Genomic DNA, 52,276 nt, shown 5'->3' on the forward strand with positions numbered 1-52,276 from the left:
AACCAATCAATAAATAAAGGATTGGACTTTACCTCCAATCCTTGTTAGGCAATAACTAATAGGAATAATATTAAAATAAATACATTTAAAGAGATAACGATTGATCGTGTCTGAACTTTAACGGGAATAGATTGTTGCGGATTAATCAATTGTTGAAGCCTGTAATCGACTGTAGTATCCGCAAAATGCACAATTGCTGGAGTAAGATTTGAATTAACTGTTAGCTGCTTCTTCTTAATTAGCTTTAATAAAGCACTTCCTAATCCAAGTTCTGATCCCATCCGATTAATAGCATATTCATCTGCAACTAGTTCAATCATAATCCGATAATTCTGATAGGACCATCTCGTAAGAGGGATATACCATATAGATTCTGAAATGATTTGTAAAATAAAAACCTTAACTCCATCATAATACCTTTGATGGGAAGTCTCGTGGTAGATGACTGCTTCTAATTCCTTTGAATCTAACATTTCAGTTAATGTAGTAGAAAGGACAATTACAGGTTTAAAAAAACCAAATGTAAATGCCAAAGGCTCTTTATAATCGATAACAACTATATCATCATTATTTCTATTAAAAGTTTGATTCAATTGTTTGGATTTATCGTTATTAATTAGTAGTTGGATTTTATTTTGAAATGAACTTAATAGCAAGATTTGCTGAACGATTTTTTTACAAATGATGAAAACGGTATAAAAAATATAAGCATTCACAATTAGTAAGATTGCATAATGGGCAAATGTGCCTTTCTCAAATAGGCTAACGCAAAAATTAAAGATATTAAATAGCTCTAATGGGCCAAATAGAATATTTAATAGGTACATAGCTATTTGAACAAACAAAATGATCGCAAAGAAAAGGGCTAAACCTAAAACGGCAATTGATTTATGTTTCCAGGCCATTTTACTTTCTGCCCTTTTTTAATTGTTCAATTTTTTGTTCCAGTTTCTGAAGTAATCGATCATCAACTTCATTTAATGAATCCAGCATATGATTTACAACTAATCCCCCAAATTCGTCCAAAAGGTTATCCGTTAGTTTTTTAGATTGGTCGCTAATAAAATCCTCTTTGCTCTTTACAGGTTTAAAGAGAGATGTTCTCCCTTCCAATCTTTTGGTAAGTATGTTTTTATCTACAAGACGGTTCATAACCGTCATAACCGTATTAAAGTTTATCGGTTTTTCATTTTCTAATTTTTGTTGAACGTCCTTTATACTCTTTTCATTGCCTTCCCAAAGAATGTCCATTATTTTAGACTCAAGCGGACCGAAAAAACGATTAAGTCCTTCTTGGTCAAAACGAAAATTATTGATTGTCATATAACAGCCTCCCATCCATTACATATTGTAGTGTAATATTTTATCTTTTTCAATTATTAATGGTTAATTAAAAAACTACCCTTCCTTCCTAAAACAATACTCCGAATAGTTGCCCGAGTGAAACTATTTTTCATTGCCATTACTTAGTTTGAAGGAAGACAAAAGGTTTCTCTAGACCCACTAGATACTTTTATTCCATAATAGTTAAGGATGAAATAGTGGGGGATAGAAGCATGAATGAACAAGGATATTTGGATCTGAAAAGAGGAGAGCGAGGAGCGATAATAAGCATTATTGCTTACATATGCTTATCTTCATTAAAATTAGCAGTAGGTTTAATAGCTAACTCTGAAGCACTAAAAGCGGATGGTCTAAATAATGCAACAGATATAATTGCATCAATTGCTGTTCTGATTGGTCTTAAATTATCACAACGTCCAGCTGATGATGACCATCCATATGGGCACTGGAAATCTGAAACAGTTGCCTCAATGGTCGCTTCATTTATTATGATGGTTGTTGGAATACAAGTAACATATGAAGCGATTACTAGTATATTTAATGGAAAAAATGAATCTCCAGATTTGTTATCGGCCTGGACAGGACTCTTTTGTGCTTTGGTTATGTATTTTGTTTATCGTTATAATAAAAAATTATCAAGGGAGATCAATAGCCAATCTGTTATGGCCGCAGCAAAGGATAACCTTTCAGATGCATGGGTCAGTGTAGGTACATTTATTGGTATCGTTGGTGCCCAGTTCAATCTTCCTTGGCTCGATCCAATTACTGCTATAATTGTTGGATTACTCATCTGTAAGACAGGTTGGGAGATTTTTAGAGATGCTTCCCATTATTTGACCGATGGATTTGACGAAAAACAAATAGAAACATATAAAGAAACAATCATTGATTGTTATGGTGTAAAAGGGGTTAAAGACATCAAAGCTCGGAATTACGGGAATAACGTAGTTGTGGACATTGTGATTCTGGTCAATTCCGATTTAGATATTCGCGGGGCCCATGATATTGCAACCAAGGTAGAAAATGAATTAATAAAAGAACATAATGTCTATGATGTTCATGTCCACGTTGAACCTAATTAAATTAAATGCAGAAAAGTAATAATGAGTTTGGAGTCTTTCTCCAAACTTATTATTGAAATAAAATCAATCAGCAACAAGATGAAGTTTTTATTTCTATTTTACTCATAAAAACACCCTCCTAAAGAATTTGAATATAAGTAATTGCTTATATAAACAGTGTAAGGAAGGCCAAGAGTCAAGATACTCTTGGCTGATTTTTCTTACTCGCCAGTTTCACCAAAACGCTTAATGCGATCTCCGATTTCATCACGGACACGTTGGAAGAATGCCCATTTTTCTTCGTCAGTCCCTTGAGCTTTAGCTGGGTCATCAAATCCCCAATGAACTCGTTTTACTTTTGGTGGTGTGATTGGACACTTATCAGCAGCATCACCACATAATGTAACAACTAAATCAGCATTGTTTAAATACTCAGGATCGATAATATCAGAGGTATGATTTGAAATATCGATTCCAGTTTCTTTCATCGCTTTTACAGCATTGGGGTTCAATCCGTGTGCTTCAATCCCTGCACTGCGTACTTCCCACTCATCACCTAAATGTTTTTTAGCCCAACCTTCTGCCATTTGGCTTCGGCAAGAGTTACCTGTACATAAGAAGTAAAGTTTCTTTTTAGACATGATGTATTCTCCTTAATTTTCGTGTAGTAGTTTATAAATAATTGCCGCACAACCTGCTCCTAAAATAGTAGCGACAATATACACCCATAGATGTTGTGTTGTACCTGATACGATGGCTGGACCAATAGATCTTGCTGGATTCATTGAAGCACCACTAATTGGACCTGCGAACATAGCTTCCAATCCTACCGTTGCACCAATGGCAATTCCTGCGAAGGATTTTACCGCTTTACCATGGACCGCAGAACCGAAGATAACCATCATCAAGAAAAAAGTAAGGATAAATTCCAAAATAAACGATTGTGACCATGATCCTCTTGATAAGGTGGTACCGAGCATTGCAACGTTTCCAAATAAACAACACAACGTTGCACTTGCCGCAATCCCTGCAATGATTTGAATAATAATATAATAAAGTGCTTCTCTCTTCTTTATATCCCCATGAATTAAAAATCCAATGGTAACAGCTGGATTAAAATGCGCACCAGATAGGTGACCAAACGTGAAAATTAGTGCCATTACGACTAGCCCAAATGTAAGGGCTACACCTACATGAGTTAAACTTTTAGTAATCGAATCTATTACTACTGCACCCGTTCCAGCAAAAACAAGAAAATAAGTTCCTAAAAATTCGCTGATTAACTTTTTTTTCATTTTTGTTCTAATCCCCTTGTTGATCATTTGCTTAACATCCACAACGAAGCGTAGGATTGCTCTTTTCAATCTGTTTGATTCTCTCTGTCTGAACTGGCACATGCTCTAAAATTTCTTCTATAAGTCCATATAAATCGCTTTGTGAATTCAAGGAATAATAGATCCACTGACCTCTGCGATCCTCTTTAACTAACCCTAAATCCTTCAGTTTTCGAAGATGCTGACTAATAGACGGCTGACTCATATCAAACACTTCAAGAAATTCACATACACAGCATTCTCTTTGTTTTAAAATAGTCACAATGGTCAAGCGTGTTTTATCCCCTAATAATTTTAAAACGTTGGCCGCTCGTTCTATTTCAACTATCGATTTCAACCTATTGGACACCTCCCTGCATATAAGCAAATAATAATATACTTATTTAAAGTCCATGTAATTTATGGTGTTTTAATTTTCCGTTGAATCCAAGAAATTACTTATCGTTCATGGACTTCTAAAAAGGATTCTTATAATTTAATACAAAGTTATATATAACTATCTGCTTATATACTAGAACAAGATATAATTGAATTCAAGTACACAATTGTAAAGTTAGTGTAAATAAAAAGATTGATAACCGTAGCTATCAATCTTTTATTTAGAGATTTTAATAATTTTTTCCCATTGCCATTACATTAACAAATTCACTTTCTAGAATCCCCTGTTTTTTTTTAAAATAAGGTTTTGTTATACTTGGCTGTTGATTTCCGCTCCAATTAACAAATTTCAACCTATCAAGTATGCGAAACGATTAATTCACAATTCCCGTCTACTTTAAATTCGCCAAATCCCACAGGGATAATCAGATGAAAGCCCTTCTCCAATCCATATTGCTGACCATTATAAAGAAGTGTTCCCTCTCCCTTAATGACGCTGAGCAGCAAATATTGATCATTAAATGAGAAAGCAGCTGTTCCGCTAACGTCCCATTTGTAGACGGAGAAAAAGTCTGACTCCACAAACGTTGTAATCGTTACATTTCCCCGCTCTTCAACTTTAGGAGTAACCCCAGCATCATGATGAGGCACAGTTGTCACATCAATTGCCTTTTCTAAATGAAGCTCACGCAAATTCCCTTCCGCATCTCGACGGTCGTAATCATACACTCGGTAGGTTGTGTCAGAGCTTTGCTGCGTTTCTAAGACTAGCGTTCCTTCACATAATGCGTGGATGGTTCCGCTTGGAACATAGAAAAAGTCGCCTGGCTTGATTTTGACTCTGCGTAGCAGCTCGTTCCATTTCCCATCATTAATTTGCTCGACGAATTCTTCTTTTGTTTTCGCATTATGGCCGAAGATCATGTCGGCCCCTTCTTTACAATCAAGGATATACCAGCATTCGGTTTTACCAAGATCCCCATTTTCATGAACCTTCGCATAAGAATCCTCAGGATGGACCTGAACGGATAAATCCATGTTCGCATCCAATATTTTCGTTAAAAGTGGAAAAACCTCTTCCTTCGGGTTTCCAAAAAGCTCTGGATGTTTCCTCCATAGCAAGTCCAATGACATTCCAGCATACGGTCCATTCTCAATAATCGAAGGTCCATTCGGATGAGCGGAAATTGCCCAGCATTCCCCTGTTTGATTATTTGGAATCTCGTACCCAAATTCAGTTTGTAAGGCGGTCCCGCCCCAAATTCGCTCTTTAAAAACTGGTCTTAAAAATAATGGTTGCACTATTATTACCTCCAAAAGTATCTTTAATTTTCCTCTTGAAATGCTTGATGAGCAAGCATGAGCGATCCTGTAATACCCGCATTGTCACCTAAACCAGGACCGACAATATATTCAGTAAGATCCGGCAAAGCCACATACTCATTAATAAATTCCTTTAAATACTTATAAACGGAAGTAAACACCTGTTTTTGATTCATAACTCCCCCGCCTAGGATGATTTTTTTCGGCGAGAGAATCAATACATATTGCATCAGGGCTTGGGCAATATAGTAGCCTTCTAGGTCCCAAACTTCCATTCGATCAACAAGTTGATCTCCTTTTGCTCCCCACCGCTCTTCAATGGCAGGACCAGCCGCTAGACCTTCTAAGCAATCGTGGTGATAGGGGCACTTCCCTTGAAACTCGTCATTTGGATGTCGTCTCACAAGAATATGCCCCATTTCAGGGTGTGAAAGTCCTTGAAGAAGCTTCCCTTGCACAATCGCCCCTGCTCCAATACCGGTACCAACTGTTATGTACAAGCAGCTGTCCAATCCTTTAGCGGCGCCAAAGGTTGCCTCGCCCAATGCGGCAGCATTAACATCGGTATTGAATCCAATTGGAACAGAAAAAGCGTCTTTTAATGCTTGCACAAAAGGATAATCTTTCCAAGGTGTTTTAGGAGTTGATGTAATATATCCGTAAGTAGCACTTTCCCGATTCACATCAATTGGACCGAACGAACCCACACCAATTGCTTTTAAAGGATATTGCTTGAAAAATTCAATCACCTTTGGCATCGTTTCTGCTGGTACTGTGGTTGGAATCTGAATACGGTCTACGATATAACCCTTTTCATCGCCCACAGCACAAACAAACTTTGTTCCGCCTGCTTCTATTGCACCCAACATACATAAATTCCTCCAAATAAGAATTTCTACATTTCATTAATACTAAGCACAGATCCCTTTTTTGATTTTCTCCAAATAACATATAGGAATGGAATCATGATGACATAAATAATCGGAAAAAGACTAAACGAGACAGGTAAAAGCAGGTCAAAATCAAAGTATTTTCTCATCGCTAAAAACAAAAATACTCCGATGATTCTTCCAACACCGAGTGGAATTTCTCGGATAATGATATAGTCCAAGCGCTTTTCCTTGTACTCGGGGTCCTTCTCAATTGCTTCATAAATCATGGCACTCATCGAGGTGGTAATCATATTTTGTGCTAATGGCGAGACGATTCCAAAAATAATCAATGAAATAAGGACAGGAAGGACGGATAACAAAACAGAACTCAAAAATATACTTACCGAACCGATCGCATAAATGGCGAGACGATATTTCGGATTAGAGAACTTAGCGAGCAGATAGAATGTAACGATGGCAACAAGCTCAGCAGCCATATTATAAACTCCTAAACTTAATTCTCCACCAGCTACTTTGAAGGTAATCATCGTAATCAAAAAGGTCCCGTACACGCCTGATACAATCCCATCAGCAAACATTACCTTATACATCTTCTTCCATTCCTGTGATGGATTCTTGATGACATCCCAAAAATAACTTTTTGCTGTAATCGGGGGTCCCTTCACTTTTAGAGAAGTTAAAAAGGAAATAAAAAAGAATACACAGGTTCCAATAAAAACGACATAATAACCCAGCATCCCTTCTAATTGCGAGATGATGATCCCTGACAAAACTGGGCCGATTACACCACCAATGGTAAATAGAATTCCTTGTACATATAAAAATTGATCCCGATTATCATTGGTTGTTAAATCTAATACGGCCAAATGCATGCCGACATAATACAAGCTCATTGCCAATCCAGTTGAAAATCCTAACAACATGATATGATCACTTAATGTGTCATGAAAAATGAGCATAATTAAATAGGTAATCAGATAAAAGACAAATCCTAAACGCATCGTAATCATCGGACTCGTTTTCCTTGCGAGCCAGCCACAAAGTCCAAAACAAAAGATGATCGCGATGGACCAATACAAACTATAATAAGCTAGCAGTGAAAAGGTTTTATCCAGTTTCCATAAGAAAACACTTTGAAAAACACCTGACAAAACCCCGCCAAAGGAAAATAAGGCATTCATCAGTAAATAGAACTTTAATTCCGTAGAAAAAGACTTAAAAATTTGAAACATTCTTTGATCTCCTTATCAGGAGAGTCGGTCTCAAAGGCCGACAACTCCTGCACCTAGTGGTTAATAATCGCTTTTGAAACTTTAAGATTAGGAAAGTCAGCCATTGCTTCCGATAGTTCTTCGACAGTAAAACGATGAGAAATCAGCGACTCGACATCCACCACTTTTTTTGCAATAAGTGAAATAGCTTCTTCATGGGTAAATGGGTTCACGAACGAACCCTTTATGGTAAGTTCTTTTGAAAAAATTTCAAATGGCGAAACAGAAATAACAGTTTCTGGCGCTGCCACCCCAAAAAGTAACACTTGGCCGCCTTTGGCAGCTGATTTAACCGCCAATTCCATACTATCCGCTCTGCCCACACATTCAATCACAACATCTGCTTCTAGTTTTGAAGCATTCATTGGATGCACCACGTCATCAGCACCCAGTTTATAAAGAAGCTCTCTTTTGTTCTCCGCAGGTTCACTCACAATGATAGAATCAACATTTTGTTGTTTCACCAATTGCAAAAACAATTGTCCTATAAAACCGCCGCCAATTATGAGTACCTTACTTAAGGAAGACAACTGAACCTTCCTAAAACCATGTAAAACACAGCCTAAAGGTTCGACTAGGGCAGCCTCTTCAAAAGTCATCTGGTCTGGGAGCTTGTAACAATTAGCATCAGGAACAACACAATACTCGCCCATACCACCATCTCTTGTTACACCTACCGCCTGAAGATGATTACATAAATGAGCCCGGTTGCTGCGGCAATATTCACATGTACCGCAATAGATGTTCGGATCAATCGAAACTCGATTCCCTTTTTGGAGGGTTGATACTTCTGCACCTACTTCCACTACTTCCCCTGCCAATTCATGACCGAGAACAATTGGCGGCTGGACTTCAGCTGAACCTGGATGACCATGATAAATATGCTGATCCGTTCCGCAAATTCCACAGCTCTTCACCTTAACAATGACCTCTTTTGGTGATGGTGAACGATAGTTCCAATCCATTACCTCTATTTGCTTTGTTCCTTTCAAAACCGCCGCTTTCATACGAATTCCCCCTCTGTTTTCACACTATTAATGGCCTTCACTCTCAACGTCTCCCAAGGAACGTTTTTCCCCTCAGCCTGTTCGACTTTTATCGTTCTGCTTTCATTTGGCAGTAAATCAAAGAAATTATCCTCGATTACAAGCTGCTCCATATCCATTTCAATCGTTACCATTCGCGCGAGTAGATTGGTTGAAATGGTCAATTCATTTCTAGCTTGGTCAATGGAAACGGTTAGTTCCGACTTTCCAAATCTCAAGTCCTTTTGATCGCGGAAATAATAGAAGTTTTCCTCGGTTTTATTACTTTTTGAACGGATCACGATGACAGCCTCTTCTGGCTGCAATCCACTAAGAGCGTCCTGTTCTAAAACAACGTCCACTTGCTGCGAAACATTGGCTGGCACCGAAACTGTCCATTTTTTCGAAAAAACCTTTTCGCCATTCATTTGATATATAGCAAGTTCTATTTCATCCTGATAAGCTTCTAACCGGTCATTTACAACCCAAACCTTCAACTCTTTTCCAGGCTCTTGATCAATTGTTAATAGAACCGGACTATAGAACTTTCTTGCATAATGATAGGAAGCCTTTGGCAATAAATAATAATCGATAACTGACCAGCTTGTACCCGGCCAGCAGTCATTTAACTGCCAAAATAACGCACCGCTTGTATGTGGTTTATTGCGCCTGTAATGTTCGATTCCAAACTTTAAACCTTCTGCTTGCGTTAACATCGAATAGGCAATGTATTCATCTAAATCCTTGGGAGCTCCTGTATATCCTTCCATTAGCAAAATTCCTTTTGGATGATGGATATCTTTATTCCGGTAAGCCATTTCTTCGCTTCCCCAGTAAAATTGATCCTTAGGGATATTTCGTTCTAATGTATAGCGATTGGAAGACGCATGCATGCCAAATTCACTTGCAAAGAGTGTGGTATCATTTTTAAAATTTTTAAATGACAGCCCTCCGACACTGTAATTCACCGTTTGTGGCTCACCAAACGTCCTCGGCTCAGTATTCCCGTGCCAAACTTGCCAATTATGCGTGTCGCCCTGCTCTCTTGAATTATGATCATTCCCACCAAATGGCGAACTTGGCCAAAATAGACGTGTTAGATCGAGTTCTTCAAGTATTTCCGGCATTAATTCATGATAGATTTTTTCGCCGTAAAAAGGATGAGTGATTTCACCTGATGAATACAACGCTTCATAGAGCCAATCGTTCTCATTGTTTCCACACCAAAGTGCCAAGCAAGGATGATTACGGAGCCGTTTGACGACATGAATGATTTCCTCTTTGACGTTCGCCATAAAGTTCTTATTGTAATCAGGATACAGCGCACAGGAAAACATGAAATCCTGCCAGACTAAAATGCCAAGCCGATTACACTCGTCATAAAAAACCTCTTTTTCATAGATGCCGCCGCCCCAGACGCGAAGCATATTCATATTTGCATCTTTGGACATCTTGATTAAGTGCTTGTAACGGGAATCTGGAACTGCTCCGATAAAGCTATCGATTGGAATCCAATTGGCGCCTTTCGCAAATACCTTTTCACCATTTAAAACAAAGGTAAAGCTATGATTTCCGTTTTCGTCTTTTCGTTGGACTTCGATGGTTCTAATCCCAAAGACTTCTTGTTTTTCATCCACTTTCACACCATCCTCAAGCAGTTCAACCTTTAGTTGATAAAGATGAGGCGTGCCAATATCATGTGTCCACCAAAGCTTTGGATTTTCCACTTCCAATACAACGGTTGCTTGTTTGCGGTCTACTTTTCCTTTAGTTGAGTAACTTTCTGCCCCATCGGAAAGGGTAACATCGACCACACAATCTTTATCTTTTCTAAATGAAGCTATATCCACTTCGACCTCAATAATTGCTTTGTCAGGAGAAATTGATTTCGTTTTAGCAAATATCGAGTCTATTTTGGAAAAAGTTCTCTTCTCTAAATGAACTTCCTTCCAAATCCCAGCAGCCACTAAGCGCGGCCCCCAGTCCCAGCCATAATGGCTTTGTGCTTTCCTCGTCCAGATTCGTTTCTTGCTAAATCCTGACCAATAATACTGAACCTTGTCTTTCACGTGGACATGGACTGGATCAAATTTTACCGCCAAAACATTTTTCCCTTGCTTAAGCTCACGAGCAACCTCGAAGCTATGACTGATATACATATTCTCCGTTGAACCAAGCTCTACACCATTTAAATAAACGGTAGCAAATGTGTCCAAACCTTCAAAAATCAACTCATAGAGGTGGTCTTTACTAATTTCATCATTGAACTCAAAAGTATTACGATACCACCACACCTTTTCCTCCACCCACTGACATTTTAAATCATTGTGTCCGTAAAAAGGATCTTCAATTAACTTTCGGTCAATCAATGTTGAATGAACATCACCAGGTACTGATGCTGTCATCCAGAAGTAATCAATATATTCAGGAGCAGCGACCTCAAGATCACGTGCAGCTCTTACATCAAAATGTTTTATTTTCCAGTTATCATTTATTTTCATATTACGTCACCTGCCATTGTAAAAATGCTTACGATATATCAGTTTTACTCGAAGCTTATATAAGGTTAAAACATAGTAAAAAGGCCAAAATCAGTCTCGCGATTTTGGCACTTATTTTTTCAAATTATAGATAAGTCAATGAATCTAAGATTTCTTTTAAGCTTAATTCAGCACAAGCCATTGATGTATCAGCAACGCCGTAGAACATTTTAACTACATCACCTTCAACGACAGCTCCACATGAAAAGACTACATTTCCAAAGAAACCTTCTACCTCATAATCTGCTTCAGGTTCTAGAATCGGTTGATTTGAACGAGCAATGACCTTCGCTGGATTTTCTAAATCCAGTAATACTGCTCCCATACAATAGCGGTGATCATCAGTTGCACCATGATAAAGCTCCAGCCAGCCTTTTTCCGTTTTAAACGGAACTGCTCCTCCGCCCATACGTGCGCTATCCCACATGCCTTCCCGTAAACCGAGTAAATGCTTGTGATTACCCCAATGCAGGAGGTTCGTTGATTCAGCAATCCACATTTCTGGTTCCCCTACACTTTTCGGAACAGGTCGATGAATCGCATAATATTTTCCATTAATTTTTTCAGGGAAAATTAACACATCTTTATTTTCCGGTGCAAAAATCATTCCATGATGTTCAATTGTTACGAAGTCCTTTGTGGAAACCATCGATTCTCCCACACCTACAGGTGAAACAGCACTAAAATAGATGTAATAGGTATCTTCAATTTTAGTAATCCTCGGATCCTCGATCCCAAATGTTTCTAACTCATTAGTTGGGTAAACTAACGGATTCTCATCAATCGTGAAATGATGACCACCATCTTTGCTTCTTGCAATTCGTAAGTATGCGATAGATGTTAAATAGTCCCATGAATGTTTATCCCCGCTTTTCCGAATCACACGTGGATCAGAGAAATCATAAGTCGGATCATCTAAACGGAACTCTATAATTTCAAGTTCGTTTGTTGTTGGATTATAAATAGGTGCTTTCACAATATTAGCGTCTTCACTGATTGGGCGCTCTGCTACACGAAGAAGCATAATAATTTCATCGTTATAGGTGGCAATCCCTGCATTAAATGCACCAATAACTTCAAAATCAGCTCGATGTGGTTTCACATCTGCTGGAGTGACTAATGGGTTCTCTTCATATCTATATACATTCATATTATTTACTCCCTCTATAGTTTTATCGAATTTATTGCTCGTATTGTAAAAACGGATCGACGATGGTAATTTTTTGAGCTTCAGCATCACTAATTCCAGCATAAACATCAGCCGTACCATCTTGTTTTCGAACTAACCCGCCGCTAAACACGACATCCACTAAGTCTGGGCGCTTCGTTGGACCAGGAAGGAACTGACTTCTTGTTGCGATTAGCTCCATGTCGGAGAATACGCCCGTTTCCGGGTCAAGCGCAAACACCATTGGGTAATAATGGCGGTTTCCTTCATCATCAAAGTAGGCAACATGTCCCAATACTCCAACAAGACCATTTGATAAAAGGTGCGGCTCGTTCGCTCCCCCCCATTCTTCATCAATGAACTGCCCTTGTAGTAACGGTGCTTCGTTAACCACATCAATCGTCATTTCTTCTAATGAAGAAATTCGAGTCCAGCCAATTTTTCCTCTTCCGCCTTTTTCACCCTGAGGTCTCGTTAATACCCCTATGCTGCCATCCTTTAGCTCTACTAATCGAAGGTCCTTCATCCCGTCTGGACCTTTTGCAAATTCTTGTAAGCTTGCAATCGATTGACCTTTATAAAAAACAGTTCTCCAGCCAAGTTGTCCTTCATTGGTTGGATGAGGGAAAATTTGAACGCCCCCCAATACTAGCTCTCCAGCAATTCGAGTAAAAAAAGGATCTTGTAATTCAAGAACGGGTGCCTTTTCTCTTGGAACCCAATCACCGTTTCTCTCGACAAAGAAGTATACATTGGAATGTTCACTGTCACGTGACTCCACTCGTCCGGCAATTACAAGCTCACCTTCATCTTCAAACGGCGCACTAATATTATAGACATCATTTTCACCAATGCCTGAGAATACAATTTTTTCAGGATTGGTTGGTTGTGTTTTCGAAGTATATTCCTCTAAAAGCTGTTCACAAGTTTGAGCATTACCTTTCCTTAACAAGGCCATTTCCTATTTCCCCCTTTAAGATCATTGCTTCATTCGCTAAAATTCTTATGACGTTTTCGCCATCCAACCTCGTTCTCTTCGTCGAAAGTAACAACTTCATATCAGCTACTACTTCAAGCGTTTTTGGTTGATCTGTGAAATTCAAAACTACTAATATATTTTCAAATGAATCCGTTCTGACGAAATAGATCATTCCATCTTCATTCCGCAAAAATTTATAATCTCCGCACTGTAGAGATGAATGTTCCTTTCGCAGTTTCAACAAACTTTTATAAAAAGAAAACATCGATTCCGGATCATTTATCTGGTCTTCAACAGTAACTTTGTATGCATCCTCTGGAACCGTAATCCACGGTATACCCTCTGAAAAGCCAACATTCGCTTGTGAATTCCATTGCATCGGGGTACGTGACTTATCGCGTGATTTTTCATTCGCAACAACTAGGGCTTCCTCATTTGACTTACCTGCTTGTAATGCGAGTTTATAGCCCATGATCCCTTGAACATCCTTCATTTTCGATATATCGTCTGTAATACAATCTCTCATTCCAATTTCATCGCCGAAATAAATGAACGGAACACCTCTCGCTGTAAGCATCAAAGCAGCAATTAGTTTGGCCCGGTCCTCATCACCGCCAAATCGTGAAATATGTCGGGGCATATCATGACTTGAAAAGAACAAAGTTGGAATTTGAGTGGAATCATAAGCTTTCTCAGTTCCAACTAATTGCTGATAGAGCTTATCCACATCAAAATTTTCCATGCTTCCGATATTAAAATTAAAGACAACATCTAATTTGTTAAGACCAGAGTATTGCTTAAGAATATCCAGTTCCTCGGAACCAACCTCACCAACGAGAAATTTATCCGGATACTGATGTACAAACTCGGCAATTTCCTCAATAACTGCTAAAATACCTTCCTGATCCTTATCATATAAATGGATTTGTTCCTCATCATATGGATTGTCAATAAACGAATCATTTACCTTTAAGAAGTTGATGACATCTAGCCGAAAACCATCGATTCCCTTTTCAAGCCAAAACTTCATCACATCAAACATGGCATGTTTCACTTCAGGATTGGCCCAATTTAAATCAACCTGTTCCTTCGCAAAGGCATGGTAATAATATTGGTTCGTCCTAGCATCGTATTCCCATGCTGGACCGCCAAAGAAAGACTCCCAATTGTTCGGCTCATCTCTCCAGATATACCAATCACGTTTCGGATGCTCCTTTGATGACTTTGATTCTTGGAACCATTGATGATCAGAAGAAGTGTGATTGAGTACTAAATCTGCAATTACCTTGATACCACGTTGATGTGCTTCTTGAATAAACGTTTCAAAATCCGCCATCGTTCCATAATCCGGATCAATCCCATAATAGTCAGAAATGTCATAGCCGTTATCGACTTTAGGTGAGGGATAAAAGGGAGTGAGCCATATACCGTCAATCCCTAATTCCTTTAAATAGTCGAGTTTTGATGTGATTCCAACAAAATCGCCGATTCCATCACCGTTTCCATCTTTAAAGCTTGGCATATAGATTTCATAAAAAGTCGATTGTTTCCACCATTTCACCATAGTGTTAGAACTCCAATTCTATTACTTAAGTGTAAATTGCATACCTTCTTGGAACTTTTTCGCGAACAGCAAGAAAATAATAATGATCGGAAGTGTTAACAACACAGATGCTGCGTACATCGGGCCTGGATACCCGCCGTACGGACCGAACATTTGCGATAAAAGGACGTTTAGCGTGAGCATATTATCGCTCTTCGCCACTAACATATCCCATAACAACTCAGTCCATCTTTCCATAAACAAGAATAAGAAGATAACAGTCGTAATCGATTTCGACATTGGCAGCACGACTTTAAACATGATTTGCAATTCACTCGCACCATCTAATTTCGCCGCTTCAATAAATGTATCTGGTATCGCCTTAAAGAAGTTCGTATACATAAACACTGCCCACAAACTCATAGCTTTCGGCAAAATCATTCCCCAATAAGAGTCATACATTCCGAGTCGTTGAATCACAAGGAACGTCGGAATTAACAAAATAATCGCTGGGAAAAACATTTGAAATAAAATAACGTTATTAACTGTGTCTCTTCCTTTAAAGGGCATTTTCGCTAATGCATAAGCAACCATTACCCCAGTTACCATCATTAAAAAGGTTGAAGCACCTGATACAATAAAACTGTTAATAAACGCATTAAGCCATGGCCTCGGGATGACCGCTTCTCCTCCACCGAGCAGCCATTGATACGATTTCAAGCTGTACTCTGTTGGAATTAGCTTCTTATCTACTTGGTCCCAATCAGCAAAAGAATTTAGTACCATATAAATATACGGAAAGATCATAATCAGTAAGAGAACAACGGCAATTAGGTAACGAAACCATAATCCATTTTTCTTAGCTCCACCCATTTCGTTTCCCCCACATTTCTAAGAGTTTTCGAATGATTAAAATTGAAACAAACGTTACTACCGAAGCGATAATTGCAATCGCTGAAGCATAGCCTGCTTGAAGATTTGAGAACGCTCTTGTAAAAATCTCCATTTGCCATGTATTGGTTGCAAAATTTGGTCCACCGCCTGTTAATTGGTAAACCTCTGTGAAAATACCAAACGTAACACCGATTGATAAAATTAATACGGTGAATAAAGCAGGGTAAAGGAGCGGGAAAGTAATTTTCCAGAAACGCTGCCAAGGAGTTACCCCATCAATCATCGCCGCTTCGTATACTTCCTTACTAATGCTCTCAAAACCTGACGTTAAAATAAGGGCGTAGTACCCGGTGAATTTCCAAGCGATAATCATTGCAACTACAAAGAGTGCTGCAAACGGACTTCCAAGCCAATTAATATCTAATCCAAGGGAGTCTCGCAAGAATTCATTTACCGGACTGTTGTACGATAAAATCCCTTTAACGATAAATGATGATACAACCCCAGATGCTAAATAAGGCAGGAAAAAACCAATTAAAAATAGCCCTTTAAATTTAGGTAATCCTTGAACGATTAAGGCCACGATAATCGAAGATGCAACAACTAATGGTACAAATAAAGCCATAAATTTAAAGCTTACAAAAAATGCACTTTGGACACCCGGGCTCTTAAAGGCCTCCATGTAATTTTCCAATCCAACAAAACTAAAAGTTGGTGCAATTAAATTCCAATCGGTAAAGGATAAAAACAGTGACCACCCCAGTGGGATTAGAAAGAAAACGACCGCATATATAAGATAAGGACTGGCAAATAGCCAGCCCATCCTTCCTTGCTTAGTGCTCATTATTTAAGAGCCCCCTCAATTGCTTCTTGCATGTCCTTCCAGGCAGTTTTCGGATCTTTCTCACCTTTGACCACTGGATTAAAAGCATGTTGACCAATTAATGTTTGGATATCATTGTATTTCGCATTATCCATTGGAGGGACACCATTTGGAACGGCAGCTGCATATGGTTGTAATGCTGGGTTTTTGTCAAAGAACGCTTTAAACGCATCATTTGATGTTAAATCATCACGAGCAGGTGGTAAGCTTGTCTTTTCAAGCCATTTCGCATCATTTTTAGGGTTCGAATATACCCACTTAATGAATTCCATCGCTGCTTTTTGTTCTTCTTTTGTTGCAGAAGCGTAAACAACTAGACCTTTTGTATCAGCAAACGTTTTAACATTGGCAGTATCCATACCATCTGGTACAGGTGGTGCTGCTAAAGTATAAGTTTCGTTGAATTTCATATCCGGGAATTTTTCTGCCCAATAAGGAATAGTCCAAGGACCAACATCGACGAAGATTCCTAAACCACTTTCAAACGGATCTTTTGACTGTCTTGTTAATAATGCATCTGCTTTACGTAGACCATCCATTAAGCCAAGTACCTGTTCGCCAGCTTTTTTATCAGCAGTGAATTTCGTTCCTTCAACAAACTTGTTACCGTTTGATGCAGCATCATACAACATGAAGAAGTCGAACCATCTTTTCCAAGCTGTTGGGTCGGCAAGGTCTGCTTTTGCCCATAGATATTTCTTTGGATATTTTTCCTTTAATTTCTTCGCCACATCTAACATTTCGCTATATGTTTTTGGCGGCTCGTTATAGCCAAGTTCTTTTAAAATGTCCAATCTCCAACCAAATAACATCGCATTGGAGTAAATTGGTAATACGTATTGGTGGCCGTCAGCGAATTCCCAGCTCTTCATCGTATTTTCCATGTTACGGTTTTTCTTAACTTCGTCCCATCCATCTAACTCATCTAATGGAACAAGTGCTTTACTGTCAGATAATTGGGCGGCAAAACCACGATTAATATTTTCAGACATAGTCGGTGCACTTTTACCAGCGATTGCAGATTGAATACTTGCTTCAGATGTTGGGCTTTCCTTCATCGGACTAACATTAACTTTGATTTTAGGATTTTCCTTTGTAAACTCTGCTGCTACTTCCTTCCAATACACTTGTTGTGTTGGGTTTGGCGCAGCCCAGAATTCGATCGTCGTTACTCCATCTTTTTTTCCTGTTTCTTGCTCTTTGTTACCTGTAGAGCAGGCAGCAAGACCAGAAACAGTAAGAGAAGCTGCAAATAAGATTGATGCTACTTTTTTCATTTTCATCTTCTATTCCTCCAATGACTACTATCTAATCCAATCTCTTATAAAAGTAGTAATGCCCTAACCAATTAGTAAACTATACAAATTATTACGTTGGTTCCAATGGCGTCATTTCCTCATCTGACAGCGCTACCAATATCTTTCAAAAAAAAGTATACTATTTGTAATCCAAGTCAAAAATTATGGTATTAACCGAAACCCCTCATTTCTCAACATATAATTACAAAACAAGAAAATAATTATTCAGTAATGTTATTAATCACCTTACAAGTGCAATTATTACACCTTATTTTTATAATGTCAACTATTAATCATTAGATTATAAAGTTAAAAGCGAATAACTAACAATAGTTGTCATATGCACAACTATTGTAATTTTCCATTTGTAACGTTACAATGTAATTACAAAAATTATAATTAATTATTATGATATACATTAAGGGAGAACAAAGAAATGGAAAAAAAAGTGACCATGCAGGATATAGCGGATCGGTTAAACATCTCGAAAAACTCCGTTTCCCAAGCATTATCTGGAAAGCCGGGAGTTAGCGAAGAAACCCGAAGGCTTGTACAAAATACTGCGGATGAACTAGGTTATTCCTATTCTAATAGTAGGAATCAAAATCAAGTTGAAAAAAAGACACTAAAAAACATCGCTCTAATTGCTTCTGATTATGCTTTTTCCCTCAAAAGCTTTTTTGGTGAAATTTACTTAAGTATTGAAAAAGAACTGCGAGCACGTGGGATGAATTTATTTATTGAACCAATTGATAGCATTTCAATCGATAATTTAACGCTTCCTTCTTTATTTACAAATCATGAAATTGATGGAGTTATAATCTTATCTCATATTAGTACAGACTACACCGCGAAAATTATTAGTACTGGTATCCCTACGGTTTTAATAGATCATCACGAACCTTCCTTACAGTCCGATTCGATTCTGACAAACAATCGCTTTGGAGCATTTACGGCTGTCGAGCATCTCATTCAACTTGGACATCAGGACATAGCCTTTGTCGGTGACGTTGATATTTCTCCAAGCTATCAAGAGAGATTAGAAGGATACTTACTTGCTTTAAGAAGATATAGGATACAACCTAAGGAAGTATTCATGTTTACAAACGCACAGGAAAATTTAAATGAAATCAATTTATTCATCGATAACCTTGTTGACCAGCCTTCCGCATGGTTTTGCGTGAACGATGGCCACGGATTTCTAGTGACATCCGTTTTACATCAAAGAGGCTTCAAGGTACCTGAAGATGTCTCTGTATGCAGTTTTGACAATGGACAATTATCACAAATTGCCACTCCTGGGATTACGACAATGGATATCGATTTAAATTATTATGGTAAAAAGGCAGTCGAACGGCTTTGTTGGAGAATGGAAAACAAAGATGAACCGATCCAGGAGATCCTGTTACCTACCAAATTAATCATAAGAGAGTCCACTGCTCAGAAAAAACAGTCGGAGTGATTCACATGAAAACCATTTATATTATTTCTGGACCTTGCGGAGTGGGTAAATCCACTCTTGCAAAAGAACTAGCAAGAACAGTAAAGAAAAGTGCCCTTATTAAAGGCGATGACTTCCTCTCTATGTATGAGGAAGACTCAGCACCGCCTTGGGAAGAAAATTTAGCAATCATGTGGAAAAATATGCTTTCAGTAACGCAAACATTGATTCAACATGATTACAACGTGATTATCGATATAGTAGTGGAAGATGAATTAGAATGGTTCTGTAAGCATTTTGCTTATCTGAATCTGAAAATTAAGTATGTAGTTTTGCGAGCTGATGAGGACATTTTAATAGAACGTTTGAATAAGCGTGGTGATCAATTTTTATTTGACCGCTCCTTATTTTTGCTAAATCAACTTGAGAATTCACCAGCAAATAAGATACATCTTTACGACACCACTCATAAAAACCCGGCTGAAATATTAAAGGATATTATGAATTCTTCTGATTTTGATTTAGATATTTCAAAATAGTATAGCATTTTCAATAGGAGGTCCTTCATGACCAATTCAAATAGTGCACCAGAAATCAACCTATCTCTCGTGAAACGGTTGATTTCCGGACAATTTCCGCAATGGACAGACCTTTTCCTTGAGCCGTTCAACTCCTCCGGGACGGAAAATGCCATCTATCGACTCGGTGAGGATATGTTCGTACGATTACCCCGTGGTGATTGGGCCATCCAGCAGGTGGAGAAGGAGCAACGGTGGCTGCCGTTCCTTGCTCCGCACCTGCCGCTTACCATCCCTGAACCGCTCGCGTTTGGGTTACCCGCCGAGGGTTACCCTTGGCACTGGTCTGTATATCGATGGATCAAGGGTGAAAACGCAATTATGGGGCATATTGACAATCCATACCAAGCGGCGACTGAACTGGCTCAATTCGTTACCGCCCTGCAGCGGATCAATCCCGAAGGCGGTCCGCCCCCAGGGCATCACAACTTTGGACGCGGCCTGCCACTGGCAATGCGAGACGACGGTGTCCGCGAAGCAATGGCAAATCTGCACAACACGATTGATACCGATGCAGCAACCCTAGCGTGGGAAGCAGCTCTCCAGACACCAGTGTGGGACGGACCGCCCGTCTGGATCCATGGAGATCTTCTTGCCGGGAATCTGCTTGTCGAACAAGGGCGACTCAGTGCCGTCATTGATTTCGGGGGCCTTGGTGTGGGAGATCCCGCAAATGACTGGATGTTCGCGTGGAATTTGCTTTCCGTCGAAAGCCGGGAAATGTTGCGTGCAGCGCATTCAGTTGATGACGCAACCTGGGCACGAGGGCGCGGCTGGGCATTGTCAGTAGGACTGACTGCCCTTCCTTACTACCAAAGCAGCAACCCCGTGTTCGCCGGTGTCGCCCGCCGCTTAATTGATGAAGTTCTCGCCGATTACAAGAAAGGCTTATGATTTGAAGTTACTTTACTGAAAAGTTTTTGCTTTTTATAAAAGACAATAATGGGGATTCACGGTAATCAGACAAGATTACCGTGAATCCCCAAAAATTCCGCTTCTAGTCATATTTTTCCAAAAAATTAAACATTCAATTATGATTCAAGCTCTTCTTGTGTAGGAGACTCAAAATACTACTTTTGAGGCAAAATCAGCGTGATAATCACGAAACGTCGGATTTTCTCCACAGACCATTAATCCTTGCCCCCAGTTCACGTGTACATCTGCAGTCGGTTTATCCGACGGATCACGATATTGGAATAATACGTTTCTACGCGGCCGGTCACTTCGATTACTACCTGAACCATGTATTGTTAGATAATTAAAAAACAGAACATCGCCTGCTTCGGCAGGGCACGGAGTCCCTATGTAAATTGGATATTCCTTATGATTTAAGTAGTGACGCCCTACATGAGAGATGGGACCTTGTTTATGAGATTCTGGGATGACCCTCAGGCATCCGTTTTCCAAGTCTGCATCATCAAGATGAACACTAGCCGCTAACATGGTATGACTTTCATGTGGAAAATACGGATGATCCTGATGCATTGGAAAAGCTGCTCCCTTTTCAGGTGGTTTAACCAGCATTTTGGAGTGATGTAATTGCACATTCGGTCCGATCAGCTTTTGCAATATAGACACCATATTGGGATGGATAACGGCCCTAGAGAAAGATGCGTCATGATAATGAACGTCATGAAACCCTTTTAAAACAAGTTTTTTTAACTCGTTTGGCGGGATGTACTCCCCTTGCCATGCATGATTTCGATCATGTTTTGTATTTGCTGCACGTTGAATAATACCTTCGACCGCATTTTTCATTCGTTCTACTTCCTCTTTAGTAAAAACCCCTTTAACAAGCAAGTATCCATTTTCTTTGTAAAAATCAGCATCCTTTGAAGTAATCATGATATTTCCTCCTTTAAGATTGATAGTTTACTTGTTATAATTTTAAAAAATTAATGAATTTCAGTCTTTATCGGAATAGGCTACTTTTTTGTCTTTTGAAGACATCGGAGGGATATTTTTGGTCGTCCAATCAAGTAAAGTCAGTGAAGGAATTTTGAATCAATATGCAATGTGGACGTTTGGAGAAGAAATTTCCTTTAAGGTGCATTATTGGGGCGTTAACCCGGGGCATTTTAACAATCCGGTACATAGGCATTCATTTTTTGAGGTGTGTTATGTACTAAGCGGGGACGGACTTTATAAGGACTTGGATGAACAATATACGTTAAAGAAAGGGACAGTATTTTTATCCCGTCCGAACATTCAACACCAAATTTTAAGCGAAACAGGACTTTTTCTTGTATTTGTTGCTTTCGAGATTTTACATGAAAAATCAAAGGATGATGCCATTAGGATGTTTAATCTACTGGCGAAAACAAATAAGATTTGTATCAGTGCTGCTGATGATTCCCCAACTGCCTTAATATGGAGGGCATTGGTAGATTGTTCGTCAAACGGTGGTGCCAACGATTTAAACTTCATTACTAGTATGGCACACACGCTCATACTGTCCTTTAGCACTATGTTTTCCGAAACAAATCAGAGAAGTTCCAGTCAAGAAAAAATGTTTTCGAATAGTTCTCCCACCCATTTATATCAAGCAAAGCTGTTCATTCGTGATAATTTATCAGAACCATTGAAGCTAGAAGATGTCGCCAACTATCTTCACATTTCTAGTCGTCATTTATCAAGGCTCTTTTCCAATGAACTGAGTGAAAGTTTCTCCAATTATATTCGCAAGGAAAGGGTAAGAGAGGCGGCTCGCCTGCTTGAAATGACAAGCATTCCTATTAAAGAGATAGCCGATGTTACCGGCTTTGGCTCAGTGCATTACTTTACACGCGTATTTACTACGATGATGAATGTTTCACCTGCTAAGTATCGCAATGATTATGTGAAAAAGAAAATATAGTCTAATAAAAATAAGCCCACTAATCAAGTGGGTTTAAAAAGCAAATTCCAACTATTCTCTATTTTACTCCGTTTTATTTACCAGATTCAAACAATACCAATAAGTCAAACAATTGCCTTGCGTTAATTTTTACTTTTTCCATCCTTTAATCTATCACCCTTCTGTTAGGGGTTAACGCTTATGATACTCCTCGGAAAAATCAAATCTTTCCTGAATTACTTTCTTATAAACAGGGGAAAATATCAGGTAATTATCATGAATAAGATATACAGGAGATGCTTCTTGCATGAAAATATTGGTTCTTTTTTTCTTGGTCTTTTTCTTAAGTACGGCTATTGCAATCATGATGGATTTGATGATGGGAATGAGTCTTATTATGTCTATAACAAATTTGAAGAACCCGTTTTGGGTTATGACCCTTCCGGAATACGTTATCTTGTTCATAATGCTATCAATAATGTTTATTCCATCCATGTTTTCTTTCTTTAAACAAAGGAAACAAACACAAACGCGTGAAAATTCTTAGCTGATTATTTATGGTCCCCAGATATATTGGAACGATAAAGGCCCAATCGTTTACGAAGCAGATGGACCACTAGAAGAAGTAAGGGAATGACAGCAGAAAAAAGGGGCAAGAGAAACTTCAGAACAAGTTTCCCCTCTTCAAATTGTTCCAACAAATTACTAGCTATCATCATTGTGAGAAAAAGAACAATAATTCCAAAAGGGATTATCAGCTTTTGTTTGGTCTGTATCTTGAATAAATCCGATGCCACAATTACGGCGGCATAACAATAGATGCATACCTTGAAAAAATCACCAATAATTAAAGCGAGAATGGCAATCGCGTCTACTCGCTGCAGGAAATCTGCTATGTTCACATAAATCATCGTGGAATACAAAGGAAAAGTGGCCCGGCTATATATTTTTGCCCCTAGAACAGAGATTTCAATTGCATGCGTTATACTTAATACGATGGCGCTGAACATTAAGGCCTTCACACCTGTCTTCCTTCCCGCTTGGAGTTTATTTAGATAGGGAAAAATCGTGGTAAAACAAATCATTGATCATGATGGTGTAATCTTGGCTTTAAATAAGGTTTTTAACCTTCAAAGTCAGTTTATATCTTAGTTCTTTTTCTAGAAGGATTTTCACACTACAAATAATTTACATTTCAAAAAGCCGGTTCCGGAGAAATTGAGATAAAAGAGACAAGGAAAAGCACCCACTGTATCGTATTAGATAACTAAACGATAATGGTGGTGTTTTTTTGTTTATTAAAATATAAGAATTTCACAAATTTTTGATATCAAACACCCGATTCCAGATTAAAACCCAAAGATGATATACAAGTGCTTTTGGAATACAAAAAGCGCCTATCTAATGAAATACTAAATAGGTGTCTTAACAGGTTGAAGGAGGATTGGATCTGCTGGTGCAGGTTTGCCATTTAAAGCGTCAACATCAAGTTCAACTGCTTTAGCTCCCATCGCAATCGGATCTTGTTGGATTGTACCATCAATGTTACCTTGGCGAATTTGTTCAAGAGCTTCGGGAGTACCATCAACGCCAACGATAAATACTCTGAAGGGTTTTGTTTCTATATTTCTTAAACAATTTTCCAAAATAATTAACATTGCAACATCCTATTTTTTCAGCTATTAAAGTGAGAGCCATATCCGTATTTAAAAGTAATTTTTCAGCTTCTTCTATTCGATACATATTCACTACATCGATAAACGTTCTTCCGGTGATTTTCTTAAATGTTTTACAGAAATGATGGGAACTGGTAAAAGAGGCTCTAGAAACTGAGCCCCTTTATTTCACTTCTGGTTGTTATTTAGTAATGGCCTGAAATGGATTCAGGTGTTTTCTTGATAGTAACCCCTCTGTACCTCCGCCTACCACAACAAGCCGTTTTTTCCAAGTTTTTTAACTTTTAAGCTTCTTCTCTGCGAACCCAGATATCTAAGATAACCGCCAAGCCAATGATGGCACCTTTAATCATTAATTGATAGGCATAGGTCATACCTAATAGAGTTAATCCATTACTTAGTACGCCGATGATAAGCGCACCGCCAATCGTACCAAGAACAGTACCTTGACCGCCGCTAAACTTTGTTCCTCCCAGAACAACTGCGGCAATCGCATCCAGTTCCCAGCCTGTACCGGAATCAGGAAGACCTGCTGATAGACGCCCGGATAACACAACCCCGCTAAACGCTGAAAGAAAGCCGCAAATAACGAAAACCATAATTTTCACTCTGCCTACATTCACTCCGGCTAAGGATGCTGCAATCGGACCGCCGCCCGTAGCGTAGATATGTCTTCCAAAAACAGTTCTGTTCAGAGTAAAGTGGGCCATAATTAAAATCGCAGCGAGATAAATCAGGACAATGGGAATCGGTCCAATATTCATGGTTGTTAAATCTACATAAGTAGATGAGTCAATCGTGATTGGTGCTGAACCAGGACTTGAAGCGAGTGACAGCCCCCTTAATACGGACATGGTCACTAATGTAGCTAAAAAGGCTGTAACCCGAACCTTTACGACCATCATTCCATTAAATAACCCTATTAAGGCACCTAATACGAGAGATAAACATATTACTAGAATCGGATTCATGCCTTTTTGAATCGTGATGGCAGCGAACATTCCCGTAATTCCGATAATGGATCCTACTGATAAATCAATTTCACCGGCAATGATGACATACGTCATTCCAAAAGCCACAATTGCAATCATCGCCATTTGGCGAATAATATTCATAAAATTGCTAAAGGTTAAAAAATAGGGTGAAAGATAGCTAAACACAACCGCTAGTATGACAAGCCCTATAAAAATGATGGCCTGTGATGAGGTTAAGATTTTCCCTATCTGTAAATTCTTTTTATGATTCGGTTTTGAATTGATTACTTGTCTTTCCACTCCTAAACTCATTTAAACACCCCCAGTGGCAAAATATAAAATGCTTTTATCCGTAATCTCTGAACCTGCCAATTCCTTCTTAACCTTTCCGTCATAGAGAACGATTGTACGATCTGCCAGCGACACTAATTCAGGTAATTCGGAAGAAACCACGATAATGGACATCCCTTGTTCTGTCAATTGGCGAAATAACATTTGCAGTTCTGTTTTAGCGACTATATCAATTCCTTGAGTCGGTTCATCAAGCAATAGAATTTTTGGATTCAGGTTTAAACATCTGGAAATGACAACTTTTTGTGCATTTCCACCGCTTAGCTTCCCAACTTTCTTCTTTGGATCACCTGGACGGATGTTTAAATGGTCAATATTTTCTTTGGCAATCCTGTCCTCTTCCCTAGATTTAATAAGGCCTTTGGGGAATAACTGAGGCAGATTCGTTAAAGTAACATTTTCTTTTATTGACATACCAGGGATGATTCCTTCATTCCTACGATCTTCAGGGACCATAATAATCCCTAATCGAATGGCATCATGAATAGATTTTATCTTTACAACTTCACCATTTAATTGGATTGTTCCTGAGATTATTGGATCAATTCCTGAGATAGCCCTTAGAATCTCCGTCCTGCCACTTCCAAGTAACCCTGAAATCCCTAAGATTTCACCTTCAAAAAGTTCAAAACTGAGATTGCTGAATTTTTGTCCTGTCAGATTCTTTACCTGTAAAAGAGGACTAGCTTTTTTACCCGTCTTTTTCCTTTTTACGGATGAATCGTACAACAACTCATTATCGCCAATCATCATATTAATAATTTGTTTCGTGTTTGCCTCTTGTGTTTGAAGTGTTTCAATTTTTTTGCCATCTCTTAGTACGGTGATCCGATTGGAGATTTCAAAGATTTCATCCATACGATGCGATACATAAATAATGGCTGTACCTCTAGAGGTTAACGTCCGAATAATTTCAAAAAGCTTTTCCTGTTCATCCTGCGTTAACGCTGTGGTTGGTTCATCCATGACAATGATTTTGGCATCACTGGAGATGGCTCTGGCAATCTCGATTAACTGCCTCTCCCCCATACTTAAATCTTTTACAATCTGGGATGGGGATAAATTCATTCCCAGACTTTCAAGAAGCGTTTGTGCCTCTTTTTCCATTTGTTTATCATCTAACCGGATACCCTTTTTCTTTTCTCTGGACAGAAATATATTTCCGGCAACAGTCAGATTCGGCAATACACTTAACTCTTGAAAAATCATGGCAATTCCCTGTTCCTGCGATGAACTTCTTGAGTTAATTTGTACTTGTTTCCCATCTATCAGAATACTGCCATTTTCAGGTCGATACACTCCGGCAAGAATCTTCATTAAGGTTGTTTTTCCAGCCCCATTCCCACCCAGCAAAGCGTGAACTTCTCCTTTTCTCAAGTCAAAGTCTACGTTATCGACAGCCTTAAAACCCGAAAAAACTTTCGTTATTTGTTTCATTTCAAGGACATTACTAACCAAGATTACCCCCCCTAGAAATGTTTCTGGGTTAAATAGAATCTAACCCAGAAACAAAAGTTTTAACCAATTAATTGGCTAAAGTCTTTTGAAATACAGTCTTATATTGTTCTTTAACGTTATCTGGTGAAGTAGCTAATGTCGGCACTGTTACATATTTAGGAACTTCGCCGCCTGCAAGTTTTTTCAACACGGCTAAAGTCTTATATTTTCCTTCTGCATACAAGTCTTGAGAAGAAGTGAAAACAACGATTTTATTTCCTTTTGCCATACCTTGCGCTAAATGGTCACTTAAGTCATGCGTTACAACAAATACATCATCACGTCCAGATGTTCTTACCGCTGCTTCCATTCCTAATGCCGGTGTTTCATAAACGCCAAATCCTCCGACTACATCCGGGTGTGCAGTTAAGATATTTTCAAATTCTTGCTGAGCCTGGTCTGCTGTATCCGCCTGACCCCTGGCAACAATTTTATATCCTTCTTCACGAACGGCATCTTCGAACCCTCTTACTCGTTGTTCACACGTTAGAATATATGCTCTTAAGCCCATCGTAGCTAAAGATTTACTTTTAATTCCTTCTTCCTTCAGCTTTTTCACTAAAGCTTTTCCTGATGCAAATCCGCCGCCATATCCATCTGGATCTACTAAACTAGTAAAATCACCTTGGTTTGGAGGCCCGCCGCCAAGGACAACCGGAATGTTTGCCTCATTTAACTTCTTGACCGCAGGTCCAAATGCGGCTGTATCTACCCCAATCGCTACAACGCCATTTACCTTTTGAAGAATTAAGGACTCTACGTCACTCAATTGTTTATTTAGGTTTCTTTGTGCATCGGTTTGAACATACTTTCCGCCAAAAGATTCAACTGTCTCTTTAATCGCCTGGCCAATAACCTTCTCTGACGCGATGTCACCAAAGTGTACAGAATAGCCAATAAATGGTTTCATCGCTTTAATTTTTTCAATTTCCTGTGGTGTTAATTCCAAAGTTTCTACACTGGCTGGTTTTCCTAACGCACTTTCTTCCTTTAAAGGCGGCAGCGCCGCTAACCCATTAGCAGCTTCCTTTTGAGATGCCTGAGTTTCTTTCGCTGTTTCTTGTGTTGCTCCGCAACCTGCCAACAAACCTAACGTCAGCAGTGAACTACCTAAAATGGACGCAAATTTTTTTGTTTTCATCGTTTTCTCTTACCCCCCTGATATTAAATGATCGTTTGTACACTTTTTATAGTACACGTATAATAAATGATTAAAAATTAATAAAATTGCGAATAGTAATACATATTATTGTTAACGCTTACAAAAAATAAAAAATAGCCTCTCCTTTACGTGGAAAGACTTAAAAGTTATTGAATAGCGATTCTCCTGATTCTTTCTTCAGATGCTTCGGTATGATGAATTTCGTCTACTATTTGCCCATCACGCAAAACTAAGATTCTATTGCACAAGCCGATTAGTTCGCTAATGTCAGAGGAAATAACCATGATCCCCTTCCCTTTCTGCGCAAGATCATGAATGGCTAAATATAATTCACATCTTGATCCGATATCAATCCCTCTAGTCGGTTCATTTATTAATAGTAATTCACTGTCCGCGACCAGCCATTTCCCTAGTATAACTTTTTGCTGATTTCCCCCGCTCAAATACTTAATTTGATCATGGATATGTTTTAATTTGATATCCAGTTCCATTACTTTTTCTAACGCCGTGTCCTGCTCTTCATTCAGCTGAATAACCTGCCATTTATTGAATTTATCCAAACTGGATATCGTAAGATTTTGCGATATATCCATATTCGTCAAAAGGCCCTCTTCTAGACGATTTTCGCTAACGTATCCAATATGCTTATTTACAGCCTCGTAGGGATGCTCTAGTTTAATTTCTTTACCTCGCCAATAAATATGGCCTGAATCTTTTGTCACTTGCCCTATGATGATTTTAGATAACTCAGTTCGGCCTGATCTTGATAAGCCTGCTATTCCAAGTATTTCGCCTTCATATAAAGAGAAGTTCATATTTTTTAATAAAGGTGCTCGCGACAAATTTTCAACTCGCAGCATCTCTTCCCCTCGATGATCTGAAATAGGCGGGAAATAATGACGAATATCCTTTCCAATCATTTGTTTTACCATTTCACGTTTATTTACAGTGTTGATATCATTCGTACTGATATGTCGGCCATCTCTTAAAATAGTCACCCGATCACTGATTTTGATAACTTCATCCAGATAATGGGAAATAAAGATAATTCCTATTCCTTGCTTTTTAAATTCCCTGATTAGTGTATACAAACGATTCCGTTCTACCTCATTTAAGTTTGCCGTTGGTTCGTCCATTATTAAAACTTTTGACTTTTTACTAAGAGCTCTAGCAATGGAAACGATATATCGTTCACCAGGATCTATTGAAGAAACAAGCGTATTGGGATTCATTGGACACCCAAGGAGTTCTAATACGCGCCTTGCTTCATTCTTCATCTTTAAAAAATTCGGAATGAACCCTAAGAGCTTAGGATAATTACCTAAAAAGATATTTTCGGCAATGCTCATACTTCGAACTAACATTGGTTCCTGGTAAATAGTTGAAATTCCTAGTTTTTGAGCTTCTTGAGTGGATGAAATTTTAACTTTTTCATGATTTATATAAATTTCTCCCTCATCGGAGGTATAAATGCCGGCAATCATTTTAATTAAGGTGCTTTTTCCTGCTCCATTTTCCCCGATAATGGCATGGACTTCACCTGATTTTAATTCAAAGTCTATTTCCTCTAAAACTTTCGTACAAAAAAAAGATTTATGAATATTTTTTAATTCTAGAAGCATAAATTCACCTACCAACGAAGATACATATTAATTACCAAAAGTTTACACGATGCAATAACAAAATATAATTAAAAATATTGCGGAAAAAACTACAGATTTTTGCCTTGAGCATCACTATATTCAAATCACAACTATTTATCTATACTTTAATCTTTCTATATTTTCCCGGCGGGCTCCCTGTGATTTTTTTAAAAAGCAGATTGAAATAATTAGCATTTTCATAGCCTATTAATGATGCTATTTCTCTCACAGAAAGGTTGGAATGCTCTAGTAACCTTTTTGCTTCTTCTATACGGCACTGAATCATGTACTGAATTGGCGGCAACCCTACCTCTTCTTTAAAAACATGAGCTAAATGGTAAGGACTTACATAAACGAGGTTAGCTAATTCGTTTAAAGTCAGCTCTTGCCGAAAATTTTCTTCTATATATTTTTTTACTTTCAGACAAAAGGAAGAGTGGGAAGGATGATTGACATTTTTCAAAAGACGACTAACTTTTATAATCACTGTTCGTAATATTGAGGATATGATATCTTGATATCCGGCACGTTTCGTATCATATTCACTTAATATAACATTTAAATAATGTTGAATCTCCCTTTTTTCTTCCATCAGAGGAATAATCGGAGGATCCGTGGAATCTATCAAAAAACCTTTCTGGTTTCCATTGATATGGAGACTGGAAAAACAGATAGAAATCCCTTTAAGGGGCTTGTCTATACTAGATTTCCCCTCAACATGACTTAATGGATTTAAAATAATAAGGTCTCCTTCTTTTCCGACTAAAAGTTTATCTTCAAATTTAAAATCTCCACGCCCATTTTCTATAAAAATAATCTCTGTATAGTCAGCGTCGGTATGTTTTTTAATCCACATTGGATTTTTTGGTTTGATTTCTGATGCAGTTATAAATCGAGGAGTATCTAATAAAATGGAGGATTTTTGCACGGGATTGCCCCCTTATCGTAACAAATAAAAGAAGTAAAGAAACGCATTTTTGGGAAGCATCAACGGGGCGGTTCCTGGGAAACTTATTTTGTCTGGGACTGCCCCGTAATCATTTTGTACCTTAACATGTAAGGATTATTTGTACTCCCAACCAATTTCTTTTAGTTTTTCTTTCAAGTAAGCAATGGATGTTTTCGCATACCAATCCGGCTCGGACTGTCTGGCATGGAATCCAACCTCCATGGATAGATATCCGTCATAGTTGTTATCCTTTAATGCTCTTAGAACCGCTTCGAAATCACAGCGTCCTTGGCCAGGAGGAAGGCGGTCATTGTCAGAGATGTGAACATGGTGAAGCTTGTCCTTCATTCGGTATACATAGTCGCTGGCAACCTCATTGCGGTATAAAGCATGGAACGTGTCAAACATAACCTTTACATTATCCATACCGGATTGCTCTGCTAAAAGAAGAGCATCGTCAGCCGTTTCAATTAAATTGCTGTCCGCCGGAGTTGGTTCGACAACTAGAGTCACTCCAAGATCCTTTGCATATTTTGCTACTTCAATGAGCCCTTCTAAGCTATTGTTCCATGCCTCCTGCTGTGAAGTTCCAAAAACAACCCAGCCTGCAATCCACATGACCGTCGGACATTCCCATTCATGCGCTAAACGGACTACTTCTTTATAATGATTAATGGTAAATTCTCTTTCTTCTTTTAAAGGAGAGCTTGGGTTCATCCCTGGGCCGCCGCCTGGTGCCGGGAGCATCGATGAAACCTTCAAATTCTTTTCATTTAATAATTTTTTGATTTCTTGTCTTCTTTCAGGCGATAAATAGTCCGGCCATGCATGTGGAGCAGCACAGCCAATTTCAATGGCATCATAACCAAATGAAGAGAGACGGTTAATAACTTCCTCTAGAGGATAAGAAGAAAGCCAATTTGGAAAACTACTATAAACCCATGTATTAAATGAAATACCTTTCATCACGAACAGCTCCTTTTATTTAAAATAAGTTTATTCCCAAACAAACACTGCTTTTTCTGTCTTTCTTTCATCAAACATACGGAATGCTGTATCAGCTTCTTCTAGTTTAAATTGGTGTGTCACTAATTTTTCAACAGGCAGATTTTTTCTCACAATGAATTCAGCAATTTCGTCAAATTCTTGAATTGGGAAGTACCAAGAACCCATCACCGTAATTTGTTTACGAATTAACTGCTGACTAGGCTTGATATTTGTTTCTTTACTTTCGCCAATAAACGCCACGCGCCCGTGCGCTCTGACACAATCTAGTGCATCATTTTCACCATAAGGGCTTCCAGAACAATCAATCGCTGCGTCTGCGCCGGCACCCTTGGTAATTCGGGCGATTTCTTCTTGGACATTCATCGTTTTACCGTTGATGGTGTAATCTGCCCCCAATTCCTTCGCAAGCTCCAAGCGCTCATCAAGCATATCAACAGCGATAACCGTTGCTCCTAATCCTTTGGCAATCATCACACCTGCGCCGCCCATTGGACCCATTCCAAAAATAACAAGGTAGTCTCTACCGGAAATTCCCATTCTCTTTTGCGCATGATATAGAGTTCCTACTGCGTCTGTTGAAACCGCTGCCGTTACGAAGCTCATGCTATCAGGGAGTCTCATGCAGTTTTCTGCTGGAACAACCATGTACTCAGCGTCACCGCCATGGGAATCAAAGCCAATGCACTTAAATTCTTTACAGAACATTTTGTAGCCGCTCTTACAATGAGCACATTCACCGCATCCTAGTGCTAAGTAAACGGCAACACGGTCGCCCGGCTTGAAATTTGATACACCATTACCAACTTCTGTTATTACCCCTGCCGGCTCATGGCCTGGAACCGTACAACCGCATTTTGTTCCTTCAAAAACAGAAGTACCATAGTATAAGCTCATATCACTGCGGCAAATAGCGGATGCTTTTAATTGAACCAATACTTCTCCTTGGCCAGGAGTTGGAATGTCGATCTGCCGAATTTCCACCTTTTTGTCTCCCGGAAAAAATACGGCATTCATTGTTGTCATTGTACTGCCTCCAAAAAGTTAATTTTTTCTTAAATTTTAATTCCTCACTCAGGGCCCTTATCAGCGCTTGTAGCTTAAGCCCACCACATCTCAGTCAGTTGCTCCTTAAACATAGCTCCTTTTAGAAGGGAAATTGCCTTGCTTAACCCCTCATCCGTAGACGCAAGCATATCCTCATGTTCAATGGAAATGATATAATCGTATCCGACAGCACGCAAGGTACTGACAATATCTTTCCAGAACTTTTCATCAGAACCATAACCGACTGATCTAAAAGTCCATGAGCGGTCTAATATTTCGGAATAATGCTTTGTATCTAAAACACCATTTACACGAATATTGGCACGATCTAAATACGTGTCCTTTGCGTGGAAATGGAAGATTGCATTCTCGCGGCCAAGCTTTTTGATTGCTTCAACTGGATCGATTCCCTGCCAAACAAGGTGGCTTGGATCAAAATTCGCACCGATGTTTTCTCCAGCATGTTCCCTCAACTTCAATAATGTTTCAGGATTATAAACCACAAATCCCGGATGCATTTCAAGGGCAATTTGGTTAATGCCATGATTTTTAGCGAATTGTGCTTCCTCTTTCCAATACGGAATGACCACATCGTTCCACTGCCAGTTCAACACATCCAAATATTCTGGCGGCCAGGAACAAGTGACCCAGTTCGGATTTTTAGCTTCTGCATGATCACCAGGGCATCCGGAAAAACCATTCACAACCGGCACACCCAGCCGCTCCGCTAACAAAACAGTTTTTCTCCAAACCTCATGGGAATCCTTCGCAAACTTTTTATCCGGATGCAGCGGATTTCCGTGGCAGCTTAGACCGCTGATCGTTAACCCTCTGCTTTCAATCTCGCGCAGGAAGGAGCTTGCTTTCTCGGGAGATTCAAGTAATTCATCCGGATTACAGTGATGGTTCCCGGGATAATTTCCTGTCCCCAATTCCACTGCTTCGACACCCATCCGTACTAATTTATCGAGCATTTCCTCAAAAGGCAGATTCTGATATAAAGGATTAAATACACCTAGTTTCATGCCAGAACCCCCTTGCCAGTCTGAACCTTGACCCATTTCTGCTGCTGATGGCTTTCCAAAATCGCATCGGTAATGCACATGGAAATATGTCCATCTTTAAATGTTGCAAAATAAGGCTTGTCTGTTTTCAGGCTCTTGCCATCGCGAACAAACGAATAGAAGTTTAACATCATATTTTTCAAAGCATCCGGCCAGCCTTCATTATGGCCGCCAGGGTGGTGGATGGAGGACCTTGCTTCAGCAGCAAACAATGCAGGATCGGCTAACAAAAGTTCATTTGCTTTATCCCGATGTCCGATCCATAGCTTTTCTTGCTCCTCTTGGTTCCAGAATGTAGAGCTCTTACTTCCGTTAATTTCAAAACTTAGTCTATTTTTCCGTCCAGCACTTACTTGAGATACCGTAAAGACTCCTCTTGAGCCGTCTTCAAAGCGAACAAGAACGGAAGCATAGTCTTCAGTATTAATTGGAACCTCTTCATATTCTTGTTCATCTATATTCTGAGCGCTAAACGTAGCAATCACATTTTTCGCTTTCTTTCTTACCGGAATCACCGTAGCTAAATCCGCAAACACCTCGACAATCCGCTTTCTTGTTACAAACTGGACCGTATCACACCAGTGTGAACCAATATCTGCCACCGCACGTGATTTCCCGCCCACTTCAGGAGCGAGGCGCCAGTTGAAATCAGTTTCATACATTAGCCAATCCTGCAGATAGCTTCCATGAACCAGATTCACTTTTCCTAGATCACCATTAGCGACCATTGCCTGTAAATTTTGCACGCTTGCATGCTGTCTGTAATTAAAGTTCACTCCATGGACGACTCCATGTTTTTCTGCTAACTCCAGCAATTCTGCTGATTCTTCACTGTTCATCGCCAGTGGTTTTTCGGAGATGACATGCTTACCTGCTAAAATAATCTCTTTATTAATTCCAAAGTGAAGGTGATTCGGGGTGCAGTTGTGCACAACTTGAATTTCACTGTCCTTCAGCATATCCCGGTAATCACCATATGCTCTCGGAATTCCTAGCTCGGCTGCTTTTTTTTCAGCAGCTTCTTGATTTGTTTCCGCAAGCCCCACTACTTCAACAAATCCAAGTCTTCTGATCGCTTCAATATGTGTTGGGCCAATAAAACCCGTTCCAATGATCCCAACCTTTATTTTTTTCATACCGATTCACTCCTTTTCTATGAGAATTTATTTTTTTATTACCTCTTCTTTTTTTAGAAAATGAATAAATTGTTGAGCCACATCCTTTGGCTCCCCTTCCAAACGGTTGGCCGATCGTTCTTTAACGCCACCTGTAAGGATTTGTTTCAATCTTTTATGTGCACTGATATTGTTGTCGGGCATAAAGATTTTTTTAGGTCTAGGACTTGGCGTTTGCAGCGTCATTCGATCCGATTTCATTTGAGTCGTCAGCACAAGTTCTTTTACCTTTATTTTTGCTGCCTGAAGAACATGGGGAAGGGATTGTTCCTCATCATGTTCCATTGTCTGATCACACATTATCAATGCAGGTAGTTGAAACGTTAGTTTTTGCCTTTTTCCGGCGCCAAGGGTTCGAGTGGCAACATATTTATCATTTGTAACACTCTCAAGTCCGAGTAATGAATTAATCAATGTCACCCCGATTAAATTGGAAAGAGCAGCCCCAACACCATTTGCTCCGGCTCCCTGTTGGCCGCTCATGATCATATCATATTTCTGCTCAACAAGGATTTCGCTTACCGCTTTTGTCATTTCGAAAAGATTTTGTCCCTCATTGATCCGAATTAACTCTGCTTCATCCGCTCCTAAAGCTAGTAAACTGCGAAGCAAATATCGATTTTTTCCGAAATAATAGACATGAATATTCGTATTCGGAATTTTAGCTTTCAGTCTTGCCGCTTCCTTCATCGCAGCAGAATCGGATCCATCTATGAATAAAGTCGTATTCAAATCACTTAATCCTTTATGATTTTGCGCAAACATCGGAGTTCCAACTGGAGCTAGTTTCTCTGTAACCAGTACTGCAATTTTCAATCCTTCTCCTCCTCTCCAAATCGAATCGTTCTTACCCTAGCCTGAACCGAACCCCGCATCCTCCTTGCGGAAAATTCCAGGTTACTGCATCTGTCTCGCAAGAAATGCGGCAGGCACCACATTCGAGGCAGCCGTCGACTACAAATCTCATTTTTCCAGATTCTAATGTAAAACGTTCGGCTGGACAGATATTAAGACAAATTTGTGTAGAACATGTATTGCAAGTCGAGGTATCAACTTTTATATGCGGTGTTTCATCAGGTTTAAAATTAACACGTAAAAGCTTTTCGGTTGTATTCATTCTACATATACCTCCAAATATCAATGCCGTCCTTAATTAATTTCCACGGAGAAACGTTTCCGCGGAGGGAATTTTTCAGAGTTGATGACAAACTCGGTTGAATCGTATCCTCAAAGCCAAATAGGTTTTTGGCTATATTATCAATCAGAATAGGATACTCCTTACCGATGCGCGGATTAGCCAAGACCTTATGCGTCTTCTGAAACTTTTTAAGGTTTTTTCCAACAAAGGACTGATCAAGCTGATGTTTATAGGATGCTAATTTCTGAGCCGATACATTTCCTTGTCTTATACAGTTAACCGCGGTTTTTCCTGCCTCTCTTCCAGAAGCGATGGCATAATTCATACCCTGTATCGAAAAGCCGTTATTGATCACCAACCCCGCAGCATCCCCAGTGACCAAAATCCCATTTCCATATAATTGTGGAACCATGTCCAGTCCAACTTCGGGAACTAAATGAGCACTATATTCCACTAAACTTCCGCCTTCAATAAATTTTTTTATTTGCGGCTGATTTTTAAAGTGTTCTAAAATCGCTCTGGAGTTGACGGAAGTCTCCGCTATTGACCCTAAATTGACGACAATTCCGATTGATAAAGTATTACGGTTCGTATAAATGAAGGCACCGCCATAAACTCCGTTTAAAAACTCTCCAACAAACTCATAGGCACAGCCTTCACTTCCTTTAAGTCCAAAACGCTCGTTAATGGTTTCCTCAGGCAGTGACAGAATTTCTTTAATACCAAGCCCGATATCTTTTGGAGATATATCCTGTTTGAGCAAGCCTGCTTTTTGGGCTACCAAGGAATTCACTCCATCCGCACAAATCACTATATCAGCGTATATATAGCCATCGGTATGATGGGTTTTGACACCTTTTACAAATCCATCCTCCAAAATCACATCTTCCACTAATGTATTGGTTAAAAGGGTCGCCCCCGCTTCTTCCGCTTTATCGGCCAGCCAGCTATCGAAATGAACTCGGTTTAATGTGCAGGCATTATAACCTTCATTTCTTTCTGTCTCATATTGCATTAAAGATAAAGAATCAGCAGTAACCATTCCAATTCCTTTTTTGGTAATCCAACGCTCGATCGGGGCCTCATTCTTCCAGTTCGGGATAAACTCATCCAATATCCCCTTAAACATTACTCCACCGGTTACATTCTTTTCCCCTGGCACAATTGCCCGTTCAATAATACAAACATCCAAACCAGCCCTTGCCATTTCCAGAGCTGCTGCACTCCCGGCCAAACCCGCTCCAACCACGATTACATCAAATTTGCTAGACAACTTGGTCACCTCCTAATCTATCAATAAGAGCTGGTAAAATTTCAAGCGCATCACCTATAATGGCAAGATCTGCAACCTTCAATAAGGGTGCGTTTGGATCTGAATTAATTCCAACAATAACATCCGATTCCTTAATACCGATTAGATGGTGGGGAGCGCCTGAAACGCCTACACCTACATACAATCTTGGAGCAACTACGTTTCCAGTCAGACCAATGAGGCGATTGTGCGGGAGAAACCCGTTATCCACCACAATCCGGCTTCCCCCCAATGTCGCTCCTATTAGACTGGCAAACTGGGAAACTAGCTTTAATCCTTTCTCATTTGCAATACCATCACCCATTGCAACAACAACTTCAGCTTCGGTTAAATCAATATTTTCCGCTTTGGCTTTAAAGGTTTCGATAATTTTCGGCACAATTCCATTAACAAGTGGATCCACTGTCTGAACTGTAACAGGATTGTTTTTTTCAATATAAGGACTTCGGCCAGTGCCACTTGGGATGAGTGTTGCAAAACAAACATTTGAATGTCCTGGCAGTATCCGAACTTCATCCACTTTGCCGGCATAGGTCGATTGATGTATTTTAAAGTCACCAGCTTCAATCGTAATTTGCCGACAAGAATGGAAAAATACGCCGCCCGAGGAAGCTGCGGCAATAGCTAATATGGTTTCTCCCAATAAATTATTGGCCGCCAATAGTAAGCCCAGTTTTGCGCTGCCTACTATATTTCCTATTCCACTGCCCGCTAATTGCCCGCAAGGATCATCGTCTTTCGTAAAAGGCAATTCCCAAAATTCGTCTATGGCAGCTTGTGTTAGTTCCTCCCGGGAGATCGTTTCGCTGTAGGCCGCCCCTATTAGGCTCCCTCCCAAAAGATTGGCCAGCTTTCTGCCGTCCTTAACGATATTCTTACTATCCTCCGTGATTTTTCCTTCTTCTCCTTCAATAAAAACAAGGACATTTTTCATACCAGGATGCTCCCCTCTAAACATTCCGATCTATAGTTTGCGCCCAATTTCCTCTCCATCCCAAACCGCTTGCTCGATCATCCTTGGTGCAGCACTATCACCAATACGATAGATTTCCTTACACTTGCCTTTTAAGGAGAAGTATAAATCAGTGTTAGAGCCGTTTTGGGTGGCATAGACAAAGGAATCGTATCCATCCATTTCGACTTCCTTTTCAGTGTATACATTTTTTAGCACCGCACGATTTCCATTAATCGACTCAACTTCATGATGCGGTGTCATTTCTACATCCATTTCCATAAAGCGTTGATAGAACATTACCTGATTACTTGGTTCCAAATTTTCTCCTACAAAGCTTAAATGCGTGACGATATTTACATGTGCGCCTTGAGAAGCTAATAATTCAGCCACTCCTGCCCCCTTGTAATGCCCATTTTGATCGATAAACAATACTCGATTTCCGACTGTTGCTTTTCCGTCAATCACATCATAAACACTGTAGACATTTTCCTGGTTGCCACCTGGAATATCCAACGGTAAAACTCTGGAACCCGTTGCGATCACTACTACATCCGGATTAAAATCCAGTACGGTCTTTTCATCCGCTTCCATGTTATAGTAAATTTCTACACCCAGACGATTTACACGCTTAATTAAATGAGAGATAACGCCATGTACCTGATCTCGGTGTGGCAGCTTACTTGCTAAAAGAATCTGGCCACCCAACTTATCATCTTTCTCTAGTAATATAACTTGATGTCCTCTTAAGGCGGCAATTTCACTTACCTTCAAGCCGGCTACACCCCCGCCGACCACGACAACCCGTTTTTTCTTGTCTGCTTCTTTTAATGTGCCGATGCCAAGTTCCTTTTCAAGCCCTACAGCAGGATTGTGAATGCATCGAATCGGTTTATCCTGCATGACTTGGTAGATACATCCATCATTACAAGCGATACAGTTTCGAATATCCTCTTCATCGCCGCGTTGAGCTTTATTTGGAAGCTCCGGATCTGCGATTAAGGCCCTGGCCATTCCTACCAGATCAGCATGACCATCTGCTAAAATCTTCTCTGCTTGAACAGGATCATTGAGTCGGCCAAAAGAGATAATTGGCAGATTGATAATTTCTTTTAGAGAAGCACCCATGTAGACAGCGAAACCGGCAGGAACAGACATAGGCGGGATTTCCATATAAAAACTGGAGAAGGAGCCTGCATCGGTATTGATGTAGGTTACTTGACCTGTTTCCTCAAAAGCCTTTGCCAGTTTAATTCCATATTCAAGGTCGTAGCCCCAAGGGGTAAACTCATCCAGGCAAAGACGAATACCTACCGGGTAATCATCCCCCACGGCTTTCCGTACTGCTCGGAGGACCTCCATTGGCAGTCTCAATCGATTTTCAAATGAACCGCCATATTCATCGGTACGTTTATTAAAAAATTCGGAGACAAAAGAGCGTAATAAACCATCATGTGCCACTTTAATCTCTACACCATCAAACCCCGCTTGTTTATAGTGATAAGCTGATTTGGCAAATCCTTCAATCGTTTCTTGGATATCTTCTATTTCCATTTCCTTTGTATTGAATGGACTAGACGGTTCCGCCATTTGGGAAGGAGCTAATAAAATTTGTGGAGGATTCTTTATAGTAGTGTGACCAGCATGGTTAATTTGGCCAAAGATTTTCGCACCATTTTCATGGACCATGTCAGCATACATACGCAATCCTGGAACAATTTTAGGGTCCCATCCACGGACAAATCGATTGGACATTTGTCCAGATAATGTAGCGGCTATGCCATACATGATAATTAAACCGGCTCCGCCTTTCGCACGTTCAGCATAATAGCGTGCTTCCCGTTCATGCGGCATACCATCTTCATATGTCAAAGCATCAAAATGCGGCTGAAAAACAATTCGGTTTTTAATCGTTACATTTCCAAGCTTAAACGGTGTAAACAAATAATCAAAGTTACTCATTACAGTCTCTCCTTTAGATCACGTTGAGTTCCCCCGAACAATGGTTATCGAGAGATTGAGGCAATTTCTTCAAAATGGCTGATTTTAATTTCATCATACAAAATAGATTCTAGTTTTTTAAGCAATGCCTTCATATGTGGTGTCGAGTCATGGATTTCCAAGGCAGCATGGTTTATATATTTTTCATAGAAAGTAAATTGTCCCGGAGTATTTTTTACACGATGAAGGATATAGACAAGCGCACCTTCCTCATTTTGAACCTCAGAAACCATATGGACGAGCGCATCTTCAAGTTCTTTTTCTTTCCCTGGCTTAGCTTTTAAAGTAGCAGTGAAAACGATCATTTGTATCTCCTCCAGACCTACTTAAAATATTTCTCTAAATAACGGTAACTGTGCTCTGCCAGGTATTCCACATCGTCTCCGATATCATTGGCCTCGACTGTGAATTCAACGTTGTTTCCATGATTTTGAATGATATTAAAAATCTCCTCAAAATTCACATCACCCTTGCCTAGCGGCTGGAATTTTCCAACCCCAAAATCCTTCAAATGCATATAACGAATTCTATCAACATATCTTTTTACGACTGCCAGTGCATCTCCTCCAGCACCATGGATATGGCCTGTATCGACACAAAGATTGATTTTCGTCTGCGGCATCAGTTGATCGAGTTGTTCCTCTGTTTCTACCATGGAGTCAAGATGGTGATGGAAGCTGGCCATTAACCCATTCTCTTCACATAAATCCACAACTCTATCTAAGCCCGATGCAAGTTTCGTAAAATCACTTTCCCTGATACCGTCCCGTCTTACTGCTCCGCCCCCGACAATCAGGTGCTTTGCTCCAAATACTTTTGCTGCTGTAATGGCCTTGTCAATTTTGTAAAATTCTTCTTCAAGGATTTCATCGAATATAAAGTTAGCAGCGGTATAAACAGCCGCTAATTCTACTTGGTTTTCTCTCAACAGGTCAGTAAATTCATCTCTTCTATTAATATAGCTATATAAATTCCCATCAAAGATCTCAATTCTCCCAAAGCCCGTTTTACCAATGATCTTAACCGCCTCTTCGATAGAGCCCGTAGACAAGTAGAACAAATCTTTGATCGATGGAACGCCATTTGGATGGCCCACTGTATAGCCCCATGCATTTGTCATAAATCCAATTTTCATAAACAATCCTACTCTCTTTGTGAAAATAAATACAAAATGATTCGAAAAGAAGAACGTGAAAAGGGAGATGGTGACTCCCTATTATTTATTCCCTTTCAATCTTTTCCCACTGTCTTGAATTAGCCGATTTTTCCACCGCATCCAGAACAGCCTGATTGCGAACTCCATCAACAAAATTCGGGGATGGGCTGTATCCATTTGTAATTCCATCCATCAGATCTGACATCAGGTTAATAAAGGTATGCTCATAGCCGATAATGAGGCCTGGTGGCCAGTACGCTCCGGCATAAGGATGATGCTCTTCCGTACAGTTGATGGTGCGGAACCCTTGCAGCCCCGGCTCATCATCCGTAAAATACACTTGGAGGTTATTCATATTCTCTAAATCCCAGCGGATGGATCCTTTTTCGCCATTAATTTCAAAGCGATTACCATTACGATTGCCAGCTGCTACACGAGTTGCATCAAATACACCCAGCGCTCCGTTTTCAAAGCGGGCTAAAAAAGCGGTGGCATCATCCACTTCAACAGTGCCTTTGGCCGTTTTATCGCCTATTGCTTTTAAGCCAAAGCTCGCTTTCTCAAGCGGCCGTTCCTTAATAAACGTTTCCATCATACTTGTTACTTCTGTAAATTCCCCGACCAAAAACCGCGCCAGGTCCAAAATATGGGCTGCTATATCTCCCAAAGCTCCTGATCCAGTTACATCCTTCCGCAAGCGCCAGACCAATGGGAAGTCGGGATTTATAATAAAGTCCTGTAAATAGGTGGCGCGTATATGATAAATTTTGCCAAGCCGACCTTCCGAAATCAGTTTCTTGGCGTATTGTACTGCTGGTGCATAACGGTAAGCGTGGCCGATCATGTGCACTACCCCAGCCTTCTGAACCGCCTCAAGCATTCGCTTGGCTTCCGATAACGTCATCGCCAGCGGCTTTTCACAAAATACATGTTTTCCTGCTTCTGCTGCAGCAATCGCTATTTCCGCATGTGTATGGTTTGGAGATACAATATCAATCAGGTCAATGTCATCCCGTTCGATCAAACGCCGCCAATCCGTTTCATAAGAAGCAAATCCCATTTTTTCAGCTGCTTCCCTAACACCGTCCTCATTCCGTCCAGCAATCGCCTGTAATACCGGAACAGTTTCTGGGTCAAAATAAAACGGTAAATCACGGAAAGCATGACTGTGTGCCTTTGCGACAAACTTATATCCGATCATTCCTATCCTAACTTTCTTTTTACCCAACAGAGTTCACGATCCTTCCTTCATTAAGTAATCGATTACATATATTCAAAATAAACAAGAGTACAAAAACGTTAATGATCCATTTTATCATTCAATTTTAATGTTGGATGGCGTGCTCTAATTCAGCCTCGGAGTGGATCTGCTCCCCATCTAATTCACCAGTGATCCTTCCATCCTTTAGGACAATGATTCTGTCACAGATTGCCATAAGCTCAGCCAATTCGGAAGATATGAGGATGACACCGAGACCTTTATCAGCCAAACTCCTTATCACATTAACGATTTCACCTTTAGCACCTATATCCACACCTGCTGTCGGTTCATCCATGATCAGTACCTTTGGATTTGTTTCTAACCATTTTGCGATAACAACCTTTTGCTGATTACCACCCGATAATAGCGAGATTACTTTATTCATAGAATCTGTTTTGATCGATAGCTCATCAATATAGGAGTTAACCTTTTCTGCTACGCGCTTTTTATCTACTACAAAGCCTTTTCTCAATTTACTTATTACAGGCAAGACCATGTTATCTTTTACCGAATGGATTAATACTAATCCTTGCCTTCTTCTGTCTTCAGGGATCAAAGCAATTCCAGCATTAATACCATCTTTTACAGATTTAATTTTGACCTTTTGATTATCTAGGATGATTTCTCCCTCTTTTGCAGGATTAAGTCCAAATATAGCCTCCGCGATTTCGGTTCTTCCAGATCCCATCAATCCAGCAAACCCGATGATTTCACCCTTTTTTAAACTAAATTCAATATCCTTAATTTTGTCGTTAATAGAAAGGTTTTTTACCTCTAAAATGTTTGAACCGGTTAGTTTCTTTTCTCTTTTTATTCGTTTGAATGCTTTTTCCACAGATGTACTTCCGAGGAGGTGATGGATGATGGATTCCATCGTCAAGCTCTTGGTTTCTGTTGTTATCACATGGCGTCCATCTCTCATGACCGTGATTGTGTCTGTAATCTGGAATATTTCATGCATCCGATGAGAAATGTAAATGATGGTAACTCCTTTTTTCTTGAGCTTCTCGACAATACCAAAGAGTATTTGTGTTTCAGCTTCTGTAAGAGAGGCTGTTGGTTCGTCCATGACCAAAATTTTTGCTTCAAGGGATAAGGCTTTTGCTATTTCAATCAGCTGACAATATCCTACACCTAACGTATTGACAGTTGTACCAGGGTCAACATCTATTTCAAATGCTTCCAATAGTTCAGCTGCCCTTCTTTCCAATTCCTTCTTATTGATTATTTGCAGCCCTTTTTCTTTTACCTTCTGGTTAAGGAAGATGTTCTCAGCCACTGTCATAGTGGGGATTAAGCTCATTTCCTGAAAGATCATTCGAATACCATGCTGACTGGAATCCTTCGTTGATGATATCTTGATTGGCTGTCGGTTTACTTTGACCGTTCCAGAGTCGGAAGTGTATACCCCTGTTAATATTTTCATCATGGTGGATTTACCCGCGCCATTTCCACCTACTAGGGCATGTACTTCACCCTTTTTTATTTTTAGATTAATATTGTGCAACACTTGTATTCCATTAAACGACTTGTTTATATTTTCCATTTCAAGGATGTATTCACTCATTGTTTATCACCTCTTGATTGTACCCTTCTCACAAGGTTCTTCCGTAGAGCCTTAAGGAATGGCAACTTGATTACAAACTATAGTTCTATTAATTTCTAGCCTTTTTCCGAGTTCCTAATGTACTAAGTGCTACAAACAGGATGATAATCCCGCCTCGAACCATCATTTGCTGACTTATGCTTAATCCCCCAATGATCAGACCATTGTTAATGATACCCATAAGCAAGGAACCGATGACAGAGCCGATCACAGTACCTACGCCGCCCGCCATGCTCGTTCCGCCAAGAATTACCGCTGCGATAACAGAAAGTTCATCGCCCTCACCGAAAGTGTATCTCGCTGTCTGCACTCTTCCTGCATAAAGCATGCCGGCAAAACTCGCTGCAATACCAGAGATGACGAAAACGGAAATTTTGATTCTGTTTACATTAATACCGGTATATTTCGCAGATAATTCATTACCGCCAGTAGCCATCACCTTTTTACCAAATGGCAGTTTATTCAAAACAAAATAACCAATCACCAGGGCAACAACTGTCCATATTAAAAGAATAGGAATAGGTCCAATTTGACCAAGACCAAAGAAAAAATTATAGTGATCATTTGTAATGGGCACGGCCGCAGTGTTTGTTGTCCACATAGCAGCACCTTTGACAATACTTAACATACCAAGTGTCACGAGGAACGAAGGGATACCTACTTTCGTTACAAAGACACCGTTAATTAAACCTACAGATGCACCAAGCGCCATACCCGCTAATATGGCAAGAAAAATACTATCAGTACTTTGTAACACCAGAGCTACGATAATAGATGACAACGCTACTGTTGAGCCAATCGAAAGGTCGATTTCCTTGGCACCAATAACAAATGTACATGCCACAGCCATAATGGAAATCATGGCAGTTTGCTTAGTAATATTTAAAATATTGTTCACTGAGAAAAATTTATCGCCAAACAAAAGGGCAAAAGAAACCAAGACGATAACAAAAATAATATAAACCATGTAGTTACTAAAATTTATATTTACTTTTTTTCTTTGCTTACTTTGCTTACCTTGCTTACTTTCTACTGGAAGTTCAACAAGTTTTTTTGCAGTCTGCATACATAACCACCTCATTATTTGAATTCATTTCGTTCATTTTGGAAGGTTAATAGTTAAGCAGCATCCCTGCTGTTTAACTATTACTGTAAGGAATGCATCCTTCATTACTTACCTTTCTTTAAAGCTTTTTCCACTACAGACGGAGCGTCCTTATGGTAGGCAATTTGAAATGCATCAACTACATTCTCTTTCATGACAGGAAGTGCAGGCGGACAAATATAGGTAGGACCTTGTTTTCCAAGTAGAGCATAAGCAGCCGCCATTGCTTCGGCAATACCTTGATCATAAGAACGTGGAGCAGCTGTTCCTCGAATCATGCCATCTTCAGCAATCATCCTTGCAGTGTTTTCTCCTAGGTCAACAGTAGTAATAACTAAATCATTTTTCCCGGCTGACTTTGCTGATGCGATGACTGCTTCTGCTATTACATCCCAACTAGCATAGACTCCCTTTAAGTTCGGCTGATTTACTAACAATCCGTCCGCAACTTCACCGACTTTGTTCGGATCTGCAAATGGCGATTCAGCAACCAATTTGATATTTGGATATTTTTTAATTTGATCCTTAAATCCTCTATCACGTTCATTGGTTACAAAGAATACTGCATCATAGTAAACCATAGCTACTTCACCTTTGTAGCCAATTTGCTGAGCCAGCATATCTGCTGCTGCTACCCCGTTTCCATAACTATCTGCATTCACAAGAGATGCATAATCTTTTCCAGGTTTAAAACCCTTCGGTGTATTTTCCATAAATACTAGTTTTGTACCAGCTTTTGCAACTTCTTTATATGCAGATGCAGTTGCTTCCGGATCTACAGGCATTGTAATCATGACATCCGGTTTAAGGGCCATTGTACTTTCAATGTTAGCAATCTCGGTCTGAGCATTGAAATTGGCGTCTGTCACTGAAACAACCTCAACTCCAAGCTCTTCAAGTAAGGTCTTAGCAGCAGCCAATTTCACTTGGTTCGGCGCGTTACTTTGCATATGATAAACAAATGCAGCTTTGAAATTTCCATCTTTTAGTTTCTGTTTTTCTGCATCTGTCAAGGTTAATTCTGAAGGAGAAACTGCTTTCTCACCATTTGGTCCAACCCCTAAAACCGTTGTCGGATTAAGATCAATTTCTTTTACAGGTGCTGTTGCAGCCGCATCCTTTGAAGCTGAAGTACCTGAAGACTTTTCTGTAGTTGCTGTAGAACCACATGCAACCAAACTAAGTGTTAATCCAACAGTCATACCTAGTGATAATAATTTTTTACGCATACTGTTCCTCCTAATAACAATTATTTTTTGATCTTTTATCAGGGCATTTTCTTGACTAACCTATAATTCCTGAATTTAGCAGACCCAACCTTTTCCTAGAACTACGGATGAACAATGTAAACTTAACCAGCTATTGAACCCCATTAGAATTGTAAAGGATTACATAAATGTTCATCGGTCTAATCGTTTTAAAGCAATGCCATTTCCTTTCCAAAACCACCTCCTTTCTACAGGTTCTTTATATTAACCCGCGTCATTTTCAAAAAATCCAGATGTTAAAATGAATGGGGATAATAGTTAATACATGTTTTTCTAACCTTCAAGTGATGGGGCAAAACGATTTGCTTTCTGGTTAGATTCCCTTTTTCAATAATAGTTAACAACATTTGCATCGCCTGATAACCCATGTCATATCGTGGTTGTGAGATAGTAGTCAGTTCCGGTTCGACAAGCTTACAAAGCGGAATATCGTCAAATCCGATAACAGAGATATCATTAGGAACTTTTAACCCTCTTTGTTTAATCGCCTTCATCGCTCCAACAGCCATTTCATCATTTGTTGCGAATACGGCTGTGGGCGGGTCGTCCAACGCTAGGAGCTTCAGCATGGTTTCATATCCTGAAGTAACCGAAAAATCTCCTTCTTGAATCAACACTCCCTCAATCGAGATTTCATTTAGATTCAATGCCTGATAATAACCTTTCACTCGATCCTTGCTTAAGATAACTCCTAGAGGTCCAGTAATTAAGCCAATCCTCCTATGACCGATATGAATGAGGTGTTCGACTGCTTCCCGGGCTGCGCTGACATTATCAATCGCGACCGTTGGTATATCAAAACCATCTATATACTCACAAGCCAAAACTACCGGGATTTCCTGGCTGGCTGCCAGAATTTCTTCTTTCGGGAGTCTTGCGGTTGCCAAGATAAGACCGTCGACAACACGCTCTTTTACAAGATTAATATAAACCCTCTCCTGTTCAAGACTATTACCAGTGTCTCCCAATAAAACATGATAGCCATATTCTAAGGCAACATCTTTGAACCCTTGAAGAATACTTGAGAAAAAGGGATTGGTGATATCGGGTACGACTGCCATCACTGTTTTTGAGGACATTTTTCTAAGATTACTCGCCAGACGGTTTGGCTTATATTCCAGCTGGTTTACTACTTCCAATACCTTGTCACGTGTTTTTGAAGAAACATTCTCGTTTTTTGATAAAACTCTGGAAACAGTGGCTGTTGAAACCTTAGCCATTTTTGCTACATCTATGATCCCAACCATCTTTTTTCTATTCCTTTCATATTCTCTATACTTGGATTGTAATCGTTTACAAAATTGTTGTCTAACTTCCTCTAGACAAGCTTTTCGTCTAATTAGGCTAGTATTTTTTCCTTTAAGACAAACGTTTTGTTCATTCGGACAAAAAATTCATAATTTTATAAAAAATAAAAAATGAGGCTCATTGAAACTGAGCCTCATAGCGATTTGCTTTTTTGTAATTCTGTTAATTTTTGCTTTGAAACTCTTGCCGTCTCCACATAATTTTTAAAATGAGCTTTATACGTTTGACCAGCAACTTCAATCTTAGATAGATGTTGTAAATTTATAATATAAGAACGATGGGAGGCAACAAATCGGGAATCAAGGATTTCTTCTAGATTAGTTAAGGCCTCATTAAACTCAATTTTTTGGTCCATCGTATGAATGACAGACTTACGGTCTGCCTTTTCAATAAAAATAATTTCATCTAAAGGAATAAAGGAATAATGATTTTGCTGCTTAATCATTAAATCCTTTTTAATTGAAGACTGTTGAATTGTGACGTTCTTATTCTTTAAGGTAGCCGCTCGATCTAAAGCGGCATAAAGCCTTTCACGCTCAACAGGTTTCACGATGTAATCGATTGCATTTACACCAAAAGCTTCTAACGCATATTCATCATGTCCAGTGATGAAGATTACTTGTAAAGAAGGAACAATTTTTTTACAAGACTTCACTGCTTCCATTCCATTCAATAATGGCATATTAATATCAACTAATACAAGATCAGGCTTTTCCATCATTACCTTTTTGATTAAATCCTCACCATTTACTGCTTCACCGACAATTTGGTAGTTGGGCACATGTTTAACCAGATGCTTCAACAATTTTCTAGATGCCGGGTTGTCCTCTGCAATCAAAATTCTCATTGATCATCCCTCATATAGTTCCGTTAGTTTTTAAAGGCTTTTACGATTAGTTAAGACTTTGTTACGGCAATATGCTAATAATATGATATCTATAGTTTTTAATAGGGTTAGGAAGCGTTTGCAAACTAGATAATAACAGTATAAATCATTTACATAACCTTAAGGAAGTATTTTTAAAACAAAAGGGTTTACTATTTTTGGAAATTTCGTAATCACGGAACTTGGGAACAGAGTAAATACAAAAGGCGTAATCTCGTTTAAATACGGGCAAGGAGGAAAAATGGAATTCACCAGTAATGAAAACTTATATAAGGAAGTTCTTCGGACCATGTCGGAATGTGTGATTATCCAAGAAAAGTCAGGTAAAATAGTTGCATTGAATGAAAATGTTGAAAAGGTATTGGGTATCAAATCGGAATTATTAACTGAATCCATGATGATGCAATTTGAATTCGTAAAAGAAGATGGATCTAGTTTACCTTATTCCGAGTTACCTGTAGTTAATACCCTTAATCAAGGTATCCCCTTTCAAGATTTTATCATAGGAGTAAGTGACAGGAATCGTGACATGAAATGGCTTTCCATAAATTCAACACCAATTAAAATACAAGAATATGGGGAACAGGCTGCCCTTGTTACAATTTCTGATATCACTGAACGCAAAAAAATGGAACATGCAATCATTCAAGCAAAAGAAGAAGCCGAAAAAGCAAATTTGGCAAAATCAGACTTTCTATCAAAGATGAGTCATGAACTGCGTACCCCGTTAAATGGAATTCTTGGCTTTGCCCAGCTATTAGAAATGGATAAATCTTTAAATGATGAGCAGCGTGATTTTGTACATGAGATCTTACTCGGAGGAGGCCATTTATTAAATTTAATCAATGATATTTTAGATTTATCAAGAATAGAGACAGGAAAATTAAAAGTTTCGATTGAAGAAATTGATATTCTCAATATTATCAATGAATGTATCAATATCGTTCAGCCGCTGGCAAATAAGAAAAACATCAGTATTCATAAACAATTGGATCAATCACAAAACACATTCGTGCTTGCCGATCCCATTCGTCTTAAACAAATTCTTTTTAATCTGCTCGATAATGCCATTAAGTATAACCGAGAATCTGGAAAGGTAAAAATCACCTGTCATATGGAAGGAGACGAACAGGTAATTCATATTGTTGATACAGGTGAAGGTCTTTCAGTTGAAGAATATCATAAGGTATTTGTACCGTTTTATAGAATTGAAGGAACACAAGAAGAAGGTACAGGCATTGGCTTGTCACTAGTGAAACAACTCGTACAACTAATGGGGGGGAAAATTAGTGTAACGAGCAAAAAAGGAAAAGGCAGTGATTTTTGCCTTCGCCTCCCTCTTCCTCATGAATTAAAAGCGGCGGTGCAATGGGGTGAAAAAGTGGAATCCCCTCAAGCTAAGGGCGGAAGGGTGGATCATTACCATTTGCTATATATTGAAGATAATGAGTCCAATTTACACTTTGTCCACAGTATCATAAAATCGCAGCCCTCCTTTTCGCTTTTAGTAGCTCGCACTGGAAAAGAAGGATTAGAAATGGCAAAGACAGAAAAAGTAGATTTAATATTACTTGACCTTAATCTGCCGGATATCCATGGCTATGAAGTGTTTGAAATTTTAAAATCTGGTGCAAAAACTAAAGATATAGCAATTATAGCTATTAGTGCAAACGCTATGCCTCAGGACATTCAACAAACATTAGAAAAAGGGTTTATTAATTATGTGACAAAACCTTTTAATGTAAAAGAGTTTATGTCCATTATACGTGAGACGCTAAATAGTACCATTAACCAAAATATTCCAGACAATAAGATCTTAAGTACTGGGCCACATGGGGAAGAAGCGGTTTCCGCAAAAACACTCCAGTTATCCTGGAAAGACCTAAACAAGCTTAAGGAGCACAAATTTAAGGTTGCAATTGCTATGCATATTACTGGAAATGAGTGGTCAAGGTCTGTAATAGAAGGATTAAAGACCACTTTTGGTAAAATGGGCACTGAGATTCTAGCAGTGACTGATGCCCAATTTAACTGGGAAAAGCAAGTGACTGATATCGAAAGTATTTTAGCCAAAAAGCCGGATATTATCGTAAGTGTTCCCGTAGACCCTGTATTTACAGCAAAAGCCTTTCAAAAAGCAGTTCAAGCAGGTGTTAAGCTCGTATTTATGGACAATACACCAAAGGGCTTACAGCCCGGGAAGGATTATTTAAGCGTCGTTTCCGCTGACAATTACGGAAACGGTGTCGAGGCCGCTCTTATCATGGTAGAGAAATTAGGTGGGGTGGGCCAGATAGGTGTGATTTATCACGAATCTGATTTCTTTGCAACTAAACAAAGATTGAAAGCATTTGAAATAACGATAAATGAAAAATTCCCTGACATTCAAATCGTTGCTCGCAGTGGTTTTACAAGTCCAAATGAGGGGGAAAAGGTAGCGGCCGCTATGCTGACCAATCACCCAGATTTGAATGGAATCTTTGTGGTATGGGATATACTTGCTGAAGGAGCTATAGTTGCAGCCCTTGCTATAGATAGAGATGATTTAGTCATCACGACAATCGATTTAGGAGCTAATGTAGCCTTAGAAATGGCTAAAGATGGACTTATCAAAGGATTGGGTGCCCAGATGCCATTCCATCAGGGAGTTGCTGAGGCGCTGTTGGCCGGGTATGCGCTGCTAGGTAAGCAAGCTCCACCCTATGTAGCTGTCCCAGCTCAAAAAGTAACAAAAGAAAATCTCCTTGACGCTTGGAAACTAGTCTATAACGAAGAAGCTCCTGATGCTATTCAAAAATGTTTCAAAAATCAACCGAAGGTTTGATTAATTTTTTAAGCACCATTTTATCATTTGATATAAAGATTTTATTATTTTTACCAAGGTTTAATTAATTTTAATTCAATAGAGTAGGGTAGCCTCTTTCGAAACTACCTCCGGGTAGAAAGGTCGC

Annotated in this window: 49 protein-coding genes; 7 read left to right on the forward strand and 42 right to left on the reverse strand. The window is 39.3% G+C overall.

Annotated features, from left to right (window positions below):
- Nucleotides 1-44: 44 nt before the first annotated feature.
- Together COE25_RS11065 and COE25_RS11070 are read right to left on the reverse strand one after the other, a co-directional pair.
- Nucleotides 45-905, reverse strand: coding sequence for a M56 family metallopeptidase (locus COE25_RS11065; RefSeq protein WP_088089757.1), 861 nt, complete (start codon nt 903-905; stop codon nt 45-47).
- A 1-nt stretch (nt 906) separates the two neighbouring features.
- Nucleotides 907-1,323 carry a BlaI/MecI/CopY family transcriptional regulator gene (locus COE25_RS11070; protein WP_098932687.1) on the reverse strand — a complete coding sequence of 139 codons (417 nt, stop codon included), beginning with the start codon at nt 1,321-1,323 and terminating at the stop codon, nt 907-909.
- Between the two features lie 233 nt (nt 1,324-1,556).
- On the opposite strand from COE25_RS11070, the gene COE25_RS11075 reads away from it, so the two are divergent.
- On the forward strand, nt 1,557-2,426 hold the full coding sequence (locus COE25_RS11075; protein WP_088089759.1) for a cation diffusion facilitator family transporter: 870 nt from the start codon (nt 1,557-1,559) through the stop codon (nt 2,424-2,426).
- Nucleotides 2,427-2,626: 200 nt separating this feature from the next.
- Here the strand turns inward: COE25_RS11075 and arsC are convergent, their stop codons facing one another.
- The 14 genes from arsC to COE25_RS11145 all read right to left on the reverse strand — a co-directional run bounded on the left by arsC (nt 2,627) and on the right by COE25_RS11145 (nt 17,913).
- The gene (arsC, locus tag COE25_RS11080) at nt 2,627-3,046 is read right to left on the reverse strand and encodes an arsenate reductase (thioredoxin) (RefSeq protein WP_088089760.1); all 420 of its coding nucleotides are present in this window, start codon (nt 3,044-3,046) and stop codon (nt 2,627-2,629) included.
- Between the two features lie 12 nt (nt 3,047-3,058).
- Nucleotides 3,059-3,700, reverse strand: coding sequence for an aquaporin (locus tag COE25_RS11085; RefSeq protein WP_098932728.1), 642 nt, complete (start codon nt 3,698-3,700; stop codon nt 3,059-3,061).
- Nucleotides 3,701-3,731: 31 nt separating this feature from the next.
- Nucleotides 3,732-4,076: an ArsR/SmtB family transcription factor gene (locus COE25_RS11090; RefSeq protein ID WP_098932688.1), complete on the reverse strand. Its 345-nt coding sequence runs from the start codon at nt 4,074-4,076 to the stop codon at nt 3,732-3,734.
- A 398-nt stretch (nt 4,077-4,474) separates the two neighbouring features.
- Nucleotides 4,475-5,422 (reverse strand): mannose-6-phosphate isomerase, class I, encoded by a 948-nt coding sequence (gene manA, locus COE25_RS11095; protein WP_098932729.1) that lies wholly within the window; start codon nt 5,420-5,422, stop codon nt 4,475-4,477.
- A 20-nt stretch (nt 5,423-5,442) separates the two neighbouring features.
- On the reverse strand, nt 5,443-6,309 hold the full coding sequence (locus tag COE25_RS11100) for an ROK family protein (RefSeq protein ID WP_088089791.1): 867 nt from the start codon (nt 6,307-6,309) through the stop codon (nt 5,443-5,445).
- Between the two features lie 26 nt (nt 6,310-6,335).
- Complete coding sequence (locus COE25_RS11105; protein ID WP_098932689.1) at nt 6,336-7,565, reverse strand: MFS transporter; 1,230 nt, start codon at nt 7,563-7,565, stop codon at nt 6,336-6,338.
- Nucleotides 7,566-7,618: 53 nt separating this feature from the next.
- A complete protein-coding gene (locus tag COE25_RS11110) occupies nt 7,619-8,611 on the reverse strand; it encodes a zinc-dependent alcohol dehydrogenase family protein (RefSeq protein ID WP_098932690.1) in 993 nt (330 codons plus the stop codon).
- Complete coding sequence (locus COE25_RS11115; RefSeq protein ID WP_098932691.1) at nt 8,608-11,130, reverse strand: beta-mannosidase; 2,523 nt, start codon at nt 11,128-11,130, stop codon at nt 8,608-8,610. The genes COE25_RS11110 and COE25_RS11115 overlap by 4 nt, the downstream gene beginning before the upstream one ends.
- A 124-nt stretch (nt 11,131-11,254) precedes the next feature.
- On the reverse strand, nt 11,255-12,319 hold the full coding sequence (locus COE25_RS11120; protein ID WP_088089795.1) for a BtaManbiosPhlase: 1,065 nt from the start codon (nt 12,317-12,319) through the stop codon (nt 11,255-11,257).
- Between the two features lie 31 nt (nt 12,320-12,350).
- Nucleotides 12,351-13,295: an MTP-1 family protein gene (locus COE25_RS11125; RefSeq protein ID WP_098932692.1), complete on the reverse strand. Its 945-nt coding sequence runs from the start codon at nt 13,293-13,295 to the stop codon at nt 12,351-12,353.
- Nucleotides 13,273-14,877: a glycoside hydrolase family 13 protein gene (locus COE25_RS11130; protein WP_257208777.1), complete on the reverse strand. Its 1,605-nt coding sequence runs from the start codon at nt 14,875-14,877 to the stop codon at nt 13,273-13,275. The genes COE25_RS11125 and COE25_RS11130 overlap by 23 nt, the downstream gene beginning before the upstream one ends.
- Nucleotides 14,878-14,901: 24 nt before the next feature.
- The gene (locus COE25_RS11135; protein WP_088089797.1) at nt 14,902-15,732 is read right to left on the reverse strand and encodes a carbohydrate ABC transporter permease; all 831 of its coding nucleotides are present in this window, start codon (nt 15,730-15,732) and stop codon (nt 14,902-14,904) included.
- Entirely contained in the window at nt 15,719-16,597 is an 879-nt protein-coding gene (locus COE25_RS11140; protein WP_088089798.1) for a carbohydrate ABC transporter permease, read from the reverse strand. The genes COE25_RS11135 and COE25_RS11140 overlap by 14 nt, the downstream gene beginning before the upstream one ends.
- The gene (locus tag COE25_RS11145) at nt 16,597-17,913 is read right to left on the reverse strand and encodes an extracellular solute-binding protein (protein WP_098932731.1); all 1,317 of its coding nucleotides are present in this window, start codon (nt 17,911-17,913) and stop codon (nt 16,597-16,599) included. Before COE25_RS11145 ends, COE25_RS11140 begins: the two co-directional genes overlap by 1 nt.
- 457 nt (nt 17,914-18,370) lie before the next feature.
- Between COE25_RS11145 and COE25_RS11150 the strand changes: the two genes are divergently transcribed.
- The 3 genes from COE25_RS11150 to COE25_RS11160 are packed head-to-tail and all read left to right on the forward strand — an operon-like array spanning nt 18,371 to nt 20,847.
- The gene (locus COE25_RS11150) at nt 18,371-19,396 is read left to right on the forward strand and encodes a LacI family DNA-binding transcriptional regulator (protein WP_098932693.1); all 1,026 of its coding nucleotides are present in this window, start codon (nt 18,371-18,373) and stop codon (nt 19,394-19,396) included.
- Nucleotides 19,397-19,401: 5 nt separating this feature from the next.
- On the forward strand, nt 19,402-19,914 hold the full coding sequence (locus COE25_RS11155) for an AAA family ATPase (RefSeq protein ID WP_098932694.1): 513 nt from the start codon (nt 19,402-19,404) through the stop codon (nt 19,912-19,914).
- A 27-nt stretch (nt 19,915-19,941) separates the two neighbouring features.
- The gene (locus COE25_RS11160; protein WP_098932695.1) at nt 19,942-20,847 is read left to right on the forward strand and encodes an aminoglycoside phosphotransferase family protein; all 906 of its coding nucleotides are present in this window, start codon (nt 19,942-19,944) and stop codon (nt 20,845-20,847) included.
- 168 nt (nt 20,848-21,015) lie between these two features.
- Here the strand turns inward: COE25_RS11160 and COE25_RS11165 are convergent, their stop codons facing one another.
- Nucleotides 21,016-21,798, reverse strand: coding sequence for a phytanoyl-CoA dioxygenase family protein (locus COE25_RS11165; RefSeq protein WP_098932696.1), 783 nt, complete (start codon nt 21,796-21,798; stop codon nt 21,016-21,018).
- A 118-nt stretch (nt 21,799-21,916) separates the two neighbouring features.
- Between COE25_RS11165 and COE25_RS11170 the strand changes: the two genes are divergently transcribed.
- Both COE25_RS11170 and COE25_RS11175 read left to right on the forward strand, forming a co-directional pair.
- Complete coding sequence (locus tag COE25_RS11170) at nt 21,917-22,810, forward strand: helix-turn-helix domain-containing protein (RefSeq protein ID WP_098932697.1); 894 nt, start codon at nt 21,917-21,919, stop codon at nt 22,808-22,810.
- Between the two features lie 346 nt (nt 22,811-23,156).
- Complete coding sequence (locus COE25_RS11175) at nt 23,157-23,336, forward strand: YczF family membrane protein (RefSeq protein ID WP_483861192.1); 180 nt, start codon at nt 23,157-23,159, stop codon at nt 23,334-23,336.
- A 4-nt stretch (nt 23,337-23,340) separates the two neighbouring features.
- Here COE25_RS11175 and COE25_RS11180 read toward each other — a convergent pair whose 3' ends face one another.
- The 25 genes from COE25_RS11180 to COE25_RS11300 all read right to left on the reverse strand — a co-directional run bounded on the left by COE25_RS11180 (nt 23,341) and on the right by COE25_RS11300 (nt 49,286).
- Nucleotides 23,341-23,874: a GerAB/ArcD/ProY family transporter gene (locus COE25_RS11180; protein ID WP_098932699.1), complete on the reverse strand. Its 534-nt coding sequence runs from the start codon at nt 23,872-23,874 to the stop codon at nt 23,341-23,343.
- 327 nt (nt 23,875-24,201) lie between these two features.
- Nucleotides 24,202-24,447, reverse strand: coding sequence for a substrate-binding domain-containing protein (locus tag COE25_RS11185; protein ID WP_098932700.1), 246 nt, complete (start codon nt 24,445-24,447; stop codon nt 24,202-24,204).
- Entirely contained in the window at nt 24,374-24,565 is a 192-nt protein-coding gene (locus COE25_RS11190) for a helix-turn-helix domain-containing protein (protein ID WP_257208778.1), read from the reverse strand. Before COE25_RS11190 ends, COE25_RS11185 begins: the two co-directional genes overlap by 74 nt.
- A 184-nt stretch (nt 24,566-24,749) precedes the next feature.
- The gene (locus COE25_RS11195; RefSeq protein WP_098932701.1) at nt 24,750-25,751 is read right to left on the reverse strand and encodes an ABC transporter permease; all 1,002 of its coding nucleotides are present in this window, start codon (nt 25,749-25,751) and stop codon (nt 24,750-24,752) included.
- Complete coding sequence (locus COE25_RS11200; RefSeq protein WP_098932702.1) at nt 25,752-27,248, reverse strand: sugar ABC transporter ATP-binding protein; 1,497 nt, start codon at nt 27,246-27,248, stop codon at nt 25,752-25,754.
- A gap of 67 nt (nt 27,249-27,315) precedes the next feature.
- Nucleotides 27,316-28,428, reverse strand: coding sequence for a substrate-binding domain-containing protein (locus COE25_RS11205; protein ID WP_098932703.1), 1,113 nt, complete (start codon nt 28,426-28,428; stop codon nt 27,316-27,318).
- Between the two features lie 167 nt (nt 28,429-28,595).
- Nucleotides 28,596-30,071 carry a sugar ABC transporter ATP-binding protein gene (locus COE25_RS11210; protein WP_098932704.1) on the reverse strand — a complete coding sequence of 492 codons (1,476 nt, stop codon included), beginning with the start codon at nt 30,069-30,071 and terminating at the stop codon, nt 28,596-28,598.
- Between the two features lie 139 nt (nt 30,072-30,210).
- Nucleotides 30,211-31,020: an AraC family transcriptional regulator gene (locus COE25_RS11215; RefSeq protein WP_098932705.1), complete on the reverse strand. Its 810-nt coding sequence runs from the start codon at nt 31,018-31,020 to the stop codon at nt 30,211-30,213.
- Between the two features lie 135 nt (nt 31,021-31,155).
- Complete coding sequence (locus COE25_RS11220; RefSeq protein WP_098932706.1) at nt 31,156-32,007, reverse strand: sugar phosphate isomerase/epimerase family protein; 852 nt, start codon at nt 32,005-32,007, stop codon at nt 31,156-31,158.
- 30 nt (nt 32,008-32,037) lie between these two features.
- Entirely contained in the window at nt 32,038-33,072 is a 1,035-nt protein-coding gene (locus tag COE25_RS11225; RefSeq protein WP_257208774.1) for a zinc-dependent alcohol dehydrogenase family protein, read from the reverse strand.
- 74 nt (nt 33,073-33,146) lie between these two features.
- Nucleotides 33,147-34,118, reverse strand: a complete 972-nt coding sequence (locus tag COE25_RS11230) for a sugar phosphate isomerase/epimerase family protein (protein ID WP_098932707.1) — start codon at nt 34,116-34,118, stop codon at nt 33,147-33,149.
- On the reverse strand, nt 34,115-35,293 hold the full coding sequence (locus COE25_RS11235; protein WP_098932708.1) for a Gfo/Idh/MocA family protein: 1,179 nt from the start codon (nt 35,291-35,293) through the stop codon (nt 34,115-34,117). Before COE25_RS11235 ends, COE25_RS11230 begins: the two co-directional genes overlap by 4 nt.
- A gap of 27 nt (nt 35,294-35,320) precedes the next feature.
- Nucleotides 35,321-36,148, reverse strand: a complete 828-nt coding sequence (locus tag COE25_RS11240) for an adenine nucleotide alpha hydrolase family protein (RefSeq protein ID WP_098932709.1) — start codon at nt 36,146-36,148, stop codon at nt 35,321-35,323.
- Nucleotides 36,149-36,179: 31 nt separating this feature from the next.
- On the reverse strand, nt 36,180-36,449 hold the full coding sequence (locus COE25_RS11245) for a ferredoxin family protein (RefSeq protein ID WP_098932710.1): 270 nt from the start codon (nt 36,447-36,449) through the stop codon (nt 36,180-36,182).
- Nucleotide 36,450: 1 nt separating this feature from the next.
- The gene (locus tag COE25_RS11250) at nt 36,451-37,743 is read right to left on the reverse strand and encodes an FAD-dependent oxidoreductase (protein ID WP_180247484.1); all 1,293 of its coding nucleotides are present in this window, start codon (nt 37,741-37,743) and stop codon (nt 36,451-36,453) included.
- The gene (locus COE25_RS11255; protein WP_180247485.1) at nt 37,736-38,716 is read right to left on the reverse strand and encodes an electron transfer flavoprotein subunit alpha/FixB family protein; all 981 of its coding nucleotides are present in this window, start codon (nt 38,714-38,716) and stop codon (nt 37,736-37,738) included. Before COE25_RS11255 ends, COE25_RS11250 begins: the two co-directional genes overlap by 8 nt.
- Before the next feature lie 30 nt (nt 38,717-38,746).
- Nucleotides 38,747-40,696, reverse strand: a complete 1,950-nt coding sequence (locus tag COE25_RS11260) for an oxidoreductase (RefSeq protein WP_098932713.1) — start codon at nt 40,694-40,696, stop codon at nt 38,747-38,749.
- A 44-nt stretch (nt 40,697-40,740) separates the two neighbouring features.
- Entirely contained in the window at nt 40,741-41,040 is a 300-nt protein-coding gene (locus tag COE25_RS11265) for a putative quinol monooxygenase (RefSeq protein WP_098932714.1), read from the reverse strand.
- A gap of 17 nt (nt 41,041-41,057) precedes the next feature.
- Complete coding sequence (locus tag COE25_RS11270; protein ID WP_098932715.1) at nt 41,058-41,870, reverse strand: sugar phosphate isomerase/epimerase family protein; 813 nt, start codon at nt 41,868-41,870, stop codon at nt 41,058-41,060.
- Nucleotides 41,871-41,955: 85 nt separating this feature from the next.
- Entirely contained in the window at nt 41,956-43,119 is a 1,164-nt protein-coding gene (locus tag COE25_RS11275) for a Gfo/Idh/MocA family protein (protein WP_098932716.1), read from the reverse strand.
- A gap of 97 nt (nt 43,120-43,216) precedes the next feature.
- Nucleotides 43,217-44,719, reverse strand: coding sequence for a sugar ABC transporter ATP-binding protein (locus COE25_RS11280; RefSeq protein WP_098932717.1), 1,503 nt, complete (start codon nt 44,717-44,719; stop codon nt 43,217-43,219).
- Nucleotides 44,720-44,807: 88 nt separating this feature from the next.
- Complete coding sequence (locus tag COE25_RS11285) at nt 44,808-45,824, reverse strand: ABC transporter permease (RefSeq protein ID WP_098932718.1); 1,017 nt, start codon at nt 45,822-45,824, stop codon at nt 44,808-44,810.
- A 104-nt stretch (nt 45,825-45,928) separates the two neighbouring features.
- Complete coding sequence (locus tag COE25_RS11290; protein ID WP_098932719.1) at nt 45,929-47,092, reverse strand: substrate-binding domain-containing protein; 1,164 nt, start codon at nt 47,090-47,092, stop codon at nt 45,929-45,931.
- Nucleotides 47,093-47,367: 275 nt separating this feature from the next.
- Nucleotides 47,368-48,378 (reverse strand): LacI family DNA-binding transcriptional regulator, encoded by a 1,011-nt coding sequence (locus tag COE25_RS11295; protein ID WP_098932720.1) that lies wholly within the window; start codon nt 48,376-48,378, stop codon nt 47,368-47,370.
- Nucleotides 48,379-48,572: 194 nt separating this feature from the next.
- Nucleotides 48,573-49,286 (reverse strand): LytR/AlgR family response regulator transcription factor, encoded by a 714-nt coding sequence (locus COE25_RS11300; RefSeq protein WP_098932721.1) that lies wholly within the window; start codon nt 49,284-49,286, stop codon nt 48,573-48,575.
- A gap of 280 nt (nt 49,287-49,566) precedes the next feature.
- Between COE25_RS11300 and COE25_RS11305 the strand changes: the two genes are divergently transcribed.
- Nucleotides 49,567-52,149, forward strand: a complete 2,583-nt coding sequence (locus COE25_RS11305) for a substrate-binding domain-containing protein (protein ID WP_098932722.1) — start codon at nt 49,567-49,569, stop codon at nt 52,147-52,149.
- The last annotated feature ends 127 nt before the right edge of the window (nt 52,150-52,276 follow it).

It is taken from the genome of Bacillus sp. AFS031507, assembly GCF_002584635.1.
In the GTDB taxonomy this organism is placed as follows: domain Bacteria; phylum Bacillota; class Bacilli; order Bacillales; family Cytobacillaceae; genus Neobacillus.

Bases quoted from the DNA above. Each gene is read 5' to 3' on its own strand.
- COE25_RS11065 (WP_088089757.1), bottom strand. From the start codon at position 905: ATGGCCTGGAAACATAAATCAATTGCCGTTTTAGGTTTAGCCCTTTTC.
- COE25_RS11070 (WP_098932687.1), bottom strand. From the start codon at position 1,323: ATGACAATCAATAATTTTCGTTTTGACCAAGAAGGACTTAATCGTTTT.
- COE25_RS11075 (WP_088089759.1), top strand. From the start codon at position 1,557: ATGAATGAACAAGGATATTTGGATCTGAAAAGAGGAGAGCGAGGAGCG.
- arsC (WP_088089760.1), bottom strand. From the start codon at position 3,046: ATGTCTAAAAAGAAACTTTACTTCTTATGTACAGGTAACTCTTGCCGA.
- COE25_RS11085 (WP_098932728.1), bottom strand. From the start codon at position 3,700: ATGAAAAAAAAGTTAATCAGCGAATTTTTAGGAACTTATTTTCTTGTT.
- COE25_RS11100 (WP_088089791.1), bottom strand. From the start codon at position 6,309: ATGTTGGGTGCAATAGAAGCAGGCGGAACAAAGTTTGTTTGTGCTGTG.
- COE25_RS11105 (WP_098932689.1), bottom strand. From the start codon at position 7,565: ATGTTTCAAATTTTTAAGTCTTTTTCTACGGAATTAAAGTTCTATTTA.
- COE25_RS11110 (WP_098932690.1), bottom strand. From the start codon at position 8,611: ATGAAAGCGGCGGTTTTGAAAGGAACAAAGCAAATAGAGGTAATGGAT.
- COE25_RS11115 (WP_098932691.1), bottom strand. From the start codon at position 11,130: ATGAAAATAAATGATAACTGGAAAATAAAACATTTTGATGTAAGAGCT.
- COE25_RS11120 (WP_088089795.1), bottom strand. From the start codon at position 12,319: ATGAATGTATATAGATATGAAGAGAACCCATTAGTCACTCCAGCAGAT.
- COE25_RS11125 (WP_098932692.1), bottom strand. From the start codon at position 13,295: ATGGCCTTGTTAAGGAAAGGTAATGCTCAAACTTGTGAACAGCTTTTA.
- COE25_RS11135 (WP_088089797.1), bottom strand. From the start codon at position 15,732: ATGGGTGGAGCTAAGAAAAATGGATTATGGTTTCGTTACCTAATTGCC.
- COE25_RS11140 (WP_088089798.1), bottom strand. From the start codon at position 16,597: ATGAGCACTAAGCAAGGAAGGATGGGCTGGCTATTTGCCAGTCCTTAT.
- COE25_RS11145 (WP_098932731.1), bottom strand. From the start codon at position 17,913: ATGAAAAAAGTAGCATCAATCTTATTTGCAGCTTCTCTTACTGTTTCT.
- COE25_RS11150 (WP_098932693.1), top strand. From the start codon at position 18,371: ATGGAAAAAAAAGTGACCATGCAGGATATAGCGGATCGGTTAAACATC.
- COE25_RS11155 (WP_098932694.1), top strand. From the start codon at position 19,402: ATGAAAACCATTTATATTATTTCTGGACCTTGCGGAGTGGGTAAATCC.
- COE25_RS11160 (WP_098932695.1), top strand. From the start codon at position 19,942: ATGACCAATTCAAATAGTGCACCAGAAATCAACCTATCTCTCGTGAAA.
- COE25_RS11165 (WP_098932696.1), bottom strand. From the start codon at position 21,798: ATGATTACTTCAAAGGATGCTGATTTTTACAAAGAAAATGGATACTTG.
- COE25_RS11175 (WP_483861192.1), top strand. From the start codon at position 23,157: ATGGATTTGATGATGGGAATGAGTCTTATTATGTCTATAACAAATTTG.
- COE25_RS11180 (WP_098932699.1), bottom strand. From the start codon at position 23,874: ATGATTTGTTTTACCACGATTTTTCCCTATCTAAATAAACTCCAAGCG.
- COE25_RS11185 (WP_098932700.1), bottom strand. From the start codon at position 24,447: ATGTTAATTATTTTGGAAAATTGTTTAAGAAATATAGAAACAAAACCC.
- COE25_RS11195 (WP_098932701.1), bottom strand. From the start codon at position 25,751: ATGAGTTTAGGAGTGGAAAGACAAGTAATCAATTCAAAACCGAATCAT.
- COE25_RS11205 (WP_098932703.1), bottom strand. From the start codon at position 28,428: ATGAAAACAAAAAAATTTGCGTCCATTTTAGGTAGTTCACTGCTGACG.
- COE25_RS11210 (WP_098932704.1), bottom strand. From the start codon at position 30,071: ATGCTTCTAGAATTAAAAAATATTCATAAATCTTTTTTTTGTACGAAA.
- COE25_RS11220 (WP_098932706.1), bottom strand. From the start codon at position 32,007: ATGAAAGGTATTTCATTTAATACATGGGTTTATAGTAGTTTTCCAAAT.
- COE25_RS11225 (WP_257208774.1), bottom strand. From the start codon at position 33,072: ATGACAACAATGAATGCCGTATTTTTTCCGGGAGACAAAAAGGTGGAA.
- COE25_RS11230 (WP_098932707.1), bottom strand. From the start codon at position 34,118: ATGAAACTAGGTGTATTTAATCCTTTATATCAGAATCTGCCTTTTGAG.
- COE25_RS11235 (WP_098932708.1), bottom strand. From the start codon at position 35,293: ATGAAAAAAATAAAGGTTGGGATCATTGGAACGGGTTTTATTGGCCCA.
- COE25_RS11245 (WP_098932710.1), bottom strand. From the start codon at position 36,449: ATGAATACAACCGAAAAGCTTTTACGTGTTAATTTTAAACCTGATGAA.
- COE25_RS11255 (WP_180247485.1), bottom strand. From the start codon at position 38,716: ATGAAAAATGTCCTTGTTTTTATTGAAGGAGAAGAAGGAAAAATCACG.
- COE25_RS11260 (WP_098932713.1), bottom strand. From the start codon at position 40,696: ATGAGTAACTTTGATTATTTGTTTACACCGTTTAAGCTTGGAAATGTA.
- COE25_RS11265 (WP_098932714.1), bottom strand. From the start codon at position 41,040: ATGATCGTTTTCACTGCTACTTTAAAAGCTAAGCCAGGGAAAGAAAAA.
- COE25_RS11270 (WP_098932715.1), bottom strand. From the start codon at position 41,870: ATGAAAATTGGATTTATGACAAATGCATGGGGCTATACAGTGGGCCAT.
- COE25_RS11280 (WP_098932717.1), bottom strand. From the start codon at position 44,719: ATGAGTGAATACATCCTTGAAATGGAAAATATAAACAAGTCGTTTAAT.
- COE25_RS11285 (WP_098932718.1), bottom strand. From the start codon at position 45,824: ATGCAGACTGCAAAAAAACTTGTTGAACTTCCAGTAGAAAGTAAGCAA.
- COE25_RS11290 (WP_098932719.1), bottom strand. From the start codon at position 47,092: ATGCGTAAAAAATTATTATCACTAGGTATGACTGTTGGATTAACACTT.
- COE25_RS11295 (WP_098932720.1), bottom strand. From the start codon at position 48,378: ATGGTTGGGATCATAGATGTAGCAAAAATGGCTAAGGTTTCAACAGCC.
- COE25_RS11300 (WP_098932721.1), bottom strand. From the start codon at position 49,286: ATGAGAATTTTGATTGCAGAGGACAACCCGGCATCTAGAAAATTGTTG.
- COE25_RS11305 (WP_098932722.1), top strand. From the start codon at position 49,567: ATGGAATTCACCAGTAATGAAAACTTATATAAGGAAGTTCTTCGGACC.